Raw genomic sequence first — 57,671 nt, forward strand, 5'->3', positions numbered from 1 at the left:
TTAGTCTTTTTTAATTGCAATCCAAAATTGCTAATTTTCTCGGAACTCTTTTTCCTAAATAAGTTTAAACAACTTCATTATTAAATTTATTTTAATCTCGTCAATTCTACAAGAATTTCACGTGACCTCAACAAATTTACGAAATAAAGACGGTGACCGATCTGACAAAATTTAAGTAAACTCAGTTGATTAATAGCAGGAAAAACAGGATTGCAAACATTTTAATAATGAGATGTGTTTTTCAAAACCCTGTTCAGGCTTCTGACGGTAACGCCAAGATAGGAAGCCATATCTTCTTTTGAAATGGAAATTTCCTGTCTGGATTGCAGCTCCAGAAGCTTTTCCAAGCTATACTCGATGGTATAGACCTGTTGATAAGAAGCTCTGCTTGACGTATTGATAATACGTTCTGTAAAAACATCCAACAGCAGGTTGTTCAGTTGAAGGCTGTTTTTGATAAGCTGTAAAAAATAGTCAGGAGAAATGGCATAAACCGTGACGTCTGTCATTGCTTCAATGTTACACAGGCATGCGATCTGTCTGATGAACTCAATTTCTCCGATGATCTCGCCACTGCCTAAAAATTCGACGATATATTCCTTCTCGTTATTTTCTGTAAAAAAACATTTGGTAATGCCGTCTTTTATGACCATTACCTTGGTTGCGTTTTCATTTTGAGCGAACAACTTCTGTCCTTTGTAGTATTGCTTTACGATAATATTTTCTTTCCGTTCCTGTTGTTCGTAAAGTTCTTGTATATAAGCTAAAAAAGATTGATTGGTTCGTAGCATATATTGGTCGGGACAAATGTCCTTTTTTCAGGTTATTACTTTTTTGAATTTTGCTTTTTCAAAATACAAAAATAAGAAATGAAAAACAAGATAAAAAGCATCGCTTTCGATGCAGATGATACGTTGTGGGTAAATGAACCCTATTTTCAGGAAGCCGAAAAGCAATTCTGTATGTTATTGGAAGATTACCTGCCTCAACATTCGGTGTCGCAGGAACTGTTTAAGACTGAAATGAAAAATCTGCACCTTTATGGTTACGGCGTAAAAGGTTTTGTATTATGCATGATTGAAACAGCAAGCAGGATTTCCAATGCTACCGTTCCTGTGAAATTGATTGACGAAATTATAACGATAGGGCACGACCTGTTGTTTAAACCTATCGAATTATTATCCGGTGTGTCTGATGCTTTGGAACAACTGAAAGATGATTATAGATTGATTGTAGCCACTAAAGGTGATCTGCTGGATCAGCAACGGAAACTGAAAAATTCGGGACTGGAAGATTATTTTCATCATATCGAAATCATGAGTGATAAAAAAGTTAGCGATTATCAAAAGTTATTAAAACATTTGGACTGCAAACCCGAAAATTTCCTGATGCTGGGGAATTCTATTAAATCCGACATATTGCCCGTTTTGGAACTGGGTGGCTACGCAGGTCATATTCCTTACTACGTAACCTGGGCACATGAACAACATGAACCTGATTTGAAGCACGAAAATTTTGTGGAGTTGAAAAGTATTGACAATATTCTTAGTTATTTATAGGAAACGGAATTGATAATACACATTGGAAGTGTCATGACAAAGTTCAGCCGGTTTTCAGAAATCGTTTTCGTAGTTTTGTTTAGTCAGCGGTATCATCGGAAACAGCAAAACAGCATTTAAGCAGGTAAATTAAATGTTTGATAAAAATTCTTATTCCAAAAACCACATTTCAAATAAACTTCCTTTTTCCAGGGGTCTGTAATTTAAATAACCTCTATGTGCTTCTATAATGCTTTTGCTGAGTGTTAAACCGATTCCGGAACCGGTGATTCTGGTTGTAAAAAAAGGAAGAAAGATTTTATCTCTGATTTCGGTTGAAACTCCGATTCCGTTGTCTTCTACACTTAGAACGGTTCTTTTATTATATATTTTGATTTCAGTTTTGATGATTTTTTCAGAATTGTCTGCAACAGCGTAAAGGGCATTTAGGTAAAGGTTTATTAAGCATCTTTCAATCATTTTTTGGTCAGCAAGAATTGTTTGATCTTCTAATGAATTGATCATTGTAATTTGATTTTTTTCAAATTCTTGTTTCAGGAAATTAAGTGCAGATTCTACAATGTTTTTTAATGAAATTGTTTTAAAAACCGGTTTTGGAAGTTCGGCAACTTGCCGGTAATCATCTACAAAATTCAGTAATTGTTTCGATTTTGAATTAATGATCATCAGACTTTCTTTCATATCCTGTTGGTCTTCTTTTTCTATAATATCCTGATTGGCAATGTATTCCATGTTTTGAATCAAACTGTTTACAGGCGTTAAGGTATTCAGAAGTTCGTGGGAAATTACTTTCATCAGATTGTTCCACGCCAGTTTTTCTTTTTGTTCGATGATTTTCTGAACGGATTCTAAACTGATAATGCAAAACTGATTTTTCACATTCTGAACTTTTTTTGTTCTTAGTGAAAACGATTGTTTCGTATTTTCATTAATCGAAATATCAAAAAATTCCTGAGAGTTTTCGTAATTGGTTTGCTCAATGATTTTATAAAATTCTGAGATTTTATGTTCATAAAGATTCCACGAATTGTATTTAGGGATTTCCAGAATTTCAAGAAAAACCGGATTCACGTAAAAAATTTCCCAGCCATTACTTTTCTTTGACAAAATAATCAGTCCGATTTCGAGTTGATTTAAAATTTCTTCATACAAAAGTTTATAAGATGACAATGACAAATGTTCTTCTTTGGTTTGATAATACAATTTCACAGCATTATCAATCAAATTATTGTCCTCAGCTTTCGGAAATAATGAAAAATCTTTTTTCTGAATCGCTAAAAGCAGTTTTTCCGTTTTTTGAATATAAGACAACGCAGAATTCTGCGCCAGAATAATGCAGGTCAAACTCACCAAAAAGAATAAAAGACAGTTAATCAACTTGTGTTGCAAATAAAAATCAAACGCAAAAATACCGCTGACAATCGCCGACAGGATAAATATCAACCAAACAAAACGACTCGAATTCATAGATTAAATATATAAAAATCCATCAACCAAAAACTATCAACAAACGACCAATTTATAATTCAAACTTCTCCATCCTTCGGTACAGCGCTGCTCTCGACAATCCCAGGTCTTCTGCTGCCAGAGAAATATTCCCGCGATGTTTTTTCAATGCCTTTTTAATTAGAATTTCTTCCATTTCTTCAATGTTGAGATTTACGATGGTATTTTCAGATTCTTCATCCTGAGGCATCAGTAATTTAAGGTTTTTCTCATTGGAAAGAATAACGCTTCTTTCGATGCAGTGGTCAAGTTCACGGATGTTTCCCGGCCAGGAATAATGTCTTAATTCTAAAAGTAAATTTTCATTTAAGGCCAAATCAGGTTTGTTATATTTCTGTTTATACTTATCCAAAAAATAATCAGCTAAATCATAAACGTCTTCAATCCGTTCTCTTAAACTCGGAATATTTAATTCAACTGTATTGATTCTGTAATATAAATCTTTACGGAAACGGTTTTCGGCAACGGCTTTTTTAAGATTTTCATTGGTTGCGAAAATAAATCGCACGTCTAACATCCGTTCTTTACTTTCTCCAATTCTCGACAGTTTACGGTTTTGAATCAGGCTCAATAATTTGGTCTGCAAATGAAGCGGAAGATTCCCGATTTCATCAAGAAAAATGGTTCCGTTTTCAGCATTTTCGATTTTTCCGGCGTAATCCTGATGCGCATCCGTAAACGCACCTTTTTTATAGCCGAATAATTCCGATTCAAAAAGATTTTCTGAAAGACTTCCCAAATCAATATGAACGAAAGGCTGGTTTTTCCGTCCCGACAACTCGTGAATGTGTTCTGCCAAAACATATTTTCCGGTTCCGTTTTCTCCTAAGAGCAAAACATTCGCATCAGTGGGTGAAACTCTTGTTATTTGTTCCATTACGTCTTTCATTGCAAAAGACAGCGTTTTCAATTGATATTGATTGGCTTTTATACTGACGTTTTCCCACTGATTCAGTTTCTTGTTTTTTCGGGAAATATCAACGGCAAGATTCACGGAAGCGTATAGTTTTTCATTATTCCAGGGTTTAAGAATAAAATCGGAAGCTCCGTTTTTCAAGGCTTCAACCGCTAATTCCACTTCGCCATAAGCGGTCATCAGAATAATCGGGAGCTGAGGTTCCAAAGTTTTTATTTCCTGCATCCAATACAATCCGTCCTGGCCGTTTTCAAAACCTTTCCTGAAATTCATGTCCAAAAGAACGGCATCAACTTGTTGTTCCGATAAAAATTTCAAAATATTCTTAGGCTGACTGAGACAGCTTACTTCCGTGAAAAACTTCTTGAGCCAGACTCTCGCCGAAAACAAAATATCTTCGTCGTCATCCACTATTAAAATATGAGCTTCTTTTTTTCGCATTAAAATTTAAGTTTTGGCTAAAGCCTTTTTATTTTGTCAACTTTTTTAAATGAGCTAAAGCCTATTTCTATTGATATTAATATCGTTGCCAATTTTTTATTTGTTGATTAAAATAACATCGACTTCTTGTGCCGGTGAAACGACAATTTTTATTTTGATAACATCTCTGCTGAACGACAATTTTGTTAGTAACTGTAACAATATTTTTAATCATTAATTTCGACCGAAAATAAAAATCATTTATCAATTATAATTCATCATTTATAATTTCTGTCCGTTTCCGCACAAAAAGTGTCCGGTAACGAACAGTCTTGAACTTAATAAATTGATCTTTATTCACATTTACAGCGAGTTATGAAGTTATAAATCTCTGGCACTTACATTGTGTAATAGCTTGTAGATAAATAAGTTATCGTCAGTTATGGATACGAAAATAGTAAAAAAGAAATCTAAAATAAAATTAATATCGATTATCGTTATTTCGGCTGTAGCGGTTTCAGTTTTTGGATGGTATTTCCTGAATCAAAAAAAAACGTATAATGTAAAGGCGGAAGATATCACGATTGATGAAGTAACGAAAGGTAAATTTGAAGATATGTTGATGGTGACAGCGCAGACGCAATCTCTTAATTCTTCTTTGGTAAATGTTTTGGAAGGTGGTGCAGTGAAAGAAGTTTTTGCGGAAGACGGGCAAATGCTGATGAAAGGACAACCTATCGCAAGGGTTTACAACCCTAATACGGAATTCAATTATCTGAATCAGGAAACGGGAATAATGCAACAGATCAGTCAGATGAGAAGTTCGCTTTTGGAACTGAAAAATCAGGAATTCAACCAGGATAAAGAATTGTTGCAATCGCAAAATGATTACAATACAGCATTAGAAAGTTTCAATCTTCAGAAAAGATTATACGATGCGGAAATCGGAAAGAAAACCGATTATGATATCAGTCTTCAGAATCTGAACTATCAGAAACAGAGAAAACAGATTGTAGAAAATGGCGCTAAAAATGAAAAAAATTCCAGAAATACTCAGTTTTCTGCCATCAATAATTCCATCGGCCAAATGGAAAAAAGCTTAAATATTCTTCGTTCCAACAAAAATAATTTCCTGATCATGTCGCCTGTTTCGGGAAGGTTGTCATCATTCAATATTTCGCTCGGGCAAAATCTGACAAGCGGAGAAAGTATCGGGAAAATCGATTTGATGGGCGGTTACAAACTCATTGCGAAAGTGGATGAATATTATATCAATAAATTAACGGTCGGAATCAAAGGAAGTCTGGACAATAACGGAAAAGAATATGAAGTCATCATCAGTAAAATCCTTCCGGAAGTGAAAGACGGACAGTTTTCTGTTGAGTTGAATTTTATTGATGCGAAAATTGAAAACCTGAAAATCGGGATGACGTTTGGTGTTAAACTAAAACTATCTGCCGACACGCAAAGTATGATGATTCCGAAAGGAAATTTCTACAAAGACACAAATGGAAAATGGATTTTCGTAGTGAAAGGCAACAAAGCCGAAAAACGCAACATCAGTCTGGGAAGAGAAAATCCTTTGTATTATGAAGTGGTTTCCGGACTGAAACAAGGCGAATCGGTCATTACTTCGGATTATTCGGAGTTGAAGAAATACGAAATGCTTGATATTCAAAAATAACAGTCAGAGACTGATTATTAAATAAAACTAAAAAAATATAACAATGCAAAAACTATTATTACTAATAATTACAATAATTGTCGGACTTTTTGTGACTTCGACAACATTGAAAGGAAATGATTTTTCAAATGGGATTCAGAAATCAGAGACTAAAACTTTTAATTTGAGTCCATTCGATGCTGTAAAAACTTCCCAGGCTATTGAAGTGGAAATTGTAAAATCAAACGAAGAAAAAGCCGTTGCGACAAGCACGCATTTGGCAGAACTTAAAATCGAAGTAAAAAATAAAATACTTTACATCCAATACAAACCCAATGTTTCGCTTCAGAACGCCGATACAAAAGTGGTTGTTTACGCCAAAAACCTTGTAAAAGCTGAAGCCGGAAATGCTTCGTCTATAAAAGTGAAAAGTGTTTTTGAAGTCGCTGAACAAACTTTCGAAAGTAATGGAAGCGGGAAAATTGATGCCGATTCAAAAGCTTCAGTTGTTAATATTAATACAAACAGTGCGGGTACCTTTTCAGGCAAAATCAATACAAAAAACCTGAATATTGACGCCAATTCTGCAAGTTCGGTGAAAATCAGCGGTTCTGCTGATAATACGGAAATCAATGTGGATAGTGCAAGTTCTGTGGATGCCAAAAATATGAATATCCAAACAGCAAAGGCAACGGCAAGCGCAACATCAACAATCACTTTAAGCGTTTCAAAAGAGTTGACCGCGTCTGCAAGTTCATTGGCTAAGATCAGATACAAAACATTGTCAGGAATCAAGTTTTCTGCGAGCAGAAGTTCTGGTGGAACCATCGATATGCTTTGATTTTAATAAACTATAAACTTAGAAAACTCAGATTAAATGAAGACCTTAAAGATGATTAATAAAAGCATTTTGACTTTGATGATGTTTTTATTGGCGGTGAATCTGAAATCTCAATCAAAAGTGGATGTGGAATTCAATCCTAATATTGCGACTTATTCCATTGCCGAATATTTGGTGGCAAAACATCAGGGAAGACTGTTTTATATCGACGGAAAAACGGATATCAGTTATCTCCCGCTCGCTGATTTGGCTAATAAGGAAATGGGGAAATATGATAATTCTAAAATCATAAAGGCGATGCAGGATTATTTGCAAATTGTCGGTCAACAGCAGGATTTGGCTTATCAAACTTTGATAAAGCACAATATTTTTCCTGCAAAAGGATACGCTTATGAGATTGAAGAAAATGAAAGAAACAAGAAAGAAACTGTAGAGCAATTTGCGGAACAATTGAGAGAATTTTACATCGAAAGAAAGCTGGGGATATTCTTCAAATCTCAAAGTCATTTCATTGAAGGTGCTAAAAACGAAGTCAGAAAAAATATTCCTGCGGGCTATATGATTAAAATGGAAAAGTATTATGGACAAAGATTTCTGGCTTACAGATTTTACGTCAATCCGTTTGATGTCCTGCCTTACAGCGAGGTTTTCTGGCACGGCAACGGACCGATGTTCAGGTCAGAAAAAGGACAAATTGCCAATATGATCAGCAGTGCTTACGTGCCTTTGAAAAAGAAAAATGACATCAAAGATTACACAGAATTTGGTTTTAATCATCAGGAAACGACCAACTTTTTAATCACGCACGAGTTCGGGCATTCATTTGTCAATCAATATTTAGGGCAATATGAAGCAAAAATTAATCAAAGTAATCATCTGATGTCTGAGGCTTTCATAAGCAAAATGGATGCACAAGGCTATTCTTACTGGCCGTCTTGTGTCGGCGAACATATCGTGAGAACGGGAGAAATCCGAATTGCGTTGGCAAACGCGAATCCTGAATTGGCAAAGAAATTAAGACAACAACACATCAAAGAAAATTCTTTTGTTTTGATTCCAGACTTTGAAAAGAAAATGGAAGAGTATGAAAATAACATAACAAAATATAAATCGTTTAAAGATTTTGTTCCTGAATTGCTAACTGTTCTGGATGAAACGAGTGTCGAGAAAATAAGAGCCAAATTGGGTTTGCCTAATGAAAAATATGAAGCGACCATAACGGTAAATGTTCCCGAAAACAGTGGCGATGTTTACATCACAGGCAATCAATCAAGTATTGGAAGTTGGAATCCTCAAAAAATTAAACTCGATAAAACCAACGAAACAACCAGGAAGATTACTTTTACAACATATCCGGATTTGAGATTCAAATTGACCAAAGGAAGTTGGGACACCGAAGCCAAAATCGATGGCATCGAAGAAGGTAAAGATGTTTCTCTGTTGCTTGATAAAAATACAACTCTGAATTACACAGTAAAAAACTGGAAACAATAATCAATCAATCCATAAACTTAAAAAATATACTACAATGATAAACATTCAAAACCTTTCAAAAGTCTATAAAACAGAAGATGTTCAAACCAATGCGCTTAATAATGTGAGCCTGCAAATCAAAGAAGGCGAATTCGTCGCAATAATGGGACCTTCCGGTTGCGGAAAATCAACTTTCCTTAATATTCTAGGACTTTTGGACAGCGCGTCTTCGGGTTCTTACCAATTTGAATCGGTTGAAACGATTGCGACTTCCGAAAAGAAAAAATCGGACATCAGAAAGAAAAATATCGGTTTTATTTTCCAGAATTTTAATCTGATTGATGAACTGACGGTTTTTGAAAACATCGAATTACCATTAATTTACAACGGCGTTTCTTCTTCAGAAAGAAAAAGAAGAGTGGAAGAGATTATGGAGAAAATCAACATCACTCACAGAGCAAAGCATTATCCACAGCAACTTTCCGGAGGTCAGCAACAGAGAGCGGCGGTTGCCAGAGCTTTGGTAACGAGACCAAAATTAATTCTTGCCGATGAACCTACGGGAAATCTTGACAGCTCCAACGGAAATGAAGTAATGAATCTCCTCGCAGAACTTCACAGAGAAGGTTCTACAATTGCAATGGTAACACACTCTTCCTACGATGCCGGTTACGCTTCCAGAATCGTGAATATGAAAGACGGCGAGATTTTCAGTGAAGAACATTCTTCTCAAAGAAAAGATGTTTTCGAAAAAGCAGACGCAAAAAATTTCGAATAATTGTTAAATAAGGAAGCCGGATGACGGAAGCTGGGTGTTTTACATTACAGGATCCTTCCGTTTTCCCGCAACCGACTTACAACATTATCATTCATTATCTTATCAACTATCGACTATGATTAACAACTGGCTCAAAATTGCCTTCATCAATTATAAAAAAAACTGGCTTTCCACCCTCATCAATTTGTTTGGACTGACCATTGGATTGACAGGATTTATGCTCATCCTTATGCATTGGAACGACGAAGAATCCTATGAAAGGTGGAACCCGAAGAAAGACCAGATTTATGCTTTCCAAACTTATAATAAAAAAGAAAACTCATATGGGAATAATATTTCTATTCCGATAGCAAAACGTGCAAAAGAGGTTATTCCTGATATTAAGGATTACGTCTTGTTCAAAAGTTCAGGACTGGGTTTCAAAATAACCACGAAGTCCAAAACAGTCTTCCAAGAGGGTGGAATGAATGTGTCGGATAATTTTTTCGAATTTTTTCCTTTCAAACTGGTTGACGGGAGTTCTAAAAATACTTTGAAAGATGGTGGCGTCATTGCACTCTCTACAACTGCTGCTAAAAATCTTTTTGGTAAAACCAATGTTGCTGGTGAAAGCCTGAAATTCAATAACAAAAATTTTGTTGTAACGGCAGTTTACGAATTACCGAAAGAAAACAGCCAGATAAAACCAGAGTTTCTTCTAAAGCCAGTAGAACCAATGAAAAACGATGAAAACCAATGGGGAAATTTCGGCTATGGTTGTTTTTTTATGCTTGGGAAAGATGCAGATCCTGTTATTGTTCAACAAAAAATTGTAAAGGATGTTTTTGAATATAGAGCCAAAATAAATGCTGGAGGTTCGGGCATCACACCACAAAAATACTTAGAGTTATATGGACCTAATGATTGTTTGCTTACGCCTCTTGATAAAATAAAACTCCATGCAAAAGCTTCCTGGTTTGGAAATCCAGACTTCAAAACATTAATGATTCTGTTTACACTTTCTGTTTTGATTGTTATTTTATCTGCGATTAATTTTATTAATCTTAAAACAGCTCAGGCTTCTCAGCGTGCCAAAGAAATTGGCGTTAGAAAAGCCATTGGAAGTACGAAACTGAGCCTTGTTTTACAGTTTTTGCTGGAAACTTTTCTGATTTGTCTTGCGTCATACTTTCTGGCTTTAGCTTCAACGGAGATTCTTTTGCCAAGTTTCAACAAGTTTTATGATAAAGAAATGGTGATGAATGACTGGCATATTTACTTCTACTCATTTGCAATGGTTTTAGTGGTAACGTTGATTTCGGGATTAATTCCGGCCACTTACCTTTCCAACTTCAAAGCGATAGAAACCCTGAAAGGTAATTTCGCCAGAAGCAAACACGGTGTTTGGCTCAGAAACGGAATTCTGACATTGCAATTGATCATCTCTTCATTCTTCATTATTGGCGGATGGATTGTCAGTCAGCAGGTCAAATATATGATGAATAAAGATTTGGGCTTCAGTGGGAAACAAATTATGATGATCAACTTTAGCGAAGAAAATCCTAAACCCTGGCTTAAATACGAACGGCTTAAGAATGAAATGAGGAAGATTCAAGGCGTAACCGATATATCCTACGGAGAAGCTGTGCCTGGAAATGGCAGATCAAGCGATTCCAATATGGATTATATGGATAAAAGCATACAAGCCCAGCACGGATCAATGGATTATGATTACCTGCAATTCATCAACGTAAAACTAAAAAAAGGTCGTTGGCTCGAGCAAAACCTTGCATCAGATACTATAAGCAATGTTTTAGTCAATGAGGCTTTTGTACGAAAATTTGGATGGAATGATGAGGAAGCTTTGAAGCGTGTATTCCATCCCGGGTTTGACTATCAGAAAGATTATCACATCGTAGGAATTGTAAAAGATTTTAATATTAAAAATCTACAAACTACGATAGAGCCAATTGTGTTTTTTCATTATAAAGAAACCGATTGGAAACGATTCGATGTTTATAATATCCAATTGAAAATAAATCCAGACGACATCGACGGCACCGTAAAAAGGCTGAAAACCTATTGGCAAAACAATGTAGAGCCAGGTTATCCTTTCGATTATTATTTTCTGGATCAGAAATTCGCAGAGAGTTTTGTTAAATACCAAAAGCAACAAACACTTTTCACCATCCTGAATGCCATGGTTTTGGTGGTAGCACTATTAGGATTATTTGCGTTGTCCTCATTAATGATCGGGCAGAAGCTGAAAGATGTAGCGATTAGAAAAACTTTGGGCGCATCAGACAGAACATTGATTTTAGGATTGACGAAACAATTTCTGTGGATTACTTTGATTGCTGTTTTAATCAGTATACCAATCAGTTATTACCTGATGAATGAGTGGCTGAAGGATTTTGCCTATCGAATTGACATGCCGGTTTTCCCGTTCGTTCTGAGTTTGATTTTGTTATTGATACTGACCTTCGCGGTTGTCAGCGTCAAAGCTTACCAGGCCACGAAAGTGAATCTTGTGAAATATCTGAAATACGAATAAACTCGAAGTTGGAAGCTCGATGATGGAAGTTTTTCCATAAAATAATTAACATCCATTATCCACTAAAATCATTTATCACTTATCACTTATGATTAAAAACTGGCTCAAAATAGCATTCATCAACTATAGAAAAAACTGGCTTTCCACGATAATCAATATCCTGGGATTGAGTGTTGGTTTGTGTGTTTTCCTGTTGATTTATATCCATTGGCAGGATGAGAAGTCCTATGAACAGTGGGTTCCGGACAAAGAGAATATCTATTTTGTGGAGAATGGAAGTCCTGCTTTTGGGATAATGTCCAGCTCCAGTTATCCGGAGATATTTGTCTCGAAAGAGAAATTCTCAGAGATAGAAGATGGATTGGTTTATAATGAATGGGGCAAGCAGAAACTCACTGTCGGCGATAATTCCGCTTATGTTTCGGGCTCCGCTTCTATTGATTCTTTTTTTAAGTTTTTTCCGTTTGAAAAAGTGGCGGGAAATTATCAGAATGCTTTGTCAGATGACGGAAAAATAGCTTTGTCTGAGAAAACGGCTAAGTTATTATTCGGTGATGATTATCTGAATGCTGTCGGCAAATCGGTGAAAAGTGATGCTGATGATAAAATATATGTAGTCAGTACTATTTATAAACTTCCCGAAGGCAATACGGTTTTCAAACCGGATTTCATACACAGAAATCCTTATATGGAAGAATCCAAAGATAAATGGACCAACTATAACTATAATGGATTTTTCAGGTTGAAACCTGGGACGGACATCAAAGCTCTGGAACAAAAACTCTCCAGACAGATGCAGGAACAGGACGTGATTGCTTCCAAAAAATGGGGCTATAAAATTGATAAGAAAAACCTTGCAACGGTTTATCTGACGCCATTGAGCAAGATGAAACTCGATGCCAGAAGCAATGGTATCAACAAAGGCGATAAAAAATCGATTATGATTTTGCTGGGATTATCTGTTTTGATTTTAGCATTGTCGGGCATCAATCTGATTAACCTCAAAACGGCTCAGGCATCACAGAGAGCGAAAGAAGTTGGCGTGAGAAAAGTGGTAGGAAGTACAAAATCCGGTTTGGTTTTACAGTTTTTGCTGGAAACTTTTCTGATTTGTCTGGTGGCCTACGTGATTGCCTTCGCAATGGTCGAATTATTTTTGCCTTCTTACAATCAATTTCTGGGCAAAGAAATTAAGTTATCCGACCCGAAATTATTCATCTATACAGGATTATTACTGATTCTATTTTCATTGATTTCGGGAATGATTCCGGCACTTTATCTGTCCGATTTCAAACCCATCAATACGTTGAAAGGCAATTTTGCAAGAAGCAGAAATGGTGTCTGGCTGAGAAATTTTATTCTGACTCTACAATTGGTCATCTCCTCGTTTTTCATTATCTGTTCCTTGATTATCCATACGCAGGTCAGCTATATGATGAATAAGGACTTGGGTTTCCAGGGTGACCAGGCGATACAGATTTATTTCAAAAAAACGAATTGGGAAAACGGTTTTAATTTCAAAAAATACCAAAGACTGAAAGCTGAAATGGCAAGAATACCAGGTGTGACGGATGTTACGGGCTCTGTCAATTCTTTGGGAAGCGGTACGGCCAATGCTTCAATTGTTAAATTGGCAACCGACACCACCAAAACGGTCCAAACGATGTTGGGAGGAATTGATGAGAATTTTTTAAGATTCTATAAGATAAAGTTCCTTTCCGGACGTGACCTGAACTGGAAAAAGGCGTCTGACACTATCAGCGGCGCCGTGGTCAATGAAACTTTTGTCGGCAAATTCGGCTATAATCCTAAAACTGCTTTGGGAAAAGAATTTTTCACAGGCTGGGATGGCAAGAAAAAATATCAAATTCTTGGCGTGGTAAAAGATATAAATTACAGTGGTGTGAATCAGCCTGTAGAACCGATTGTTTACTTTAACTATGACAGAAACTGGGTGAAAAATAATATGAGCAACCTGCAAATCAAAATCTCTGGCAATGATATCAATGGGACTTTGGAGAACATCAAGGAATTCTGGATCACCAAAGCTGAACCAGGTTATCCTTATGAGTATGAATTTGTAGATAAACAATTTGCCAAAACGTTTGAAAAATTTCAGAAACAGCAGACCTTATTTACAACTTTGAATATCGTGGTCTTAGTGATTGCCTTATTGGGATTATTTGCCCTGTCATCCTTATTAATCGAACAAAAACTGAAAGATGTTGCCATCAAAAAAACATTGGGCGCAAGCGAAAAAACCATTGTCTGGGATTTGACTAAAAGATTTTTATTGATTTGTTTCATTGCCGTTTTAATGAGCATTCCATTTAGTTATTATGCAATGAATGAATGGCTGAAAGATTTTTCTTACCGAATCGATATGCCCGTTTGGCCTTACGTCCTGAGTATGATTTTGTTGTTGATTTTGACATTCGCAGTCGTGAGTTTCAAAGCCTACCGCGCTACAAAAATCAATCTTGTTAAATATTTAAAATACGAATAAAATGAAAAAACTAATCATCATTCATTGTTTACTAATTATCAATCTGGCTTTTGCTCAGACCAATCGATTCATTTACGAAATGGAAATGAGACTGGCTGGAAAGCCAATGAAAATGAATATGGTTTTGGACATCGATAAAGAGTATACCAAGTTCTATGATTATGATTTCCTGAAAAATGATTCTATCAGCAGGAAAACCGGAGAAAACTGGCAGTACAATACACAATCTGACCAGTTAATTCTGAGAAAAACCAATTCCAATGAGAACAGGTCATTTCATGATAATATGTTCGATTATTTTGTGATTGATTCTAAGGATGAGGTGAATTGGAAAATCGAAAAGGATATAAAGAAAAAGGGCGAATACACACTGCAAAAAGCAAGCACGGATTTCGGCAGAAGACAATGGACGGCTTGGTTTTGTTCCGCGATTCCTTTTCACGAGGTACCTTATAAGTTCAGAGGCTTGCCAGGTTTGATTTTCGAATTGCAGGATGATAAAGGCGATTACAGTTACATGCTGTCTAAAAGCATCAATCTTCCGGAGACTTTTGTGACTACCCATTTTTTAGAAACGCACTACGGCCATCAGCCTGTCAAAGTGACTTTGAAGCAATTCCAAAAAGTGAAACTCGATTATTACAATGACCCTGTTGCAGAAATAAGAAATAATCTGAAAAATGGCGGAACGGTTATTATTGGCGGCGAAAAAATCACCCGTCAGGAACAGCTCGATCAGAAGAGGAAATATATGCAGGAGAGCATCAAGAATTACTACAATCCCATAGAACCGGACAAAGCCATCGCTTACCCCAAAAATTAAATTGTCAACAAAGACCAACAATGAAAAAGCTATTCTTCATATTATTAATTAACTTTCTTCCAGCCCAGCAAAGTTGGACACTTCAGCAATGTCTGGATTACGCTTCTGCCAATCATCCGTTGGTAAAGCAATCTGTGGTCAATATTCAAAAAAATGACCGTCAGATTTCGGCCTCGAGAGGAATGTTGTTGCCGTCTGTGGATGCAGGAATCAATCACAATTACAATTTCGGAAATGGGATTAATCAGGCTAATAACCAAAGAGAAACCATCAATACCCTGAATGACCAAGTCTATGCTCAAGCGAACTGGCAGTTGATGAACTGGCGGAATTTCCTCAATATCTCCCTCTCAAAAATCAACAAACAAACTTCTACTTTCCGTATGAAAAAAACGCAGAATGAGATTAAAATGAATGTCATCCAGATGTTTTTCACCTATCAAAACAGTAAAAGCTGGCTCGATGTTTTGCAGACACAATTGGCCGGAATCGAAGACCAAATCAAACGCACCGAAAAGGAAGTGGAAATAGGAAACCGTCCGAAGAGCGACATCTACGACATCAAAGCTAACCTTGGAACAATGCAGGAACAGTGGGTTTCTGCCAAAAATTCCCGAGACCTTTCCAAAATCAATTTGCTCAGTGCATTGGCGATTACAAAAGATACTCTGGATTTCACGATCACTGAGGGAAATCTGGCAGTCAATAATTTTAACGATGCCAGTTTCATCCAGAATCTTCTCGAAATAAATCCGGCTTATCAAACCGTTATAACAGAAATCAAGGCACAGGAAAAAAATGTCAATATCGCAAAATCGGCCTATTTACCAACGTTGAACGGCTCTTACATATGGTCCAGTTTTTACAACAAAACTTTGGGCGAATCTGCGGACAGTTTTTCCGAACAGTTTAAAAGAAACAAAAATCAGCAGTTAGGTTTCGGTTTGAACATTCCGGTTTTCAACAAACTGCAGGTCAAGAATAATGTTGAGATTGCCAAACTGAACGTCATCAATTCCAATTATGAAAAAGATATTGTCATCAATGATTTGACGAAAAGTATCAATTCTATCAAAGCCCAATTCCTGAATGCGCAGGAAAAATACAACCTTCTCGAACTCAATTTTGAAAACCAAAGACTCTCATTCCGGAAGTCAGAAGAAAAATACAGAGAAGGATTGATGGATGCGTATACGTTTTTTGTTGTTAGAAATAACTGGCTGCAGGCAAATTATAATCTGATCAACAGTAAAAATGAAGTTATGCAGCAGACAGAATTGCTAAAAATATTTCAGTTTGATTATTGATATGTCAAAATTTATTTTCTAAAAAAGGCTGACGATTTCGAAACGGAATGATCTACCTTAAAGCACGCCAATGAAAAAACGGGTGCACTTTTTGCAAATAGTAAATAATATTAAAAACGGCGTCACTTTAAGACAAGTAACGCCATAGCTTTTGTGACCTCGACAGGATTCAAACCTGTAACCTTCTGAGCCGTAATCAGATGCGCTATTCAGTTGCGCCACGAGGCCGTTTGTAAAGGTTTGCAAATATAATACTTTTTTACGTTCTTTGAAAGATGAAATCAAGAATTTTACTATTAATCGCATTTTTATCGCTAACATCTTGTAAAAGAGAATCAAAAATTTCGCTTTCAAAACCTGTTGTTATCTCAAATTCGGTAGAATATAAAGAGGAAAATGGAAGTCTTCATATAAAATCAGGAAATTTCACATATGATTTTAAGCAAAATCAGATCCCTTTCAAAAAAATTATTCTTTTAAATTCAAGTATGGCAGGATATATTTCAGCACTTGGAGCGGAAGGCCTTATAACAGGCGTTTCAAGTCCGGAATATATTTATGATGAAAAGATTCACACTTTATTAAAAAGCGGAAAAATTCAGGAGGTAGGAAATGATCAGAAATACAATGTGGAGAAAATCATCTCGCTGAAACCGGATGCTGTTTTTACCAACCACATCGCAAGTTTTGACAATACCTATCAGTTGCTTAAAAATAACGGGATCCAGGTGATTTTTCTTGACGAATATATGGAGCAGGAGCCTCTTGAAAAAACCGGTTATATCAAACTGTTCGGAAAGCTCTTGGGAAAAGATAAAGAAGCTGAAAAAGCATATCAGGAAATTGCCGGAAATTACGATAGTCTGAAGCGCCTGGCTTTACAGTCTAAAGCAAAACCTGTTGTCCTGGCTAATGAAATGTACGGTGATGTCTGGTACCTTCCAGGCGGAAAAACATCAACTGCCCGCTTTATTTCTGATGCTAATGCCCAATATATCCTTAAGGCTAACACTGATGAAAAAGCAGTAACCATGAGTTTTGAAGAAGTGTACGCAAAATCAGGCTCTGTTCAGTATTGGGTCAACGCAGGGAATCACATATCAAAAAAAGAAATGTTGGGCATGAATCCTTTCTATAGTAAGTTAGATGTTTTCAACAAAGGGAAAGTATATGTCATCACAGGGAAAGAGAAGGGGCAGGCTAATGATTTTTTTGAAAGTGGCGTTGTAAGATCGGATCTTGTGCTGAAAGATTATATCAAAATATTCCATCCTGAACTTTTGCCGGGATATCAGTTATCCTATATGAAAGAATTGAAATAAATCAGACTATTTCCTTACTTTTGGCATTCTTTTAAACAAGATTATGTGGAATAAAATTAAAAAAATCATATTCATCATTCTCGTTCTGAATGTATTGTTTATTGTATGGGGAAGATTTTTTAATCCGCCTATTACGATTACACAGATCGGAGGCCTTTTAGAATACGGAAGGCTTCAGAGGGATTACATTTCTTACGATGAAATGGGAAACAATGTAAAAAAAGCGGTTATTGCATCAGAAGATCAAAACTTCTTTATCCATGACGGTTTCGATTATAAAGCCATCGAAAAAGCCATGAAGAGCAATAAGAAAGGAAAAAAACTTCGGGGCGGAAGTACGATCTCCCAGCAAACGGCTAAAAATATATTCCTTTGGCAGGGAAGAAGCTGGCTGAGGAAAGGGCTCGAAGCGATGTACACCTTCATTATTGAAAAAGTATGGACCAAGGATATTATCCTTGAGAGATACCTGAATTCTATTGAAATGGGACAGGGTGTTTTTGGAATAGAAGCCGCTTCGCAATATTATTTCGGAAAATCTTCAAAAAATCTTACGGTCTCTGAAGCTGCCTGGATTGCAGCCGTTTTACCCAATCCCAAAAAGTATGACCCTAAAAACCCTTCTGCATATCTGAGCAAAAAACACAGCTGGATTATGAGACAGATGAGGAATGTGAGTTTGAAATAGTATCTTTGCAGGAATGAAACTCTTTAACTCCAGCATAAATTTTGAGTCTGTTCTTAAAAAATACTTTTCTTTTAAGAACGAGACACTCTCTCTGGAGCCGCTTGCGGAATTCCTGGAGGGAATAAAAAGTGCGGATTTCACGGAGGTCCTTAATTTTTTCAAGAGCCATCCTCAGATTACTGATAGTTTTAAACAGTATCTGCATCATATTTTCAGGGATAAAACTTTTAATCTGTCACTGACTGAAGCCAATATCCTGTCTGAAAACGCCTTTGTGCCTGAACTCAAAAAAAGGATTCTTAACAAAGTGCTGCCTCCGGTTGTCAACGAAAAGACCATCTGGTACATGATTGACAACGTAAGTTTCAAGCCGAAAAATGATCTGGAATTCCTTCATAATATTCCTGAACACGAAATTAATGAGTTTTTCCGTTTGCTCGGGATCTCAGATTTTATCATTATGCCGGATGTAAAAAAGGAAATTCTTTTCTCTATGAACATCCTTTCGTGGCGGGTAACGGGATCTGCTATGGAAACCGAGGTGGTAAGGATGGCACCTGAATACCGTAATTTCGACAATCCGTTCCTGGCTTTGCAAAACGAGCTTGAAGAACTTGCCTCCGAATTTGAGAAGAATCCACGGCTGCAGCTGCATTCAAAAGACAGCAGGTATAAACAGATTAAGATTTATATCGAGCAGTGCCTGGAGTTCGTTACGATTGCATTTAAAAATTCTTCCAGGTATGGAATTTCAGGAAAGATTAATCAGTCTTTGTTAAAAATCCGCCAGCAGGTTCAGCGGATTTTTGAGATTGTCCAGTTACTGGTCATCGATAATGAAAAAGATATTTTAATCAATTCAAAACAACTTGTTTTTAATATTTTAAGATATAAATCTCACCGGAATAATATTTCTGAGCTGATCAATGACAGCACAAGGCTTATTTCGCATTTAATTACCAACCATACGGCAGAAGCGGGCGCCCACTATATTACGTCAACCCGGAAAGAATATATGAATATGTTCTATAAAGCCAGTGGGGGAGGGATTATTGTCGGTGCTTTATGCGTATTGAAAATGCTGTACGGCTACATTCCCGGAAGTGATTTTTCACATGCATTTTTATATTCCATGAATTACGCCATGGGTTTTGTGATGATTTACCTGATGAGGTTTACTTTAGCGACGAAACAGCCGGCCATGACTGCGGCTACGATGACAAAAGTATTGTCAGAAGAGGGAAATATTAAAAGTGACAGTACGGAATTTGCCCATCTGGTTTCAAAATTATTCAGAAGCCAGTTCATTGCTTTTGTTGGGAATGTACTTTTGTCCTTTCCCATTGCTCTGATTATTATTTACGGACTCGATGTTTTTTTTTCGCAGAATGTAGCTGTGGAAAGATCAGATAAACTGTTGAAAGACCTTGATCCTTTTCAGTCCAAAGCGATTCTTCACGCATGTATTGCGGGGTTTTATCTTTTTATTTCAGGAATTATCTCAGGAAATATCGGAAACAATTCTGTTTTTTACCAGATACCGGAAAGAATTTCCAAGAATATTCCGATCAGAAGGTTTTTCGGAAAAAATTTCGCAAAAGGCATGTCTGCATATTATGCTAAAAACTGGCCCGGAATCGTATCCAATTTTTGGTTTGGGGTATTTTTGGGTGCCACTGCACCGGTTGGATTATTTTTAGGCTTGGATCTTGATATCCGCCATATTACATTTGCCGCGGGGAATTTTGCCATCGGATTATATGGAAAAGATTTTTCGGTGGATGCTTATACGTTCTGGATTTCTTTTATTACGGTTTTCCTGATCGGGTTCTTTAACTTCCTGATAAGTTTCAGCTTATCGATGTTCCTGGCATTCAGATCCAGAAAACTGAATTTCGGGCAGGTAAGTGAGATTTATAAAGAAATTTTCAGATATTTTATGAAAAATCCGTTACGGTTTTTCCTTCCGTTAAGCTCCGGGCTGGATAAAAAAACGGATGATCTGATGAACAGTACCATCGCTACAAAATCCGGAGATCATTAAACTGATCCGCTCCGAATTTATCCTGGAATTTTTTCAGATAAAAACTTTTACGCATCTGGAAATCATGTTTTAATAAAGGTGAATTGACGGTTATGACAATGCATTTATCCTCTATATTCACACTTCTGATTTCCCGGAACAGGCCTTCATCAAGATATTCTTCCAGAAAATCTTTAATTTCAAAAGCGATAAGCTTATTTTCAAAACCGTAAATCCGGGCAAAAGATTTTACGAGATCCGAAGATTGGTATTCACGTCTTTTTTTCCTCATGATCACACTTCAAAAATTATACTTTCTTCATTAATTTTCTTCACAACATTTTCGGTACGTTCCCTATGTGTATCCGTGATGAAGATCTGCCCGAAATTTTCCTGGTTTACCAATTCAATCAGCTGGGAAACGCGGTTGTCATCCAGCTTGTCAAAAATATCATCCAGCAAAAGGATCGGGGTTTTTCCGGTCAGTTCCTTCACTAAGCTCATCTGTGCAAGTTTTAAAGAAATAAGAAATGATTTCTGCTGGCCCTGGGAACCAATTTTCTTAATGAGAACAGAATCCATTTCAAAAAGGAGATCGTCCTTGTGGATTCCCTTTGAAGTATAGGTCAGCATTCTATCTTTTTCCAGGCTTTCCGTTAAGAGGCTGTAAAACTTTTTTTCCGGCCGGGAAGTATCAAAATCTTCCAGCAGGTGGGATTCATACAGAACGGAAACACTTTCTTTTCCTGCCGAAATAATCCTGTAAAAGCTCCGGATAATCGGGTTGAGCCTTTCAACAAAATCTCTTCTCTTGATAAATATCTTTGTACCGAACTTTGCTATCGGATCATCGTAGATTTCTAAAGAATCTTTGTCCCAATACCTGTTTTTAGCAAAGTATTTTAGTAGCGCATTTCTCTGCTGAATAGTTTTCTGGTATTGAATCAGATCGAAAAGATATTCAGAATCGGTTTGCGAAATCATCGAATCCAGGAATTTCCTCCGGCTTTCCCCGGAATCCGAAATGAGATTGGAATCATACGGAGAAATCATGACGCTCGGCAAATATCCAATGTGGTCGGCCAGCCGGTCATAGCTTTTATCATTCTTCTTGATTATTTTTTTTGATTCTTTAGGCTGCAGTATCTTGATGATATCTTCGCTTTCATCATTTTGGATTTCGGCATCAATAGTAAAAAAATCTTCTTCATTTCTGATGTTATTAAGATCCGTATTTCCCAGGAAGCTTTTTCCGACTGAAAGGTAATGGAGTGCATCCAGGATATTGGTTTTCCCCACACCATTATTGCCCACAAAACAGTTGATCTGCGGTGAGAACTCAAATTTCTTGTCAGAATGGTTTTTGAAATTGTACAGGGAAAGTTTCTTAATAATCATTCGTCAAAAATACTTCATTATAAGCGAAAATAAAAAGGGAAGCGCAGAACATGTTTCAACCCCGAATGAAAAATAAGCATCACTCCGTTCATTTTCAGAGAAATAGATGAGAAGAAAAGTGATGATAGCCGATAAATAAAAAGCGATGGAACCTGTAGGGCTTAGATAAAACCCTGTAAGAACGGTGCTGATAAAAACCAGCATATAAGCAATATACTTCGTATTCTGTACACCGATCATGGTGGGAAATGTTTTTACCGTATCCACTTTCATATCGCGGATGTCAAACGGCAAAACCAGTGCGGTAATGAAAAAGAAACTGATTAAAAATATCGGAATACTGAATTCTGGCAACGTCAGCCAACAGTTCATCAGAGCCCACACTAAGCCTACGTAAAAGACTTTCAGCAGAGGGATTTTCCGGATGTAAACGTCGAGGAAAAAACTATTGTACAATAACCCTAGTATCACAATAACAGACCATTTTATTAACCGTATTTCATTATGATTATGAATGATTAAAAGAGCACAGACAATCCCGGCAATCACATTCAGGATCAGAATTTTAGAAAAATGTCTTGTCTTCTGGTATTTTGTATAAAGATATCCGCTGAAATAAGTAATGAAAATAAAGCAGACTGTGGGGTAGCGGAATGTATTTTGCTCGATCATGAAAAATACTGCAAAAAGAGTTCCTGTTAAGGATACGTAAAGCTGGCTGTCGATAACCGTTTTTTTCAGTATTTTTAAAGAATTCATTTATCAAAAATAACACATATGAAAAGATTTTCAAAGATTTTTGTGCTTTTGCTTCTCCTGCTTGATTTTTCACAGCTTTTTGCCCAGAAATATTACGATGAACAGTGGAAGAAAGTGGAAGAGAATACCAAAAAAGGAATATATAAATCTAATCTTCCGCTCATCTTAAATATTCAGAACCAGGCTATGAAAGAAAACAATGCACTGCAGCTGATCCGTTCTTTGAAAAGCGAGTTCAGTATTTTGAACAGGACGGCAGAAAATGATCAGAATAATGCTGCTTCAAAATTTTTTACCAAAATCTTGAATACAGAGAAACAGATGAAGGGTGATGAAAAAATTATTTTAGAAATATTGTCGAATAATTTTTTATTAGATTATTACCATCAGAATAGCTGGAAGATAAACAGCCGCACAAATTTGAATTCCCAGGATCTTTCTCAGATCGAAACATGGAGCAAGCTTGATTTTAAAGAATATCTGACGAAAAGTTTCGGACAGCTGGATCAGAAAAAGGCTGAAATGAAAAAAATCTCTCTGGTAAAATATAAAGATCTCTTTTTAAATATAAAAGACATTGCCTATTTCCCGACTCTGGCTGATTGGTATACCTTGAAAAAAATTGATTTCCTTTCTGATAACGGATTGTTTACAAAAAATGAACTTACAGAAAACAAAAAACAGATTGATGCTGCTTATGATGAGTTGATTTCACAGAACACAGGAAATTCCAAATTATATTTCCTGCATCAGAAACTGGAAAGAAATTGCAGCTTTAATTCATGTAAAGATAAACTCGAACAGCTTCAGAAGCTTGTAAAATCAAATGTAGAAGGTGACTATAAAGTGGTCATCATGGAACAGGTGATGGATGAATTAATGGCTAAAAAGCAGGAGAAAGAAGCTCTCACTGTAGCCCGAGAGGCTAAATCTCAGTATCCTAAATCTCCTTTTATTGAAAATATTAAGAATAAAGAACAGGAGATCACGGTGCCGTCTCTCAATTTACATTATGAACAGCAGACCCAATCCAATCTGCCGATCCATTTGGTCGCTGAACATAAAAACGTATCAGGTTTTAATCTGAACATATATGAAGTAAAAGAAGATTTTACATTTTTCTTTCAATATGCCGCAAATTCTTACTCAGATTTATATGGGAAGATCAAAAAGAATTTGGTAAGAAAAGAAACATACCAGTTGCCGGACTCCAAAGATTATCGTGCACACTCTACATCATTGGAGATACAACCTCTTCCTCCAGGAATCTATATCGCAGAATATACAGTTTTGGGAGGTGAAAATAATGATCGTCAGAACTTCTATTTCTTAGTTTCCAACAATAAAATCATCTATCAGAAAAAGGCTGGAAAAGATATTAATGCAAATGAACTGAAACTGGTAAACAGTGAGAGCGGAAAAGCTGTAGTGAATGAAAACCTTATTTTTTATGAATTTGTAAATGGGAAAACATTAACCAAAACTTCCGGTAAAACAGATGGGAAAGGGGTTTTTAAATATCCCGCAGGCAAAGAATATTACAGGCGGTATCTGATTCAGCAGCCTAAAACAAATAATTATCAGATTTTTAATGCCTATGGTGAGTCTGATTATTCTGAAGAAAACCTTAATAATCAAATCCGGACAAAAGCCCAGATCTTTACGGACAGGGCCATATACAGACCTGGCCAGACATTGTATTTTAAAGTGATCAATACAAAGATTGATAAGGAAATTGAATCGGTAGCATCAGGAATAAAGCAAAAAATTATTTTAACGGATGCAAATGGTCAGGAAGTTTCCACCCAGGATTTTACCACGAACGAATTCGGTTCTTACCACGGCAGCTTTATTCTTCCGAAAGGAAAACTGAATGGAACTTTTTATTTAAGAACGGATAATGAAACACAGGGATATAAAAATATTCAGGTTGAAGAATATAAAAGGCCGAAGTTTGAAGTGACTTTTGAGCCTGTAAAAGACGAATATAAATACGGACAGACCATAGAGTTAAAAGGAAAGACCATAATGTTTTCAGGTGTGGCTCTGAGCAATACGACGGTGCAGTATGAAATTAAAAAGCAAAATATCCGTTGGAGGTATTTCAGTTGGTACCCTCAGGATAATGATAATGAAAATTCGATTTTAGGAGAAGCTAAAACAGATGATAAAGGAGAGTTTATCATAAGGCTGGATCTTCAAAAAGACGAAAAAATAGAAGGGATTCAGATTGATAATTACAAAATCAATGCTTCCGTAACCGATATCAGCGGAGAAACCCAGTCGGCAGAAACCAATCTGAAAGTGGCTTCCGTTTCACATTACATAGATGCCGGCAGTATTAAAGATGCATTTACAGACGAAAATGTACAACTCAATGTAGGGACGAAAAATTATAACGGACAAAATCTTAAAAAGCCGTATCAGGTTAAGCTTTCAAAGCTTGAATCTCCTGACAGGGTTTTCAGGGATAATTTCAAACCGGAGGTTCAGGATTTGCCGAAATTCTCAAGACAGGAGTTCATCAGTAAGTTTCCCCACGATCTGTATGACAGGAATGATGAAATGGGACACTGGAAAGTTTCATCCGTCATTCTGAATGGCTTGAAGCGAAGTGAAGAATCCTTGAATTTAGGGAAACTGGAAGCAGGTGATTATAAATTGGAATTGTATAATATTGAAGGTAAAGACACCATAAAAAGCGTACAGAACTTTAGCGTCTGGGATAAAAAATTATTAAAAGCCGGACAGAAAACGTTTTTAACGGTTATAGAACCTGTAAACGAGTTTTCAAGAGGTGAAAAAGCGATAGTATATGCTTATTCTGCAGTTCCTGACGCTTTGGTACATATTTTTATTCAGGATGGATCAGGAAAGACAATTTCTGATGTAAGAGAGTTTAAAAACGGAGTTTTGGAATATATGGTTGATATTCCCATGGATAAATCCGTTTCAGTTTTAAACCTTCAGTTCCAGATGGTAGCATTTAATGATGTCCAGACTGAAAGTGTCGATTTAAAAATAAAAAATACAGAACAGCCTTTAAAAATAGAAACCGTTACATTCAGGGATAAACTGGAACCCAATTCAAAAGAAAAATGGTCTGTAAAAGTTTCAGGCGATAAAAAAGAGAAAGTCAATGCTGAGGTTTTGGCCAATATGTATGACATGTCTCTGGACCAGTTTGCCGTGAATAATTTTACCTGGCAGAATTTATATTCTCCTTATTCCGTAGTTTCCTCGTATGATGTGAAAAATAATCTTTTGACAGAATATTATGAAAAAAGAATGAAATATTTCACCGGAAATTATGTAGAGGTTCCAGTGTTTAATTGGTTTGATAATGCTGTTTTACAAAGTCTCACGGGAAAAGTTGCAGGAGTCAGAATACGTGGTGCTGCACTTCCTGCTCCAATGGCAGAATCAAAAAGAGAAGTGGCGACTATTGAGGATAGAATAGAAGTCATTCAGAATGTTGTACCTGAGCCGGTCAAAGCTCCTAAAGTAGATACACCATCAATTGAGAAAGATTTAAATAAAATTCCGGTCCGTCAGAATCTCAACGAAACCGCTTTCTTTTATCCGGATTTAAAGACTGACTCGGAAGGAAATGTCAGCTTTGAATTTACTTCTCCGGAAGCTTTAACAAAATGGAAACTGATGTTTTTGGCCCATACCAAAGATGCGAGAGCTGCCACCCTGGAAAAAGAAGTAGTTACCCAAAAAGAATTTTCAGTAACACCGAACTATCCGAGATTTTTAAGAGAAGGTGATGAATTGAATCTCCAGTCGAAATTATCAAACCTGACAGATAAAAAGTTAAACGGTTCGGCTGCTTTACAGATTCTTGATGCGTTTACCAATGAAGATGTTTCAGAGAAATTTAGACTGAGTATGCTTACTGCGGTTTCAGGATTTAACAAAGAGCAGGCTTTTTCGCTGGATGCTAATGGAAACACGGCATTGACATGGAAACTGAAAGTGCCTGATAATGTCTCTTCAATTATTATAAAAGTCGTGGCAAAAGCAGGGAATTATTCCGACGGGGAACAGAAAGCCATAGCGGTGTTGCCTAACAGAATGCTGGTGACCGATGCAGTTCCTGTTTTTGTAAAAGAAGGCGAGACTAAAACGTTTGTTTTGGATCAGCTGAAGAATATCAATTCTACAACAGTTACCAACGTATCAAATACGCTGGAACTGACAACGAATCCGATCTGGGAAATTATGTTTGCCCTTCCGAGCCTTAAAAATGACCAGAACAATTCTGCCGATGTGATTTTCAATAAATGGTTTGCCGATGTATTGGCTTCGGAAATTTTTAAAGCCAACCCTAAAATGAAAACTGTTTTTGAGGAATATCAGAATAAAGGATTGCTGAATTCAAATCTGGAGAAAAATCAGGAACTGAAACAGCTGCTGCTGGAAGAAACTCCTTGGATTTTGGAAAGCAAAAATGAAAACGAACAGATGCAGAAATTAGCTTTGCTTTTTGATACGAATACCATGAGAAACTCAATAAGCCAGGATTGGGATGACCTCAGGAAATTACAAAATCCTGATGGCGGATTTTCCTGGTATCCGGGCTATCCGAGTTCGTATACGACGTCTCTTTATATTCTGAAGAATTTAGGAAAGATCAATTCATGGTTAAAAGACAGTGGAAAAGATGAACAGAAGGCCGGACAAAACGAAGTCGTTGCAAAATTAATTCAGTATGTTGATAATGAGATCACGAAATATTATGATGTAAAGAAGGAAAACGTCTGGAATAATTCAGTAATTGATTATCTTGATACCAGGAATTACTGGGAAAAACAATATCCTCTAAAAGGAAAAGGATTAAACTTAAAATCATTGGTAAAGCAGAAGGCAAAAACTGCTAAAATCACTGATTTTACATTCTTCGGGCTGTACCGGATGGCATTATTAATCAATGATTACGGACTGAAAGAAGTGTCAGATAAATTAATGACCTACCTGAAAGAAACTTCTACAGACACTAAAACCCAAGGCATATATTGGAAACAAAACCTCGATGACTGGGGCTGGTTCAGTTCAAAAGTAGTTAATCAGGCCGGAGCTTTAGAAGCATTCAGCAAACTTAAGCCTAATGATCAGGAATTTATTGAAGATCTCAAAATATGGCTGATCACACAGAAAGAAGTAACTTCATGGGGAAGTTCAAGAGGAACAGCAGAAGTAATTTTCACGATTTTAAATTCAGGAAAATCATGGACGGGCTCTGAAAGTGACAAAGCCAACATTGTATGGGGCGGAAAAGAAGTGCAGGCCCAGGCAACCGGTTATGTAAAATCTTCTGTAAAAACAGATCTTGTAAATAAAAATCTTGCCACCGTTACCATAACAAAACCGGGTCCCGGGATTGTGCAGGGTGGATTATTCTGGCAGTATTATGAAGATCTGGATAAAATACAGTCTTCCGAAAATTATCTTTCAGTAAACAAAGAACTGTACCGGAAAATAAAAACCGTGAACGGTGAAGAATTGCAGAAGATCTCTCCTGAAACGCCTTTGAAAGTCGGAGATAAAGTAACGGTAAGAATGATCCTGAATACGGATCGCCCGATGGAATTTATCCATATCAAAGACATGAGAGCAGCAGGATTTGAGCCGGTAGATGTAATTTCCGGATACCAATGGAAAAACAGCTTAGGGTATTATCAGTCTGCAAAAGATGCTTCTACGAATTTCTATATTCAGTATATGCCGAAAGGAAAATATGTATTTGAATATGATATGGTAGCCAATGCTTCCGGAAAGTTCTCCAATGGAATTACGACGATACAGAATTATTATGCACCTCAGATGAATGCTCATACGAAAGGAGAGAACGTAACCATTTCGGAATAATAAAAAACAACCATCATCAGAAAACGGCTTCTTTTTAAGAGCCGTTTTTTTATCTTTGGGAAAAAATTCAGATGTATAACCTGTCGGACCTGCAAAACCAGTTTTCAAAACAGAAAATCAATAAGGTGAAAAAATTCAGCATACGTGAATTTGAAGAAACTGAAAAGAACCGTTTTGTCTGTTTTGTAGATGAAGAAACAGCATCTTATGATGTAGGTCTGGTATTAAATTCAGAATCTGAAATTACGGAGTATTCATGTGAATGCGGCAGTAAGGATTTCTGCCTTCATGTTCTGGCTATGGGGATTTTTATGTCGCAAAATAAAGCTGGCAAAATATCTTCACCGAAAAGAGCCAAAAAGAAAACCACTGAAGCGGAACTCGCGATGGAAGATCTCAATTCAGATGAGCTTAAAGGCTGGTTGCTGGAATTTTTCAAAAAAAACAAAGATGCGGAAATGCAGTTTATGCTCAATTTCGGGCAGAAGAAAAAAGAATTTTCAGAAATCGAAATCTCAGAGCTTATTAAAAATACAGTTGCCTCGGTAGCAGGAAAGAGGAAAAGCTTAACCGCACCGGAAGTTAAAAAGCTGGTTGATCTTCTGGCCAAGGCATTGGAACCGGTAGAGCAGTATCTCATGCAGAATCCGGATAAAAAAGAAAGCATCAAAAAGTTTCTATGGTTGAGTGACCATATTTCCATGTTAAAGATGAAGATTTTCTTTTCAGGAACAAGGATAGATACTTTTCAGAAAAAATTAAGAGAACGCTTTGTTGCCCATATTAATCAGATAAAAGATGTTGACCTTTGGAAAGGGCTGGCTGCCGAAAACTGGTATCTGTTTCTGAGAAGTGAAGATTCTATAACGTTCGATTTTTACGATTTCATCAAAGAAGTATACCATGCCAGTAACCCCGATCAGAAATTATATATTGCCGAAATGGTAAGGGAGGAAATTAAAGTCTGGGAAAAAACAGGTTTTAAATTGAGGACTTCCCTTAAAGAGGATATGCTGGAAATCATTGCCGAAAACGAATTTTTCACGGAACTTCAAAACTACTTTAATATTGAAAAATATGAAAATTCCTATAACCTGAAAGTCATCGGTGAACTTCTGAAAATAAATCCTAAGAAAGCGGAAAAAGTCTGTAAAATGATCATCGAAACCAATGTAAATGAAAGATTTGATCCACCATATTATGCCATTCTGGAAACAATATATAAAGAAGACGGCAGCCCGGAAGATCTGGCTTACATCAAAAGAAAAAGATTCTGGGAGACACTTTCCCTGAAAGACTATATTTTCATTGCAGAAAACGACGCCGATACGGAGGAATTCAAAAAGTTCAGGATCAGGATCCTGGGTTTCCTGAAAAACTCTTTTAACAATTATCCGGAAAGTACAGGACTGTATTTTGGCATTCTGGATTATGAAAAGAATTATAAAAAGATGCTCGACGTTATCGACAGCAACACCCCGACTTCCGTCATTAACTTATATGCAGAACAATTATATTTAACCAATAAAAACAAGTTTCTGATGGTAGTGAGATCGCGGAATGAATGGAACAGTAAGGAAGAAGATGAAGAAGTACTGGCCGCTTTCCTGGCTTCAAAATACGATGCAGGCCAGCTGGATGATTCTTTTGCCAAAAAATACTACGGTTTCGGATCAGACCGTTTTTCGAAAAAAGTTTTAGCTAAAGCAGGACTCTTTAAGTAGAGTTTTTCTTTAAAGCTAACAAAAAAGATTTGGTATTTTATCATCGTCACTTCGGGTTAGGTTTTGAAAAAATCATATTGAGAATTTATTGATTAAAAACTGCGTTTGATTTTTTATAAAATCCTGATGCTTTTAAACCGGCCAGTTGTGTCATTAACAGGAGAAAACTACCGGTTCCCGTCCTCACTCTTCCAGTTCTTTATTCCGGATACCAATTCAAAAAACAAAATTAATTTGATATAGTTTCTGTATCGAAAAACTGATATATTTGTCTTTTAAGAATCAGACTAACTATGGAAAATGTTTTTGATGCAAAAATAGCCCGGCAATACATCGACAGGATTAATAAGTTGACTCCGGAAACAGAGGGATTATGGGGAAAAATGACCGTTGACCAGATGCTGGCACACTGTAACGTATCTTATGAAATGGTATATGAGACTGAAAAACATAAAAAGCCGGGAGCGATTGCAAAGTTTATTTTAAAAACATTTGTAAAACCTAAGGTGGTCGGTGAGAAAGCTTATTCCAAAAACAGTCCTACTGCGCCTCAGTTCATTATGACTGAAAGAAAGGATTTTGCAGAAGAAAAAAAGCGGTTGATCGGGTTTATCCAGAAGACCCAGCAGTTGGGTGCTTCTGCCTTTGACGGAAAAGATTCTTTTAATTTCGGGAAACTGAAAGCCGAAGAATGGAGCAATATGTTTGCAAAGCACCTGAATCATCACCTCGCACAATTTGGAGTATAAGTTCAGATAAAAAGCATCTGTTTGCTTTCTTATTTAAAGTTATATATAAATAAACCTATACAATCGCATGAAGAAAATTTTACTGTTTTTTGTTCTTATTTCCCATTTTATTTCTGCACAGATGCCGGATATTTCAGACGTTTGGCTGAACAATAGCAAGGCCTATGCCGGGACCATAGGGAGTGAAAATCAGGAGATTAAACTTAAAATTAATATTTCCGAACAGAATAAGAAAAATGATCAGGAGTACTTTGTTTCAGGATATACACTGGTCGATAAAAATTATACGCGCTTTGAAGGAAAGCTGACCATTACCCAGTATAAAGATGCCAGGAAAAAAGGCACGGTATACGCTAAATATGAGCTGACGGAAGAAAGCAAGGGAAAACATTCGGGAATATTTACAGGAAGGTTTGTATATACCTTCAGATGGAACAAAGAAATGCAGAAAACAGAATCTCCGTATATAGAGCTGATCGGTGACTGGAAAAGCTACGATGGAACATTGGATTTTAAAACAACGATTAAAAATTAGTAATTATATATGAAATTAGGAGCATTTTCAATCAGTTTAAGTGTGAAAGACCTTCAGAAATCTAAAGATTTCTATGAAAAGTTAGGCTTCAGCAAAATGGGTGGAAGTATGGATCAGAATTACCTCATTATGAAAAACGAAGACCATATCATTGGTCTTTTTCAGGCAATGTTTGACGGGAATATGCTGACATTTAATCCTGGATGGGATCAGAATGCTCAAAATATAGAGGTCTTTGATGACGTCCGAGCTATCCAGAAACAGCTAAAGGAAAAAGGAGTGGAAATACAGAAAGAAGCTGACGAAACCACTTCCGGACCGGAACATATTTATCTTAAAGATCCTGATGGAAATATGATTCTCATAGACCAGCACAGATAATATTAAATAAGATAAATTAAAGTATCAGTCTTAGTGCATTAAAAAGATGGTTGGATTGAGAAACTTTAAATCTGACATCTCTATTTTAAATATATTCAACAAAACGATAGTATGGCTACAGTAAACGTATATCTTACATTCAATGGAAACTGCCGCGAAGCATTTGAATTTTACCGGTCAGTTTTCGGAACAGAATTTCCTTACATCGGAACGTTTGGGGAAATGCCTCCGATGGAAGGCCACGAACTTTCTGAAGAAGACAAAAACAAAGTTATGCATGTAACGCTTCCGATTTCTAAAGAAACCATGTTATTGGGAAGTGATACAACCGGAGAATCACTTTCCGGTCATCAACAGGGAAATAACTTTTCTATTTCCATCAATGCAGAATCTAAAGAAGAAGCTGATATATTGTTTAATGGGCTTTCTGCAGGAGGGAAAGTTACCATGCCTATGGAAGATACTTTCTGGGGTGCATATTTCGGAATGTTTACCGATAAATTCGGCATCAATTGGATGGTCAATTATGATGATCCTGCAAAAGTACAACATCAGTAAAAATAAGTCAGAACAATACCGTCCAGCCGTCAAAATATATTGCCGGTTTCTTTATTGATGAGCATATTTAAATGTAGCTGGATTTTTGAACACGCTGTAAGTTGGTATTGAAAACCAAATATGACAAAGGAATTACAAATTCTATTCTCCTAATCAGTTTGGTTTGTATTGCTTAAATCTGCACATCATTAGGTCATTAAAATAATTTTTGCTATTATTGATAATTGGTATTGAATTTAGTCATTCGATAGATATTAATAATAAATTGGCGTAGCAGATGAAAAAGATAAGATTGTTGGCATTAAGTGTTTTTACTCTCGGGACAACATTTGCACAGGCCCAGGAAAATGATCTTGGAGCTTGGTACATGTATTTTGGAAATAATAAAATCAGCAAAAAGCTGAACTTCCATAACGAAATCCAGTACCGGAATTTTAATGCAGCAGGAGATCTTGAGCAGTTGCTGGTCCGCACAGGGATTGGTTATGACCTTACGGAAAACAACAATAATATTTTATTGGGGTATGGCTTTATCTTAAGCCAGCCTTATATCAACGGTGAAAAAACTGAAAATACTGAGCACCGGATTTTCCAGCAATATATTACAAAGCAAAAGTTCGGACGTTTTAACATCCAGCATCGTTACCGCTTGGAAGAACGGTTTCTTGAGGACGATTTCCGGATGAGGTTCAGATATTACGTAGGCTTTAATATACCAATTACTAATAAGGAAATGCTTCCCAAAACCATCTATGCTTCAGCTTATAATGAAATTTTCCTTCACCTTAATAGTCCGGTTTTCGACAGGAACAGGGTGTACGTAGCACTGGGATACGTGATTAATAAAAATATGAGAATTGAAGCCGGCTATATGAATCAGATTCAGGAAAATAAAAACCGTGGGCAGATCCAGATCGGATTTTACAACAATATTCCTTTTACAAAAAATTAAAAAATCGCGGCTAAACAGGTTAACGAGCATTCATTAGGCGCTCTGAAGTTAAATAATATCCCCGCATAAGGATTACAATTTTGTCAACATCTTCCTGAAATGGACAGAGTGGAATAAAATTTTACTAATTTTGGAGAAATTATTTTAAAAAAATTAATGAAAAAAAATATGATAGCGGGATTGGCCGCAATTCTGTTGCTGGCATCTTGTAAAAATGATAAAAAGATTCTTGATTCCTTGGCGGATTATAATAACTCCATGGAACAGAAAGGATATCATTTCGGTGATAAGCTGAACCTGCCAAAAGAGGTAACCGATGATGCAGAAAGTATCTCCATCAGTTTTGGGGACAAGGAAACCTCAAGCCTTACTGTTGATCCGAAATTTTTCACTTTAGGAGATAATGCGGTGACTTTCAATATTAAAACAACAGGAGGTGAAACGCTTACCCAGGATGCTACCATTAATGTTTTTGCAAAGAATCCTGAAAAAAATATAGCTTACGAAATTGTTGCTGAATATCCTCATGATCCCAAAAATTTTGTTCAGGGATTCCAGGTTGAAGGCAATACCATCTATGAAAGTGACGGACAGAACGGATCTTCACAGATTCTGAAATATACGTTGGGAACAACAACACCTCTGGCTTCAACCAAGCAGGGCCAGCAGGATTTTTCTGAAGGAAGTACGATTGTAGGAGATAAAGTATATCAATTAACCTGGCAGAGTAAAAAAGGATACATTTATGATAAAAACTCACTGAAGTTATTGTCTGAATTTCCGTATCCGAATGTTTTGGGAGAAGGCTGGGGACTGACGTATGACGGGAAAAACCTGATTGCATCAGACGGAAGCAAGCTTCTGTATTTCCTGGATCCTGCTGATCCTTCTAAGTTGATAAAGTATATTGCCGTAGCAGGAAGCTCGAAGATTTATGATCAGCTTAATGAACTTGAGTATCACAACGGATTTATCTATGCAAATGTATGGCAGAAACCGGTTGTTCTTAAAATCAATCCTTCAAATGGAGAAGTGGTCGGAACCTTTGATTTTACAGAAATTGCCAGGCAGAATACCAAAGGAAGCGATGATGTGCTGAACGGAATTGCTTTTAAAGGTGAGAATATGCTGGTAACCGGTAAAAACTGGTCGAAAATTTATGAAGTGGCCATCAAATAGTTTTCAGATAAATTAAACTGACGTGAAGAAAATGCTGATTACGGGTTTGGCCAGCTCTCTATTGCTGGTTTCCTGTAAAAATGATGAAAAGATTCTTGATGCTCTCGCAGACTATAACCATGTAATGGAAGAGAAGGGGTATCATTTCGGCGATAGATTAACACTTCCGAAAGAAGTGACGGATAATGCAGAAAGTATCTTCATTAGCTTTGGGGATAAAGAAACTTCTGATTTAAAGATTGATCGAAAATTTTTTGAGTTTGGAGATAATAAAGTGACTTTTCAGATTAAAACCAAAGGTGGCGAAACTCTGAACCAGGATGCGACTATCAATGTTTTTACGAAAACGCGGGAGCAGAACATCCCTTATGAGATCATTGCAGAATATCCCCACGATCCGAAAAATTTTGTAGAAGGCTTCTTTCTTGACGGAAATACGGTGTATGAAAGTGACGGTATGAAGGGTGAGTCTCAATTAATAAAATATACATTGGGAAATACAGTTCCTGCTCTGACTGAAAAACAGTCGCAGGAAATTTTTTCAGAAGGCTGCGCTGTGGTTGGCGATAAAATCTATCAGCTGACTTATCAGAACAAAATAGGTTTTATTTACGATAAAAATACATATAAGAAAGTTTCAGAATTTGATTTGCCTGATGAATTCGCAGAAGGCTGGGGACTGACGTATGACGGAAAAAATCTGATTGCCGATACCGGTTCAAACGATCTATATTTTTTAGACGTCAATAATCCTTCTAAAGTGGTGAAAAAAGTTCCTGTTGGCGGAAATAAAGAAGTGTATAACCAGATTAATGAATTGGAATACCACAACGGATTTATTTATGCCAATGTCTGGCATACTCCATATGTTTTAAAAATAGATCCGGCGTCGGGAGAAGTTACGGGAAAGTTTGACTTTACAGAAATTACCGCAAAAAATACCGGGGATAACAGCGAACACGTTCTAAACGGAATTGCTTTTAAAGGTGATAACATGCTGGTAACCGGGAAGAACTGGCCGGCCATATATGAAGTGGCTCTTAAATAATTAAAATTGAATATACTTCTGTTGCGTAACATAAAAATCAGTAAATTGGCTGCATATCTGAAAAGATACTTCTTTAGTACAACAAGTTGAGAGGATTACATTTAATATTCATATTGCTTTTCTGTTCATTGTCTGCACAGAAGGCACTTCCGTTAGATACTTTGAAACTGAAAGAGGCTAAGGATATGCTGGCCGATGATTACGGAAACCTGTATATTTACAAAAATAAAGATTTCAGTTTAACGAAATATGATTCTTTAGGAAAGCAGCTTGGGCAGATGATGCTTACCGTTCCTTACAAAGTACAGTCCGTTCAAAATCCGCTGACCGTTCCCTTGTTTTCTGAAAATGCCCAGGAAATGAAGTTTATTGACCAGAACATGAATGAAATCCAGCGCGTGGATTTCAAACATAAGTTCGGTTTCATAAGAATGGCATATGCCGAAGATCTGCAGCAGCTATGGCTGTTGGATGACAGTACAAAACGTTTGATCCAGTATAATTTCAGGAATGAAACGATCATCAATTCTTATCCGTTTGACGCAAGTTTTGATGAGCTTTCGGACCTTTTGGTATATGAAAACAGGATCTATATTCTGACAAAAAAACAATTCAGGGTCTATACTTTTAAATTCGAGAAAATCTTTGAGGCTGATATTGAGAACGGGAAACGCTTCAGAAGAGAAAATGAATCCATCCTGGTGGTTACTGATAATTCGATTGTAAAATATATTACTGAAAAGGAAATGCTGAAGATTTTTAGCGATCCCGAAGCACGGATTGTGGATAAAAACACACTTTCTTATTTTGAAATCAAAGCCAACAAACTTTATCTTTACAGCCTTGAAAAACCTCAGCAGACCGAATCTCGGACAGAACCTGATCCGAAGCAGAAAGATACCGAGCAGGAGGTAGAACGATCAGCAGAGAAACCTGAAGAGCAAGACAGCCCGGAAGAAAAGTTGGAGAAAAAAACAGAAGAGATCGAAAGCAAAAACCCTGCAGAGAGTTCATTGCAGAAGCTCATTGAAGATTCATCAGAACTGCAGTCTGCCGGTGTTTAATTATTTATCAACATTATAATAGTAAGGGAAATATGCATATTGCAGTTACAGGGAACATTGGTGCAGGCAAAACAACATTAACGACTATGCTATCGAAGCATTACGGCTGGGATGCCCAGTTTGAAGATGTGGATCACAATCCTTATCTGGAAGATTTTTACGCAGACATGAGCAAATGGAGCTTTGCCCTGCAGATCTATTTTCTCGGAAGCCGTTTCCGTCAGGTCAAGGAAATCAGGGAAAGCGGTAAAAACATCATTCAGGACCGCACGATCTATGAAGATGCCCATATTTTCGCAGAAAACCTGAATGATATGAACCTTCTGTCCGACCGCGATTTTAATAATTATTTGGCTGTTTTCAGTCTGATGAAATCATTCGTTTCCGCGCCCGACCTTCTGATTTACCTTAAATCCGATGTCCCTAATCTGGTAAAAAAGATTTATAAAAGAGGAAGAGAATATGAAGCCTCCATCAGTATCGAATATCTTTCCAAGCTGAATCAGAAATATGAAAAATGGATTTCCAGTTATACGGAAGGTAAATTGCTGATCATTGAAGTGGATGACCTGGACTTTGTTGAAAAGCCTGAAGACTTCGGGTTTATTCTGGAAAAAATAGAAGGCGAGCTGAACGGACTGTTTTAAACAAACAGGTGGAATAGCTTTTATCGTAAGCCGATTCTTTCTATCTTTACTGTACCTAAATTTAATATTAAAAACAATTGAAGATGTTAGTAAAAGTTTTACATAATGGCAATTGTTCAAAATCCAATGCGGTTTTGGAGTATCTTGATGAAAACGGAGTTCCGTTTGAGATGATTAATATGATAGAAGAACCGTTAAGTGTTTTGGAGATTAAAACGGTTTTAAAGAAAATGAATGAGAATGTTTTTCATATTATCAGAAAATCTGAAAAACTGTATATGGAAAAGTTTGCCGGTAAAGATTTGTCTGAAGAAGAATGGATCCAGATTTTATCGGAAAATCCATCCTTAATCCAAAGGCCTATTCTCATCAAGGGATCTGTAGCCATGTTGGGAAGGCCTATTGAAAATGTGAAATTTTTTATTGAAAAATAAATCATAACCCAGTATAGAAAACAAAAAGTCAGCACTCATGCTGACTTTTTATGTTCTAAAACAGATTTATTTTCTATAACAGAATAACATTTTCTATTTTTGCTACTTCTTTATAAATTTTAACGACCTGATCGGCATCCAAAACAAATGCATTGATATTGCACGCCGTATATTTCCCGTTTTTGCTCTCACGGTTCCCCAATGTAAATTTGATACCGTCGAAAACTTTATAAATCTCTGTCAGTTTTGCCTCGTCCGTAGGAATAATAAATTTAAATAAATAATCTTCCGGAAAGTCATGATGACCCTCCAGTTTTTCCTTTAAAGATTTGTAAAAATCTTCAGGATTCGCATGCTGGTTCCCTTGTAATATGTCCATCTACCAATTTTAAAATTACATTAAATATACTGAAGATTTTTCTATTTTCCAAGTGGCCCTAAAAGCGACTGTGAGTTTTCGATCTCGTAATTTTCAATGATATTGAACATTCCGTTAACCAATTGCTCGGAAGCGAGCTGTGTTAAGCCTCCGGAATTTACGGTAGTCTTATTTCCTCCTAATAAACTTCCCAGTAAATTGCTTCCTGCTAATGCTGTATTAATGCTTTTGACAATACCGTATTGATTGAGCTGCTCATCTACTTTCGGTGCAATAGCTGCAATCAGTTGTTGTGACGTTTTTTCTTTGAGAATCTGAGTGGCCGTTCCTTTCTCTCCCTGGATAATCCTCGTTACATCCTGTGCATTCAGACTATTTACCGCACCAACCAGAATAGGCTTCGAGATGTTAACGGTGTAAACGGCAGCGTCAGCAATATAAGCTCTTTCTTTTGCTACCAGCGAAGGTGCAATCTTCTCAAGCATAGAATTGATTTCCCTTAATTGTTTGGGAAGCGCTTTGTCTACCATATTATTTTGTAGAAATGCCTCCCTGTTGCTGTAAATACCTACGCCTTTATCAATTCCGTTTAAAAGAAATCGTTTAATAATTGACAGGCCTAAATCTGTAGTCGCTAATGTTGTGCATGATTGTATCGTGGTATTGATAACAGCTCCCGTTCCTAAAATCAAAACAGCAGCAATAATATATTTTTTCATTGATATTGATTAAAATGTAAATACTTTCAAATAATGAACCAAATGTAAGAATAACAATTATTTTAACAAATTTTAAAGAAATGTTAATACGATAATATTAAATTGATATGCTTGAACATTCATTAAGCGTGAGTGGTTTTTTATGATAAGCAAAATATAAAATAATTCATTTTAACTGTATTCACTACTATAATTCAGTATTGTAAGTCCTTGTTATAAATAGAGTTATTTTTGATAATTCCCTAAAATAGAGTTAATAAAACCATTATTTATCAGACTTGTTTTAATTAACATAACCGTAAAATAATTAAGTGAAATTAACATTATTGAAGATATTTTTATAATTTTGAACAATGTCTTTTTATGAGAATAAGTAACATTCGGTAAAAAGTCTTTTAAGATTAGTTTCTTTTGAAGAAAATTTGATTGTACGAATAAAATTAAACTATATGAAACAAAGTGATTTAAAGTATTCATGTCTCATTGCTGTTCTCTACTTCGGGATGAACGTCAATGCGCAGACTACACCCCGTGACACTGTTGCCAAAGAGCAGAAGATTGAGGAGGTGGTGATGATTGGATATGGTAGCAGGAAAAAGGTGGATAATACCACTTCAATCAGCTCTATTAGTGCAGAGGAAGTAACAAGAACGAAAGTATTAAATGCATCGCAAGCCATTCAGGGTAAAGCTGCGGGAGTACAAGTAATAGCATCCGATGCCCCTGGTTCTAGACCAACAGTGATGATTAGAGGTTTAGGTACTGTACTGGGTGGTAGAACACCATTATATGTAGTAGATGGAATGTTTACCGATAATATTAATAATATCAATTCTAATGATATTTTAACTTATGATGTATTAAAAGATGCTGCAGCATTAGCTATTTATGGTAACAGAGCAGCAAATGGAGTTATTATCATTACGACTAAAAGTGGTAAAGGAAAGTTAAACGTTTCTTATGATGGTTTAGTTGGAATTAGAACTCCTTTGAGAACCATTAAAATGGCAAACGCTTCTGAATTTGCTAATTATAATAATGCTGGAAAATCAAGTAAATATTTGAATCCTGATCAACCTTATAATACAGATTGGTTTAAAGAAATTACAAGAACAGGTATTTACAACCAACATAATGTTTCTATTTCTGGCTCTTCAGAAGCGGCAAAATATTTCTTGAGTTTAGGAAATTATGATGAAGAATCAATTCTTAAAGGAACTAAGTATAATAGAACTACAGTAAGAACTAATAACGAATTCAGACTTAGTAAAAAAATAAGACTTAGTCAGACTCTAAGTGCTACTTTTACAAATGACACCCCAAAATCATTTGGTATTTTCACAAGTGCATATAAACAATCTCCATTGGTTCCTGTATATTACCCGAATGGAAAGTATGGTCAGCCAATTTACAATCCTGCCACAGGTAATATTGGTTATGTAGGAAGCAGATTTAATGATGTAGGTAATCCTGTAATGCAGCTTGCTTATGATAATCAGAAAGGGAAAAACTTTTTATTGCAAGGTGGTTTAAAGCTAGACATTGATATTGTTAAAGATTTAAAATTCACATCTCAGTTTAGTGGAGAGTATAACAATTATAAATACTATAATTTTGTTAATTCTAAAGCTTTTTGGTTAGACAGTGATCCGATGAGAGTAGATAGTCAATACTCTGCAACATCGCCATTAACAAGACTGACGAATAGAACTGAAAACTATTACAATTGGTTACTTAATAATTATTTGACCTATAGTAAGAAATTCGGAAATCATGACATCGAAATTGTAGCGGGTACAGAGGCTTCTGTAATGAATGGTCTTGAAAAATTAGTCATCAATAGGCAAAATGTTCCTGTTTCAGAAGACTATTGGAATCTTGATGGAGTTGATTATTATGGAAATTTATTTAGTGATAATACCACCAAAGCTATTGAATCAGTAAAAGGCAATAGAAACACGACAACTTCTTATTTTGGAAGGTTTCAGTACAAATTTATGAACCGTTATTTATTAAGTGGGACTGTAAGAAGAGACGGATCTTCTCAGTTTGCAGAAGGTCATAGATGGGGAACTTTCCCTTCTTTTGGTGCAGGTTGGATTGTATCGGAAGAAGATTTTATGAAAGGAGGATTTTTTAATATGTTAAAACTTAGAGGGGGATGGGGTAGATTAGGTAATCAAAAAGTTCCTTTAAATTACTTACCTCTCTCATCAGGAGCTACGTATAATTATGGATATGGCTCTTCAGCAGTAAGCAATGGTATTACAGTGAATCAAGGATATGATCCGAATTTAGGTTGGGAAGTTACCGAAGAAACATCTTTAGGGCTGGATTTTGGAATCTTAAATAATAGATTAACGGGTACTTTTGATGTTTATAACAGAAAAACAGAAAATCTTATTTTAGCAGTAGTTCCATATTTAGGAACAGGTATTGCTGATGTGAATTACTCACACATGGGAAGTGTAGTAAACAAAGGTGCAGAAGTTAGTTTAAACTGGTCCGATAAAGTAGGTGAAGACTTCTCGTACTCTATTGGAGCAAACTATTCTTATAACAAAAATAAACTTGCCAGCATTGATTTATCAAAGCCAGTTTCTCAAATTATAGGTGGAAATTTGGGTAATGGAATAGATACAAAACTTTTCAATGCCTCTTCAGTAGGGTATGCTTTAGGAAGTTTCTATTTATACGAAGTTGACGGATATGACGCTCAAGGTAATTTGAAATTTAAAGATCTTAATGGTAACGGAGTAACTGATGGTGGTGATAGACGTTTCTTTGATTCTTATATTCCGAAATCAACATTAGGTGTAAATATTTCTATGGCTTATAAGAACTGGGATTTTGCTTTAAATGGTTATGGGGCTTTTGGATTTAAGGTATACAATGGTAAAAAAGCTCAAAGAAATGGAGGAGAAAACGTAGAAGCTTCTGTAGCGAATGATTTCTGGACACCCACAAATACCAATGCAGCAAACCCTGTAAATCCGTCAAATATTCCTGTTGCATCTAATTTTTATTTAGAGAGTGGAGATTATTTTAGAATTAATAACATCTCAGTTGGTTATACATTTAAGAATGTAACGGATTATATGAAATCTATCAAGCTTTATGTAAGTGCTATTAATCCTATAGTTTTCCAAAAATATTCAGGATATTCTTCAGAATTATCAGGATATAACCCTGCAGATTCTTCAGCAGAAGGAGATCCAAACAAACGTGCGGGGATAGAATTAGACGCTTATCCTACATTAAGATCTTTTGTATTTGGTGTTAACCTAAATTTTTAAAAAATGAATAAGAAATATATCGTAGCAGCAGCATTTTTAATTTTAGGAGCTGTTAATCAAAGTTGTAGTAATGACTTTATTGATGTTTCACCTACAGAAAAAATTCCAGAATCTGCATTAGGTGAAATCTATAATAATAACGAAGGAGCAAATACTTTAGTAACTTCTATTTATGCTAAGTTCTTAGATTGGAATATGAGTACCTTTGCTTGGATTGGTGTTACCTCAATAGTTTCAGATGATGCAGATAAAGGTTCAAGCAGTAGTGATTCTGGTTCGGATAAAGATATTTTAGATGCACTGAATTTTACTCCTGCCACTCCTTCATTTAAAGAATTGTTTGCTTCTAATTATCAAGGAATTAACAGGTGTAACCAAGCGCTAAAATATCTTCCTCAATTAGATAAGGCTGATTCTCAATTACGTGAAAGATTAACTGGTGAAGCTAAGTTCTTAAGAGCTTTTATGTATTTTACTCTAGTAAGATCTTTCGGTGGAGTACCATTGGTAGATCATGTTCCTGTAACTGGAGTTGAAGCTGATAAGCTAATGACCCTTACAAGAAAGAGTAAAGAAGATATATATGCTTTTATAGAAAATGATCTTAAAGAAGCTGCTTTAGTTTTGCCGACAGCAACAGGAGGTCAAAGGGCCACAAAAGGAGCAGCTCATGCATTATTGGCAAAAGTTTATTTGTATCAAAAAAAATGGCAGTTAGCTTTAGACGAATGTAATTTAGTAACAGGTTATTCATTGACGCCTAATTTCCAGGATATTTATAAAGTTTCAGGCGAAAATAATGCTGAATCCATTTTTGAAATTAATGGAAGCGGAGGAACTGCTGGAAGAGCTATCCAACAATATAGCCAAGTACAAGGTGCAAGAGGTACTACTGGTTGGGGATGGGGATTTGCAACACCTACTCAAAGTTTGTATGATGCTTACTCTGCAACGGATACAAGAAGAGATGCAACGATTATCCATAGAAGTATGACTTTGTATGATGGATATTTTGTTGGTCCAAATACAGAAAATAAATTTTATAATTATAAAGCTTATTCTTCAAATTATAGAGACCAAGCTTCAACAGATGTAAATATTCGTTATTTAAGATATGCTGAAGTCTTGCTGATCAAAGCTGAAGCAATGAACGAATTAGGTCAAACTTCTGCGGCAATTCCTTTCTTGAATCAGGTTAGACAAAGAGCAAATATTGGAAATACACCTGCGGTTTCTCAAACGGATGTAAGAGCAGATATTTGGAAACAAAGAAGATTAGAACTGGCTTTTGAACACGACAGATGGTTTGATTTAGTTAGGACTGGCCAAGCACAGGCTGCAATGGCTGCTGACGGTGGCAAAATATTCAAAGTAGGAACACATGAGGTTTTCCCACTTCCACAGGATTTTATCATGGAGGCTGGTGGATTATCGGCTCAAAATCCCGGCTACTAAAAATAAATATAACTTAGAGGAGAATGAAAGTTCTCCTCTTCTTTTAGTATTTCGTTTAAAAATGTTACAATGAAAAGGATAATACTATCAATAACAACAATATCATTACTCACAGTTTCCTGCAAAAATTCCCAGGTGGTTAAATCAGATGCTTCCAAAATATCATCTATACAAAACAACCTCACGGACAATCAGCTTATGGATAAAGTCCAGAAAGAAGCGTTGAAATATTTTTGGGATTATGCAGAACCTCATTCCATGTTGGGAAGGGAGCGCTACCATGAAGACAATATCTATCCGGATAATGATAAACATGTAGTCACTACAGGAGGATCAGGATTTGGATTGGCAACAATTCTTGTGGGCGTTGAAAGAGGATTTGTTCCACGGAAAGAAGCGGTGAAACGATTGACCACGATGATGGATTTCCTGGCAAAGGCTGACCGCCACAAAGGAGCCTGGTCACACTGGATTAATGGAGAAACCGGGAAAACGGTGCCTTTCGGAAAAAAAGACAATGGTGGTGATCTTGTGGAAACGGCATTCCTGACCTCAGGAATCTTAATGGTCCGTGAATATTTCAAAAACGGAAATACCGAAGAAAAAGCGCTGGCAAAAAAATGCGATGCGCTCTGGAAAGGGATTCAGTGGAACTGGTACACCAAAGGCGGAGAAAAAGTCCTGTATTGGCACTGGTCACCGGATTATCAGTGGGACATGAATTTTCCTTTACAGGGATATAATGAATGTCTGATTACCTATATTTTAGCGGCTTCATCACCTACTTATTCAATTGATGCCGAAACCTATTATAAAGGCTGGACCAGAAATGGAACCTATCTTTCTGATAAAGAAAAATATGGGCTTCCGATGTACGTAAAACATAATGGTGCAGAAGAATATGGCGGCCCTTTATTCTGGGCGCATTATTCATATATTGGTCTAGATCCTACTAATTTATCAGATAAATTGATCAAAAATTATTTTGATTTAAATAAAAATCAGGTGTTGATCGATTATAGGTATTGCGTTGAAAATCCAAAACAATGGAAAGGTTATGGACCTGATTATTGGGGGTTAACTGCAGGGTACTCAAGAAATGAAGATGGAAGTGTAGGGTACGACGCTCATTTTCCACAGAATGATCATGGGGTAATTACTCCTACGGCCGCACTGAGCAGCTTTCCCTACACACCAAAAGAATCCATGGATTTTTTAAGGTTCATCTATACTCAGAAACCTGAATTTATCGGTTCTGCTGGCCCATATGATGCAACATCCATCCATTATAATAATTGGACCACGCCAAGGTATCTGGCAATTGACCAGGGAACCATCGCTCCGATGATTGAAAATTACCGCACCGGATTCTTATGGAAACTGTTTATGAATGCCCCGGAAATTCAGAATGGATTGAAAAAATTAAGCTTTACATCTCCGAAATATAATATTAAATAATATTTTTAGGAGCTGTTTCCCGCTTTCCGCACTCGCTATTTATCTTTTTTAAAAAAGAAAAATGAGCTCAGACAGATGCTGCAATCGGGGCTAATTATAGAAAAACAGACAGTTGAATAAAATCTTATATTCTGTATAAAATTGAAAAGTACTCAAACTTAAAAAGTCTCCTATGAAATTTAATCTAAAATTGATTCCTTTTTTACTTTTGCCGTTTTCTCTGGCTCTTAATGCTCAGGAAATAAAAGCAGAACTCAATAAAGAAGTCAAAAGACAGGAAAAAATTTCCTATATCCTCGATTATCCTCAAAAAGCAAAAGGAAATGTCCCTTTGATCGTATTTCTTCACGGATCCGGGGAAAGAGGAAATAATCTGGAAATGGTAAAGGCGCACAGTCCATTCACCTATAAAAATTTAATAAAAGAACCGGTAGCAATTTTAGCACCTCAATGTCCTGAAAATATGTGGTGGGATACGGTGACGATTTATAATTTAATCAAGGAAATTCAGTCAAAATATAAAATTGATCCTTCCAGGATTTACCTTACCGGACTTTCCATGGGAGGCTGGGGAACTTTGAAACTGGTCATGGAGCATCCTGAAATGTTTGCAGCCGTTGTTTCGGTTTGTGCACCAACAGACCGTGTGATGTATGCCAATATCAATCAGTACAAAAATTTGCCGATGAAAATCTTCCACGGAGGAATGGATGACGTGGTGCTTCCGGAAAATGCATTTAATTTTTACCAGAAGCTGCATCCGGTAAATCCATCTGCAGAATTAACCATTTTTCCAAATGATAATCATAACTCTTGGGACTCAACGTATTCTAATCCTGCGTTGTATGAATGGATGCTGAGTAAAAGGAAAGAAAAGTAATCAATAACAATCACAAGCAAAAAAGTAAGTGAAAGCTCTGTGTCTTAAAAAAGTAAGTTTGATCAGAAAAACTTGCTGTTTTACGTTAAGAATTAAAACAAAGCTCTTATGCAGGTTCAATACAAACACAAAATCTGCGAGAATAACTTAAATAGGCTTTAAGAAATTTAAGTGGAAATACATAAAGCACTTAAATCAATAGAGTAAAAATTAATTGAAGATGATAGATTAATACAATCTAAATTCACAAATACCTAAAAATGAAGAAGTAATGAAAAAGTTAATTGTAATCGCCACTTTAGCACTGGCTCCGATGTTTTCCGCACAGGAAATGATAACAAAGCCTGTCCAGTCTTACCAGACGGCTCAATATCATGATAAGAAGAAAGCCTTTATTGATAATCTTTTGGCTAAAATGACCCTGGATGAGAAAATCGGTCAGCTGAATTTACCAAGTTCAGGTGATTTCACCACAGGTTTAGCTAAAAGTTCAGACATTGGAAAGAAAGTAGAGCAGGGATTAGTCGGAGGATTGTTCAATATAAAAGGAGCAGAAAAGATCAAAGCTGTTCAGAAAGTGGCTGTAGAAAACAGCCGTCTGAAAATTCCTTTGATTTTTGGAATGGATGTCATCCATGGGTATGAAACTACTTTTCCGATCCCGTTAGGATTAGCAGCTTCATGGGATATGAATTTAGTGCAGCAGTCTGCAAGAGTTGCTGCAAGGGAAGCTGCTGCAGACGGAATCAACTGGACGTTCTCGCCAATGGTGGATATTTCCCGTGAACCGAGATGGGGAAGAGTTTCCGAAGGTTCCGGTGAAGACCCGTATTTAGGAAGTGAAATTGCTAAAAATATGGTGTATGGTTACCAGGGGAAAGACCTGGCAAACGGAACCAATATTTTGGCTTGTGTAAAGCACTTTGCTTTATACGGAGCCGGTGAAGCAGGAAGAGATTACAATACAGTGGATATGAGCCACGTAAGAATGTTCAATGAATATTTCCCTCCTTACAAAGCGGCTGTTGATGCAGGTGTAGCTTCTGTGATGGCTTCTTTTAATGAAGTGGACGGTGTTCCGGCAACAGGAAACAGATGGCTGCAGACGGAAGTACTGAGAAATCAGTGGAAATTCAAAGGATTTGTGGTAACCGATTATACAGGAATCAACGAAATGGTGGACCACGGAATGGGAGATCTCCAGCAGGTTTCTGCCTTGGCTCTGAAAGCCGGAGTAGATATGGATATGGTAGGAGAAGGTTTTTTAACAACCTTAAAAAAATCTCTATCCGAAGGAAAAGTGACCCAGGCGGAAATTGATATGGCAGCAAGAAGAGTTCTGGAATCAAAATATGATTTAGGTTTATTTGATAATCCATATAAACATGGAGATGTTAAATTGGCAGCGAAAGAAGTATACAGCATGGAAAACCGTAACATTGCGAGAAGTGCTGCTGCTCAGTCCATGGTCCTGATGAAAAATGAAAATCAGGTGCTGCCATTGAAAAAATCAGGAACGGTAGCAGTAATCGGTCCGTTGGTCAACAATTCAATGAACATGGCCGGAACATGGAGTGTTGCGACAAAACATGCCATTTCTGTAAATCTGATGCAGGGCCTGCAGGCGAACTACGGAAAAGACGTTAAATTCCTTTCTGCAAAAGGAGCTAACATCGATTACGATGCTAAACTGGAAGATATTTATGCAGCACACGGTAAAAAAACAGACCGTGATAACCGTTCCAAAGAAGTGCTGTTAAAAGAAGCTGTGGACATCGCCAATAAATCAGATGTTATTGTTTTGGCTATCGGGGAATCAGCAGAAATGAGCGGAGAATCTTCATCAAGAACTGAAATCACCATTCCTCAGTCTCAGGTAGACTTGTTAAACGAGCTGAAAAAGACAGGAAAACCGATTGCTATTGTATTGTTCACTGGCCGTCCTTTGGCATTAACCAATGTAAAAGACACGCCGGATGCTATTCTGAATGCGTGGTTCCCGGGTTCAGAAGCAGGAAGCGCGATTGCAGATGTTCTCTTTGGAAAAGTAAATCCTTCCGGAAAATTGCCGATGACGTTCCCGAGAAGCTTAGGACAGGTCCCGATTTATTACAATGCTAAAAATACAGGCCGCCCGCTTGATCAGAAACTGGTGGATAAATGTGAATACCAGAGATTCCGTTCCAATTACATGGATGAATGCAATACGCCGCTGTACCCGTTTGGATATGGTTTAAGCTACTCTTCATTCAGCTATTCTGACATTGCGGTTTCCAATGCCAATCCTAAAGGAAACCAGACTGTTCAGGCATCTGTTACCGTTAAAAATACAGGAAATTATGATGGCGCTGAAGTAGTGCAGTTATATATCAGGGATATGGTAGGAAGTATTACAAGGCCGGTAAAAGAGCTTAAAGGATTCCAGAAGGTAATGCTGAAAAAAGGAGAATCTAAAAAAATAACCTTTGACATTACTCCGGAACAATTGAAATTCTATAACGGGGATTTGAAATATGATTGGGAAGCCGGAGAATTTGATATCATGATCGGAACCAATTCCGAAGACGTGAAGCATTCAAAAATAAACTGGACAAAATAAATTCAGAAGCCATTCGAAAGAGTGGCTTTTTTGATCTCTAAAATGTGCAGAATTCTGGTCGGATGGCGTTAACAGGAAGAAAATTTATCAGATAATCTGCCTGAAAGTATTTCTAACAATAACAGAATATCTCCGGGATAAAAAAGCACTTTCATCTCTCAACCAAAAACCGTATTTTTGCATATCTATAAAAAAGTAAAAGAAAAGAATGAATTCCTACAAAAATCCTTTGGAAGAACGCTATTCAAGCGAAGAAATGTTGTTTAACTTTTCTCATAACAATAAATTCCAAAACTGGAGAAAGCTTTGGATTGCTCTTGCTGAAATTGAAAAAGATCTTGGTCTTGAAATTACAGACGAGCAAATTGCTGAGTTAAAAGCCAATGCTGAAAACATTGATTATGATAAAGCTGCGGAATATGAAAAAAAATTCCGTCATGATGTAATGGCTCATGTTCACGCGTATGGTGATGTAGCGCCTTCTGCGAAAGGAATTATTCACTTAGGAGCAACTTCAGCATTTGTAGGAGATAATACCGATTTGATTCAAATCCGTGACGGGCTTTTAATTTTGAAGAAAAAGCTGGTGAACGTAATAAAAAATCTTTCTGACTTTGCGATTCAATACAAAGATTTACCGACGCTTGGATTTACCCATTTCCAGCCTGCTCAGCTGACTACAGTTGGAAAAAGAGCCACGCTTTGGCTACAAAGTTTGGTGCTGGATATCGAAGAGCTTGATTTCTTCCTGGAAACGTTGAGGTTCAGAGGTGTAAAAGGGACTACAGGAACTGCAGCCAGTTTCCTGGAACTTTTTAACGGAGATTATTCTAAAGTTAAACATCTGGATAAAGAACTGTCAAAAAGATTCGGTTTTGAGAAGGTTTTCGGTGTTTCCGGACAGACCTATGACAGGAAAATTGATGCTAAAGTGGTTGCTTTATTAGGAAATATTGCACAATCTGCCCATAAATTCACGAACGATTTACGTTTGCTGCAAAACCTTAAAGAAATTGAGGAGCCATTTGAAAAAAACCAGATCGGATCTTCGGCTATGGCGTACAAACGTAACCCGATGAGAAGTGAAAGAATCGGAGCACTGGCCAAGTATGTGATGTCATTAACGACAAGTTCTGCAATGGTAGCTTCTACACAATGGTTTGAAAGAACCCTGGATGATTCTGCAAACAAAAGATTAACCATTCCTCAGGCCTTTTTGGCGGTGGATGCCATTCTGTTGATCTGGAACAATATCATGAACGGAATCGTAGTATATCCGAACAGGATCAACAAACATATTATGGAAGAGCTTCCTTTTATGGCGACAGAATATATCATCATGGAAGAAGTGAAAGCAGGTGGTGACCGTCAGGAAATTCACGAAGTGATCAGGGTTCATTCCATGGAAGCTTCCAAAAAAGTAAAAGAAGAAGGAGAAGAAAACGATCTGATTGAAAGAATCTTAAATGATAATTCTTTGAAATTGGATAAGTCTAAGTTAAAAGAAGTTTTAGATCCTAAAAACTTTATTGGTTTCGCACCAATCCAGACGGAGGAATTCATTGCCAATGAAGTTCAGCCGATTCTGGATCTGAATAAAGACCTGATAGGATTAGAGGCTGATCTTAAAGTATAAATTAATATGCAGTCTTCTGGGCTGCATATTTTATTTCTCACCAAAAAATAGAATATGAAAAAAGTGTTTTTAAGTTTAGCATGTATTCCGCTTTTGTGTTTCGCCCAGAAACGGGAAGTTTTACAATATTTTAAAACAAAAGATTCTTTGGTGGGAGTCAAAAATAAAGAAGGGAAAATCATTGTTCCTGCCCAGTTCAATATTTTTTCGTATTTGAAGGATGGAGAGTTGGTGAAAGGGGAAACGATCTATTTCGACGGTCCTAAAAAGAACGAAGTTAAAGAAAAAAATACCTGGGGATATGTGTATGATAAAAAAGGTAATTTTCTGTACCGGCCATTCTTTTTTGATAATGGAGCCGATTACTTTTCAGAAGGTGTCAGAAGATTCGTTAAGAATGGGAAAGTAGGTTTTGTAGATAGAAACGGGAGAGTTGCTATTGAAGCAAAACATGATTTTGCGGCGCCTTTTAATTACGGGTACGCTGCATTCTGTAACAGCTGCGACTGGGAGAAAACTGAAGATGAGCATAAAGCCATTGTAGGTGGAACCTGGGGCGTTATGAATTTTAAAGGAGAAGAGGTGCAGCCTGTGGCTCAGTCTGAAAACGCTGTGGAAGTAGAAGGGAAATATTTTCCTGATCCGTTTGAATACAATGAAAAAGAAAAAGATATTCTTCTTTTTTTCGAAAGACAAAATAAAAAACTCTCAGATATTTATTATGTAAATGTTTACAACAAATTATCTGAAAATGAAAAGAAATTATATTTTGAAATTGTGGAAAGACCAAAAGAAAATTTCCCTTTTTATCAGGTCAACACTTATGATTACAGAAAATATGATCTGGGATCAATGTATGATTTCAAATTTTTAATCTCGGAAGACCGCAAAAATATTTTCGCACTGGATTACGATGATGAAAAAATTCCTTTTGAAAAATGGCTGAAACGGAAAACGAAAGAGGCGGTTAGGTATCAGAAAGAACATCCCGATAATCCGAATAAAATTAAGTAAATAAAGTCTAATAATATTTAATATCTGACATCTAATGTCTCAAAACAAAAGAATTTTCGTAGAAAAAAGAGGAGTTTTCGATGTGGAAAGTCCAAAAATTTTTGATGAAGTAAAAGCGGTGGTTCCGTTGATCCAAAGTGTAAAGGTGTATAACGTTTACGATATTTTCGGGTTACATGACGGAGAGTTTGATAAAGTAGTCAACAGTACTTTCGTAGATCCTGTTACAGATCTTTTAATCGAAGAAAACCCTGCACAGGGAATTCATTTCGCATTAGAATTTTTGCCCGGACAATATGACCAGCGTGCAGATTCTGCCCAACAATGTATTGCTTTACTTACTGGAAATGAAAAGTCTAAAGTAAGAAGTGGAAAATTAATCGAGTTTGAAGGAATTTCCGAATCTGATTTGGCAAAAATCAAAGATCTTTTAATTAATAAAGTTGAATCTCAGGAAAAAGATTTATCGGTTCTCAATATTCCTGCGGAAGAAACACCGTCAGAAGTTCCGGTACATGAAGGATTCATCAATTTTGATGATGCTCAGCTTGAAGAATTCTTTAACAATCACGGTTTTGCATTAGGTTTGGATGATTTGAAATTCATTCAGGAATATTTTAAGACTGAACGAAGAAATCCTACAGAAACTGAACTTAAGGTTTTAGATACCTATTGGAGTGATCACTGCCGACATACTACTTTTGAGACAGAATTGTCTGATATTGAGTTTGAAGGACAGTTTAAACATACCCTGGAAACCATTTTCAATGATTATATTGAAAAAAGAAAATTTTTAGGCCGCGAATTAAAGCCGATTTCTTTAATGGATCTTGCCACGGTTTGCGCCCGGTATTTCCATAAGACAGGGAATCTTGAAAACCTGGTGGTTTCAGATGAAATCAATGCGTGCACAATTCAAATTGAAGCAGAATACGATGGCAAAAAAGAACCATGGTATTTGTTATTCAAAAACGAAACGCACAATCACCCGACAGAAATTGAACCTTTCGGCGGCGCTTCCACATGCTTGGGCGGTGCGATCAGGGATCCTTTATCAGGAAGATCGTATGTGTTCCAGGCGATGAGATTAACGGGTGCGGCTGATGTACTAGAACCCGTTGATAAAACATTACCGGGAAAATTACCTCAGAAAACAATCACTAAACAGGCGGCGAACGGATATTCTTCTTACGGTAACCAAATCGGTTTGGCGACTACCATGGTTTCTGAAATCTATGATGAAGGATACAAAGCAAAAAGAATGGAAGTCGGTTTCGTTACCGGAGCGGTTCCTGTAGATTGGGTAAGACGTGAAAAGCCAGAGGCCGGAGACTCTATCATTATTTTAGGAGGAGCTACGGGACGCGATGGTGTAGGCGGGGCAAGCGGAAGCTCAAAAGAACAGGACGAAACCTCTATCCATACCATGAGTTCGGAAGTTCAAAAAGGAAATGCCGTTGAAGAACGTAAAATCCAAAGGTTATTCAGAAATCCGGAAGTGACGAAACTGATTAAAAAATCAAATGATTTCGGAGCCGGCGGAGTTTCCGTTGCCATTGGTGAAATTGCTGACTCACTGGAGGTGAATCTGGATGTACTGCCTTTAAAATATGAAGGACTGAACGGTACTGAACTCGCTATTTCCGAATCTCAGGAAAGAATGGCGGTCGTTGTAGAGCCGAAAGATAAAGAACCGTTCATCAAATTCTGTGAAGCTGAGAATATTGTGGCTGTTGAAGTGGCAAAAGTAACGGATTCCGGAAGAATGCAGATGTTCTGGAAAGGGAATAAAATTGTGGACCTGTCAAGGGAGTTTTTGGATACCAACGGATGTTCAAAAAGCCAGGAAGTTAAAATTACCCACCTTAATGAAATCAAAGAAGAAACTCCTGCATTTAATGAAGAGAATTTCCTTAAAATATTGAGCGATAAAAATGTAGCTTCTCAAAAAGGTCTGCTTGAAATGTTCGATTCATCGATTGGTGCGACTACGGTTGCGATGCCTTTAGGCGGGAAATACCAGCAGACTTTGATGGAAGGAAGTGTTCAGACATTGCCAATCATCGGTGCTAAAGATATCGAAACGGTTTCTTTGGCGAGTTGGGGATTTGATGCCGGAATTTCTAAGCAGAATTCATTGCTGGGTGCTTCCTATGCAGTCGTTGAAAGTGTAGCGAAAATCGTTGCGATGGGCGGCAATTATAAAAATATCAGATTAAGCTTCCAGGAATATTTTGAAAAATTAGGACACAACCCTGAAAAATGGGGCAAACCTCTGGCTTCTCTTTTAGGAGCTTATGATGCACAGATCAATCTTGGCCTGGCGGCCATCGGAGGGAAAGATTCGATGAGTGGAACGTATCAGGATCTGAATGTTCCGCCAACGTTGATTTCTTTCGCCTGTGCAAACGGAGAAAAGAAAAATATTATCTCTCCTGAATTTAAGAATGAAGGAAACAAAGTCTATTTCTTCAATCATATCGCTCAGGAAAATGGACTTCCGGCTTATAACACTTTAAAAGAAATTTTTGAACTGATTTTTGAAAATATCAAAGCGGGAAAAATTGTTTCGGTAAAAACGGTTAAAGAAGGCGGAGTAGCGGTTGCTTTAGCAAAAATGAGCTTTGGAAATAAGCTGGGTGCTGAAGTTAACGTCGACGAAAGCATCTTACTGGCTAAAAATATCGGTAGCTTAATTATTGAATCTAAAGAAGAATTAAGTTCTGTAAACCTTCAGTTAATTGGAGAAGTTAAAAATTCTGACAATATCAAAATAAATGATGCTGAATTTGCCATTGAGGATTTATTAGCTGCAAATACAAATACATTTGAAAACCTTTTTCCAACGGTTGAAAAAGAAAAACTGACGGTTGAAATTGATGAGAAATTAAACTCGATCAACCCAAGAAATATCATCATTAAAAAACACGGGATTGCCCAGCCGAAAGTATTTGCTCCGGTGTTCCCGGGAACGAACTGTGAGTATGATACCCTAAATGCTTTTGCCAAAGAAGGCGCGGTCATCAGCAGTTTACCTTTAATTAACATCAACCACCAATTATTGGATGAAAGTATTGACGCTTGGGTGGAGGAGATCAGAACTTCCCAGATTCTGGCGTTCTCAGGAGGATTCTCAGCAGGTGACGAGCCGGATGGTTCCGCGAAATTCATTGTCAACGTTTTGAAAAACGGGAAGATGAGAAATGCTGTTCACGAATTATTGGATAGGGACGGTATGATCATTGGAATCTGTAACGGGTTCCAGGCATTGGTAAAATCAGGATTATTGCCTTATGGAAGAATCAAAGACTTGGATGAAAATTCTCCTACGTTGGCGCACAATGCCATCAGAAGACATATTTCCCAGATGGTGAATGTAAAGGTTCTGAACGATGAAAGCCCATGGTTAAAAGGAATGAAAGATCAGGTATTTACCATTCCTATTTCTCACGGGGAAGGCCGTTTTATGGCTTCCCAAGATGAAATTAAGAGATTGTATGAAAACGGACAGATTGCAACACAATATTTAGATTTAGATGGGAATGTTGCTCACGGAATGCCTTTCAACCCAAATAATTCGTTATTCGGAATTGAAGGAATCACAAGTCCGAATGGAAAGATTTATGGAAGAATGGGCCACCCGGAACGTTTTGCAGAAGGACTGATGAAAAATATTCCGACCGCAAATTATCACAACATCTTTAAAAATGGAGTGGAATACTTCAAATAATAATAAGAAAATGACTGTCATCAATGGCAGTCATTTTTCTAATCTGGCAGGCTTCTATGAAGAAGTTTCCAATATATTGATGAATGCTGAAGACGACTGGAAAGTCGGGACACTGGATGGTTTTGATGATATTCTGTATGGCTTTCAAGGAGAAATAATATGGAAAGAATCTCAGAAATCGAAGGAAGATCTTGGCTTTGAAGCCACTAAGGAATTTTACGAAAACAAAATCCGTCAGGGCAAACCGTTTAATATAAAACTGATTCAGCAGAAGTTGGATCAACTGCTAGACGGAAATGGACAGACTCTATTTGAAATCCTGGTTGAAATTATAGAATCCCATAAAAATATTAAACTCATTCTGGATTAATTATGCCTTATTTATTCTCATACGGAACTTTACAGAAACGAAAAGTTCAAATTGAAACTTTCGGAAGGATTTTAGAAGGGGAAGAAGATGTTTTAACAGGTTACAGGCTTGAAATGTTAGAAATTACCGATCCCGAGGTTCTCAGAAAGAGCAATCAAACCTTCCATCCGATTCTTAAATTCTCAGGAAGCCCTGAAGATGAAATATCAGGTGTTCTGTTCACCGTCACAGAAGAGGAACTGCTCCAGGCAGACGAATACGAAGTAAAAGATTACAAAAGAATTGAAACCGTTTTTAAGTCAGGAAAACATGGATTTATTTATGTCGGAAAGTAAGTTTTTTGATGATGAAAAAATGTCTTTATGTGGAATTATGATCTGTAATGCCTTCTAATCTGTATGCCAAAAATGAGCTCAGATAAAAATATATTTACGGTAGACGAAGAAGCCGATGATCACCGAAGCAAAAGCCATTAAAATAACAGCACCGGCAGAAATATCTTTAATAAATCCAATCCTTTTATCAAATTCAGGCTGAATAAAATCACAGATTTTTTCAATGGCCGTATTGAAAATTTCTGCAGCCAGAACTCCGAAAGAAACCATAAGGACAAAAACAGCATCAGTATCTGAAAGTTCCAGATAAAAAATGAGGAACAGGTTAATGAAAAAAGCCAAAAGCTCAATCTGAAAATTCCGTTCATCTTTCATCATCAGGAAAATCCCCCTGGATGCATTCCGGAAACTTTTATGAATGGGCGGCTTTCTCATTTTTAATTTTTACAAATATAACATAAGTATTTTGAAGGTATTTATTTTATCGGTTATCTTTGAATAATAATGATAACAGTGATGAAGAATAAAGTGTGGTTTTTTTTGAGCGTTTTAATATCAGGATTAGGTTTTTCCCAGGATTATCAAACTAAGATTGCCAGAACAACCTGTGAATGCTTCAATAAAGCTAAAGCGGAAAACCCAGATCCCAAAACACTTGAAATAAAACTTGGATTATGTATTATCCAAGGCGCTCAGCCCTATGCAAAAGAGCTGAAAGAAGATTATAATCTCGACATCCTTAAAGATGATTCTTCAGAAACGGGAAAATTAGTTGCCACTTGGCTTTTAAAAGAATGTCCGGAAAAGGTAATGGAGCTTTTTAAAACCGAGAAGAATAATAAAATCTCGAAGGATGATTCAGAACTGCTGATCAGCGGAACCGTTACAAGAATAGAGAAAGATAATTTTGTCGTATTTCATGTTGCAGGAGACAATAAAATCCTGACAAAGCTTTACTGGATATCTCCTATAGAATCCAATCTGGATTTGCCAAAGGAGTACAGCTCGCTGCTGAATAAAAAAATAAATATCGGATATTACACAGATGAAATTTTTGATGTTAAAATTAATGACTACAGAAAGGTAAACATTATTTCGACACTGAAAACCGATTAATGACGATTGTGAAAAACTCATCTGATTATTTCTTCTCAATCTATTTTCTATTTATTATATTTGTAAAAACTTATTTTTAAATCTATGAAATTTATTATTTCAAGTGGTGAACTGCAGAAAGCTTTGCAAACTGTAAGTGGCGTAATATCAAGCTCTCAGTCGAGACCGATTTTAGAAAACTATCTTTTTGAGTTAGACGGAAATAACGTTACCATTACAGCATCTGATGGCGAAACGACTCTGGTAACCTCTCTTGATGTAAAATCTGACGATACCGGGAAATTTGCTGTTCCTGCTAAGATTTTTCAGGATTTCATCAAGACGTATGGGGAACAGCCGCTTACCTTAGCGGTAAGAGACAATGAAGAAGGAACAGGAAGTCAGCTTGAAATTTTAGATGAAAAAGATAATTTTGCTGTAGCTTTGGACAATGCAGATGATTATCCGGAATTGCCGGAATTTGATGCTTCCCAAAGTGTAACCATGTCTGCAGGAGTTCTTTCTGAAGCATTAACCAACACTCTTTTTGCAACCAGCAACGATTCTTTGCGTCCCGTAATGACAGGTGTATTATTCCAGTTTGGAGAAAATGAAACCAATTTTGTCTCTACCGATTCTCACAGGCTGGTAGTATACAAAAGAATGGATCTGATGAATACCGAACCGATGGAATTCATTATGCCTAAAAAACCGCTGAATATTTTCAAAAATATTTTAGCCAGCTCCAATGAAGACGTAACCATCGACTTCAATGAGAATATGGCCAAATTTACTTTTGGGAAACACATCTGGATCTGTAGATTAATCGATGGGAAATACCCGAATTATACGGCGGTAATTCCTAAAGAAAACCCGAATGTATTAACTATTAACAGGAATCTTCTGTTAGGTGCTATTAAAAGGGCTTCGATCATGTCCAACAAATCAACCAACCAGGTACGTTTTAAGCTGTCTGCCAACATTCTTCATCTTCATGCAGAAGATACTGAATATGCAAACAAAGCGGATATGCAGATTCCCTGCG

At 36.7% G+C, this 57,671-nt stretch carries 45 protein-coding genes and 1 tRNA gene (1 of these 46 running past the window's edge); 36 read left to right on the plus strand and 10 right to left on the minus strand.

Annotation, left to right across the window (positions count from 1 at the left end; translation table 11 throughout):
• Positions 1–221: 221 nt before the first annotated feature.
• Positions 222–791, minus strand: coding sequence for a Crp/Fnr family transcriptional regulator (locus MKJ01_RS14760; protein WP_241614918.1), 570 nt, complete (start codon positions 789–791; stop codon positions 222–224).
• 78 nt (positions 792–869) lie between these two features.
• Between MKJ01_RS14760 and MKJ01_RS14765 the strand changes: the two genes are divergently transcribed.
• Positions 870–1,559, plus strand: a complete 690-nt coding sequence (locus MKJ01_RS14765; RefSeq protein WP_241614917.1) for an HAD family hydrolase — start codon at positions 870–872, stop codon at positions 1,557–1,559.
• A gap of 150 nt (positions 1,560–1,709) precedes the next feature.
• On the opposite strand, the gene MKJ01_RS14770 is transcribed toward MKJ01_RS14765, so the two are convergent.
• Both MKJ01_RS14770 and MKJ01_RS14775 read right to left on the minus strand, forming a co-directional pair.
• Positions 1,710–2,909, minus strand: coding sequence for an ATP-binding protein (locus MKJ01_RS14770; protein WP_241614916.1), 1,200 nt, complete (start codon positions 2,907–2,909; stop codon positions 1,710–1,712).
• A gap of 169 nt (positions 2,910–3,078) precedes the next feature.
• Positions 3,079–4,422, minus strand: coding sequence for a sigma-54 dependent transcriptional regulator (locus tag MKJ01_RS14775; protein ID WP_241614915.1), 1,344 nt, complete (start codon positions 4,420–4,422; stop codon positions 3,079–3,081).
• Between the two features lie 421 nt (positions 4,423–4,843).
• Between MKJ01_RS14775 and MKJ01_RS14780 the strand changes: the two genes are divergently transcribed.
• The 8 genes from MKJ01_RS14780 to MKJ01_RS14815 all read left to right on the plus strand — a co-directional run bounded on the left by MKJ01_RS14780 (position 4,844) and on the right by MKJ01_RS14815 (position 16,325).
• The gene (locus MKJ01_RS14780; protein WP_241614914.1) at positions 4,844–6,085 is read left to right on the plus strand and encodes an efflux RND transporter periplasmic adaptor subunit; all 1,242 of its coding nucleotides are present in this window, start codon (positions 4,844–4,846) and stop codon (positions 6,083–6,085) included.
• 43 nt (positions 6,086–6,128) lie between these two features.
• Positions 6,129–6,905, plus strand: coding sequence for a DUF2807 domain-containing protein (locus MKJ01_RS14785; protein WP_241614913.1), 777 nt, complete (start codon positions 6,129–6,131; stop codon positions 6,903–6,905).
• A 36-nt stretch (positions 6,906–6,941) separates the two neighbouring features.
• Positions 6,942–8,399 (plus strand): DUF4932 domain-containing protein, encoded by a 1,458-nt coding sequence (locus MKJ01_RS14790; RefSeq protein WP_241614912.1) that lies wholly within the window; start codon positions 6,942–6,944, stop codon positions 8,397–8,399.
• 34 nt (positions 8,400–8,433) lie between these two features.
• A complete protein-coding gene (locus MKJ01_RS14795) occupies positions 8,434–9,156 on the plus strand; it encodes an ABC transporter ATP-binding protein (RefSeq protein ID WP_241614911.1) in 723 nt (240 codons plus the stop codon).
• Positions 9,157–9,271: 115 nt separating this feature from the next.
• Complete coding sequence (locus MKJ01_RS14800) at positions 9,272–11,689, plus strand: ABC transporter permease (RefSeq protein ID WP_241614910.1); 2,418 nt, start codon at positions 9,272–9,274, stop codon at positions 11,687–11,689.
• Positions 11,690–11,777: 88 nt separating this feature from the next.
• Positions 11,778–14,195: an FtsX-like permease family protein gene (locus tag MKJ01_RS14805; RefSeq protein WP_241614909.1), complete on the plus strand. Its 2,418-nt coding sequence runs from the start codon at positions 11,778–11,780 to the stop codon at positions 14,193–14,195.
• Position 14,196: 1 nt separating this feature from the next.
• Positions 14,197–15,018 carry a GLPGLI family protein gene (locus MKJ01_RS14810; protein WP_241614908.1) on the plus strand — a complete coding sequence of 274 codons (822 nt, stop codon included), beginning with the start codon at positions 14,197–14,199 and terminating at the stop codon, positions 15,016–15,018.
• 20 nt (positions 15,019–15,038) lie between these two features.
• Positions 15,039–16,325, plus strand: coding sequence for a TolC family protein (locus tag MKJ01_RS14815; RefSeq protein WP_241614907.1), 1,287 nt, complete (start codon positions 15,039–15,041; stop codon positions 16,323–16,325).
• Between the two features lie 154 nt (positions 16,326–16,479).
• Here MKJ01_RS14815 and MKJ01_RS14820 read toward each other — a convergent pair.
• Positions 16,480–16,553: transfer RNA gene (locus MKJ01_RS14820), tRNA-Arg, on the minus strand.
• Between the two features lie 47 nt (positions 16,554–16,600).
• Here MKJ01_RS14820 and MKJ01_RS14825 point away from each other — a divergent pair.
• From MKJ01_RS14825 to MKJ01_RS14835, 3 genes are read left to right on the plus strand one after another with little or no spacing between them, the layout of a single operon-like run.
• Positions 16,601–17,647, plus strand: coding sequence for an ABC transporter substrate-binding protein (locus tag MKJ01_RS14825; protein WP_241632684.1), 1,047 nt, complete (start codon positions 16,601–16,603; stop codon positions 17,645–17,647).
• Between the two features lie 43 nt (positions 17,648–17,690).
• The gene (mtgA, locus tag MKJ01_RS14830; protein ID WP_241614905.1) at positions 17,691–18,335 is read left to right on the plus strand and encodes a monofunctional biosynthetic peptidoglycan transglycosylase; all 645 of its coding nucleotides are present in this window, start codon (positions 17,691–17,693) and stop codon (positions 18,333–18,335) included.
• Positions 18,336–18,348: 13 nt separating this feature from the next.
• Complete coding sequence (locus MKJ01_RS14835) at positions 18,349–20,379, plus strand: site-specific recombinase (protein ID WP_241614904.1); 2,031 nt, start codon at positions 18,349–18,351, stop codon at positions 20,377–20,379.
• Here the strand turns inward: MKJ01_RS14835 and MKJ01_RS14840 are convergent.
• The 3 genes from MKJ01_RS14840 to MKJ01_RS14850 are packed head-to-tail and all read right to left on the minus strand — an operon-like array spanning position 20,357 to position 22,515.
• On the minus strand, positions 20,357–20,650 hold the full coding sequence (locus MKJ01_RS14840) for a DciA family protein (RefSeq protein WP_241614903.1): 294 nt from the start codon (positions 20,648–20,650) through the stop codon (positions 20,357–20,359). The genes MKJ01_RS14835 and MKJ01_RS14840 overlap by 23 nt on opposite strands.
• Before the next feature lie 2 nt (positions 20,651–20,652).
• Positions 20,653–21,756, minus strand: a complete 1,104-nt coding sequence (locus MKJ01_RS14845; RefSeq protein WP_241614902.1) for a DNA replication/repair protein RecF — start codon at positions 21,754–21,756, stop codon at positions 20,653–20,655.
• A gap of 3 nt (positions 21,757–21,759) precedes the next feature.
• On the minus strand, positions 21,760–22,515 hold the full coding sequence (locus MKJ01_RS14850; RefSeq protein WP_241614901.1) for a hypothetical protein: 756 nt from the start codon (positions 22,513–22,515) through the stop codon (positions 21,760–21,762).
• 18 nt (positions 22,516–22,533) lie between these two features.
• Here MKJ01_RS14850 and MKJ01_RS14855 point away from each other — a divergent pair, with 18 nt between their 5' ends.
• The 12 genes from MKJ01_RS14855 to MKJ01_RS14910 all read left to right on the plus strand — a co-directional run bounded on the left by MKJ01_RS14855 (position 22,534) and on the right by MKJ01_RS14910 (position 37,660).
• Complete coding sequence (locus MKJ01_RS14855) at positions 22,534–28,389, plus strand: alpha-2-macroglobulin (protein ID WP_241614900.1); 5,856 nt, start codon at positions 22,534–22,536, stop codon at positions 28,387–28,389.
• A gap of 71 nt (positions 28,390–28,460) precedes the next feature.
• Positions 28,461–30,113 (plus strand): hypothetical protein, encoded by a 1,653-nt coding sequence (locus MKJ01_RS14860; protein WP_241614899.1) that lies wholly within the window; start codon positions 28,461–28,463, stop codon positions 30,111–30,113.
• A 293-nt stretch (positions 30,114–30,406) separates the two neighbouring features.
• A complete protein-coding gene (locus tag MKJ01_RS14865; protein WP_241614898.1) occupies positions 30,407–30,862 on the plus strand; it encodes a DUF1569 domain-containing protein in 456 nt (151 codons plus the stop codon).
• Positions 30,863–30,929: 67 nt separating this feature from the next.
• Positions 30,930–31,397, plus strand: coding sequence for a hypothetical protein (locus MKJ01_RS14870; RefSeq protein ID WP_241614897.1), 468 nt, complete (start codon positions 30,930–30,932; stop codon positions 31,395–31,397).
• A 9-nt stretch (positions 31,398–31,406) separates the two neighbouring features.
• Positions 31,407–31,778 (plus strand): VOC family protein, encoded by a 372-nt coding sequence (locus MKJ01_RS14875; RefSeq protein WP_241614896.1) that lies wholly within the window; start codon positions 31,407–31,409, stop codon positions 31,776–31,778.
• A gap of 111 nt (positions 31,779–31,889) precedes the next feature.
• Positions 31,890–32,336: a VOC family protein gene (locus MKJ01_RS14880; RefSeq protein WP_241614895.1), complete on the plus strand. Its 447-nt coding sequence runs from the start codon at positions 31,890–31,892 to the stop codon at positions 32,334–32,336.
• A gap of 277 nt (positions 32,337–32,613) precedes the next feature.
• The gene (locus MKJ01_RS14885) at positions 32,614–33,288 is read left to right on the plus strand and encodes a DUF2490 domain-containing protein (protein WP_241614894.1); all 675 of its coding nucleotides are present in this window, start codon (positions 32,614–32,616) and stop codon (positions 33,286–33,288) included.
• A gap of 156 nt (positions 33,289–33,444) precedes the next feature.
• On the plus strand, positions 33,445–34,467 hold the full coding sequence (locus MKJ01_RS14890; protein WP_241614893.1) for a glutaminyl-peptide cyclotransferase: 1,023 nt from the start codon (positions 33,445–33,447) through the stop codon (positions 34,465–34,467).
• A 22-nt stretch (positions 34,468–34,489) separates the two neighbouring features.
• A complete protein-coding gene (locus MKJ01_RS14895) occupies positions 34,490–35,515 on the plus strand; it encodes a glutaminyl-peptide cyclotransferase (protein WP_241632686.1) in 1,026 nt (341 codons plus the stop codon).
• A 128-nt stretch (positions 35,516–35,643) separates the two neighbouring features.
• A complete protein-coding gene (locus tag MKJ01_RS14900) occupies positions 35,644–36,579 on the plus strand; it encodes a hypothetical protein (RefSeq protein ID WP_241614892.1) in 936 nt (311 codons plus the stop codon).
• Positions 36,580–36,611: 32 nt separating this feature from the next.
• Positions 36,612–37,226 (plus strand): deoxynucleoside kinase, encoded by a 615-nt coding sequence (locus tag MKJ01_RS14905; RefSeq protein WP_241614891.1) that lies wholly within the window; start codon positions 36,612–36,614, stop codon positions 37,224–37,226.
• 83 nt (positions 37,227–37,309) lie between these two features.
• Positions 37,310–37,660, plus strand: a complete 351-nt coding sequence (locus MKJ01_RS14910) for an ArsC/Spx/MgsR family protein (RefSeq protein ID WP_241614890.1) — start codon at positions 37,310–37,312, stop codon at positions 37,658–37,660.
• Between the two features lie 73 nt (positions 37,661–37,733).
• Here MKJ01_RS14910 and MKJ01_RS14915 read toward each other — a convergent pair whose 3' ends face one another.
• Positions 37,734–38,039, minus strand: a complete 306-nt coding sequence (locus MKJ01_RS14915; RefSeq protein WP_241614889.1) for a DUF493 family protein — start codon at positions 38,037–38,039, stop codon at positions 37,734–37,736.
• A gap of 41 nt (positions 38,040–38,080) precedes the next feature.
• Positions 38,081–38,758, minus strand: a complete 678-nt coding sequence (locus tag MKJ01_RS14920) for a DUF4197 family protein (protein ID WP_241614888.1) — start codon at positions 38,756–38,758, stop codon at positions 38,081–38,083.
• Positions 38,759–39,207: 449 nt separating this feature from the next.
• Between MKJ01_RS14920 and MKJ01_RS14925 the strand changes: the two genes are divergently transcribed.
• The 10 genes from MKJ01_RS14925 (at position 39,208) to MKJ01_RS14970 (ending at position 55,531) form a co-directional block, all read left to right on the plus strand.
• Positions 39,208–42,054, plus strand: coding sequence for a SusC/RagA family TonB-linked outer membrane protein (locus tag MKJ01_RS14925; protein ID WP_241614887.1), 2,847 nt, complete (start codon positions 39,208–39,210; stop codon positions 42,052–42,054).
• Between the two features lie 3 nt (positions 42,055–42,057).
• Positions 42,058–43,509, plus strand: coding sequence for a RagB/SusD family nutrient uptake outer membrane protein (locus MKJ01_RS14930; RefSeq protein ID WP_241614886.1), 1,452 nt, complete (start codon positions 42,058–42,060; stop codon positions 43,507–43,509).
• 69 nt (positions 43,510–43,578) lie between these two features.
• On the plus strand, positions 43,579–44,967 hold the full coding sequence (locus MKJ01_RS14935) for a glucoamylase family protein (RefSeq protein ID WP_241614885.1): 1,389 nt from the start codon (positions 43,579–43,581) through the stop codon (positions 44,965–44,967).
• Positions 44,968–45,139: 172 nt separating this feature from the next.
• Positions 45,140–45,847 (plus strand): prolyl oligopeptidase family serine peptidase, encoded by a 708-nt coding sequence (locus MKJ01_RS14940; protein ID WP_241614884.1) that lies wholly within the window; start codon positions 45,140–45,142, stop codon positions 45,845–45,847.
• Positions 45,848–46,118: 271 nt separating this feature from the next.
• Positions 46,119–48,446, plus strand: a complete 2,328-nt coding sequence (gene bglX / locus MKJ01_RS14945) for a beta-glucosidase BglX (RefSeq protein ID WP_241614883.1) — start codon at positions 46,119–46,121, stop codon at positions 48,444–48,446.
• A 208-nt stretch (positions 48,447–48,654) separates the two neighbouring features.
• Positions 48,655–50,082 (plus strand): adenylosuccinate lyase, encoded by a 1,428-nt coding sequence (gene purB / locus MKJ01_RS14950; protein ID WP_241614882.1) that lies wholly within the window; start codon positions 48,655–48,657, stop codon positions 50,080–50,082.
• 54 nt (positions 50,083–50,136) lie between these two features.
• The gene (locus MKJ01_RS14955; RefSeq protein WP_241614881.1) at positions 50,137–51,096 is read left to right on the plus strand and encodes a WG repeat-containing protein; all 960 of its coding nucleotides are present in this window, start codon (positions 50,137–50,139) and stop codon (positions 51,094–51,096) included.
• A gap of 34 nt (positions 51,097–51,130) precedes the next feature.
• Entirely contained in the window at positions 51,131–54,826 is a 3,696-nt protein-coding gene (locus tag MKJ01_RS14960; protein ID WP_241614880.1) for a phosphoribosylformylglycinamidine synthase, read from the plus strand.
• Positions 54,804–55,196 (plus strand): hypothetical protein, encoded by a 393-nt coding sequence (locus MKJ01_RS14965; protein WP_241614879.1) that lies wholly within the window; start codon positions 54,804–54,806, stop codon positions 55,194–55,196. Before MKJ01_RS14960 ends, MKJ01_RS14965 begins: the two co-directional genes overlap by 23 nt.
• A gap of 2 nt (positions 55,197–55,198) precedes the next feature.
• A complete protein-coding gene (locus MKJ01_RS14970; RefSeq protein ID WP_241614878.1) occupies positions 55,199–55,531 on the plus strand; it encodes a gamma-glutamylcyclotransferase family protein in 333 nt (110 codons plus the stop codon).
• A gap of 78 nt (positions 55,532–55,609) precedes the next feature.
• Here the strand turns inward: MKJ01_RS14970 and MKJ01_RS14975 are convergent, their stop codons facing one another.
• Positions 55,610–55,966: a diacylglycerol kinase family protein gene (locus MKJ01_RS14975; protein WP_241614877.1), complete on the minus strand. Its 357-nt coding sequence runs from the start codon at positions 55,964–55,966 to the stop codon at positions 55,610–55,612.
• Positions 55,967–56,071: 105 nt separating this feature from the next.
• Between MKJ01_RS14975 and MKJ01_RS14980 the strand changes: the two genes are divergently transcribed.
• Both MKJ01_RS14980 and dnaN read left to right on the plus strand, forming a co-directional pair.
• Positions 56,072–56,647, plus strand: coding sequence for a hypothetical protein (locus tag MKJ01_RS14980; protein ID WP_241614876.1), 576 nt, complete (start codon positions 56,072–56,074; stop codon positions 56,645–56,647).
• An 84-nt stretch (positions 56,648–56,731) separates the two neighbouring features.
• Positions 56,732–57,671, plus strand: the 5' portion of a protein-coding gene (dnaN, locus tag MKJ01_RS14985) for a DNA polymerase III subunit beta (RefSeq protein WP_241614875.1). The gene runs 191 nt beyond the window's last position; 940 of the gene's 1,131 nt are visible here — the first part of the coding sequence; the start codon lies at positions 56,732–56,734; its stop codon lies off the right edge, out of view.

The sequence above is a fragment of the Chryseobacterium sp. SSA4.19 genome (assembly GCF_022601875.1).
Classification (GTDB): domain Bacteria; phylum Bacteroidota; class Bacteroidia; order Flavobacteriales; family Weeksellaceae; genus Chryseobacterium.

Coding starts and splice junctions, on each gene's coding strand:
- MKJ01_RS14960 (WP_241614880.1), top strand. CDS start 51,131: ATGTCTCAAAACAAAAGAATTTTCGTAGAAAAAAGAGGAGTTTTCGAT.
- MKJ01_RS14870 (WP_241614897.1), top strand. CDS start 30,930: ATGAAGAAAATTTTACTGTTTTTTGTTCTTATTTCCCATTTTATTTCT.
- MKJ01_RS14880 (WP_241614895.1), top strand. CDS start 31,890: ATGGCTACAGTAAACGTATATCTTACATTCAATGGAAACTGCCGCGAA.
- MKJ01_RS14915 (WP_241614889.1), bottom strand. CDS start 38,039: ATGGACATATTACAAGGGAACCAGCATGCGAATCCTGAAGATTTTTAC.
- purB (WP_241614882.1), top strand. CDS start 48,655: ATGAATTCCTACAAAAATCCTTTGGAAGAACGCTATTCAAGCGAAGAA.
- MKJ01_RS14815 (WP_241614907.1), top strand. CDS start 15,039: ATGAAAAAGCTATTCTTCATATTATTAATTAACTTTCTTCCAGCCCAG.
- MKJ01_RS14930 (WP_241614886.1), top strand. CDS start 42,058: ATGAATAAGAAATATATCGTAGCAGCAGCATTTTTAATTTTAGGAGCT.
- MKJ01_RS14940 (WP_241614884.1), top strand. CDS start 45,140: ATGAAATTTAATCTAAAATTGATTCCTTTTTTACTTTTGCCGTTTTCT.
- MKJ01_RS14905 (WP_241614891.1), top strand. CDS start 36,612: ATGCATATTGCAGTTACAGGGAACATTGGTGCAGGCAAAACAACATTA.
- MKJ01_RS14835 (WP_241614904.1), top strand. CDS start 18,349: ATGAAACTCTTTAACTCCAGCATAAATTTTGAGTCTGTTCTTAAAAAA.
- MKJ01_RS14865 (WP_241614898.1), top strand. CDS start 30,407: ATGGAAAATGTTTTTGATGCAAAAATAGCCCGGCAATACATCGACAGG.
- MKJ01_RS14845 (WP_241614902.1), bottom strand. CDS start 21,756: ATGATTATTAAGAAACTTTCCCTGTACAATTTCAAAAACCATTCTGAC.
- MKJ01_RS14775 (WP_241614915.1), bottom strand. CDS start 4,422: ATGCGAAAAAAAGAAGCTCATATTTTAATAGTGGATGACGACGAAGAT.
- MKJ01_RS14790 (WP_241614912.1), top strand. CDS start 6,942: ATGAAGACCTTAAAGATGATTAATAAAAGCATTTTGACTTTGATGATG.
- MKJ01_RS14925 (WP_241614887.1), top strand. CDS start 39,208: ATGAAACAAAGTGATTTAAAGTATTCATGTCTCATTGCTGTTCTCTAC.
- MKJ01_RS14860 (WP_241614899.1), top strand. CDS start 28,461: ATGTATAACCTGTCGGACCTGCAAAACCAGTTTTCAAAACAGAAAATC.
- MKJ01_RS14955 (WP_241614881.1), top strand. CDS start 50,137: ATGAAAAAAGTGTTTTTAAGTTTAGCATGTATTCCGCTTTTGTGTTTC.
- MKJ01_RS14850 (WP_241614901.1), bottom strand. CDS start 22,515: ATGAATTCTTTAAAAATACTGAAAAAAACGGTTATCGACAGCCAGCTT.
- MKJ01_RS14795 (WP_241614911.1), top strand. CDS start 8,434: ATGATAAACATTCAAAACCTTTCAAAAGTCTATAAAACAGAAGATGTT.
- MKJ01_RS14935 (WP_241614885.1), top strand. CDS start 43,579: ATGAAAAGGATAATACTATCAATAACAACAATATCATTACTCACAGTT.
- MKJ01_RS14970 (WP_241614878.1), top strand. CDS start 55,199: ATGCCTTATTTATTCTCATACGGAACTTTACAGAAACGAAAAGTTCAA.
- MKJ01_RS14765 (WP_241614917.1), top strand. CDS start 870: ATGAAAAACAAGATAAAAAGCATCGCTTTCGATGCAGATGATACGTTG.
- MKJ01_RS14810 (WP_241614908.1), top strand. CDS start 14,197: ATGAAAAAACTAATCATCATTCATTGTTTACTAATTATCAATCTGGCT.
- MKJ01_RS14965 (WP_241614879.1), top strand. CDS start 54,804: ATGGAGTGGAATACTTCAAATAATAATAAGAAAATGACTGTCATCAAT.
- MKJ01_RS14780 (WP_241614914.1), top strand. CDS start 4,844: ATGGATACGAAAATAGTAAAAAAGAAATCTAAAATAAAATTAATATCG.
- MKJ01_RS14800 (WP_241614910.1), top strand. CDS start 9,272: ATGATTAACAACTGGCTCAAAATTGCCTTCATCAATTATAAAAAAAAC.
- MKJ01_RS14875 (WP_241614896.1), top strand. CDS start 31,407: ATGAAATTAGGAGCATTTTCAATCAGTTTAAGTGTGAAAGACCTTCAG.
- MKJ01_RS14910 (WP_241614890.1), top strand. CDS start 37,310: ATGTTAGTAAAAGTTTTACATAATGGCAATTGTTCAAAATCCAATGCG.
- MKJ01_RS14805 (WP_241614909.1), top strand. CDS start 11,778: ATGATTAAAAACTGGCTCAAAATAGCATTCATCAACTATAGAAAAAAC.
- bglX (WP_241614883.1), top strand. CDS start 46,119: ATGAAAAAGTTAATTGTAATCGCCACTTTAGCACTGGCTCCGATGTTT.
- MKJ01_RS14975 (WP_241614877.1), bottom strand. CDS start 55,966: ATGAGAAAGCCGCCCATTCATAAAAGTTTCCGGAATGCATCCAGGGGG.
- MKJ01_RS14885 (WP_241614894.1), top strand. CDS start 32,614: ATGAAAAAGATAAGATTGTTGGCATTAAGTGTTTTTACTCTCGGGACA.
- mtgA (WP_241614905.1), top strand. CDS start 17,691: ATGTGGAATAAAATTAAAAAAATCATATTCATCATTCTCGTTCTGAAT.
- MKJ01_RS14840 (WP_241614903.1), bottom strand. CDS start 20,650: ATGAGGAAAAAAAGACGTGAATACCAATCTTCGGATCTCGTAAAATCT.
- MKJ01_RS14785 (WP_241614913.1), top strand. CDS start 6,129: ATGCAAAAACTATTATTACTAATAATTACAATAATTGTCGGACTTTTT.
- MKJ01_RS14890 (WP_241614893.1), top strand. CDS start 33,445: ATGAAAAAAAATATGATAGCGGGATTGGCCGCAATTCTGTTGCTGGCA.
- MKJ01_RS14920 (WP_241614888.1), bottom strand. CDS start 38,758: ATGAAAAAATATATTATTGCTGCTGTTTTGATTTTAGGAACGGGAGCT.
- MKJ01_RS14825 (WP_241632684.1), top strand. CDS start 16,601: ATGAAATCAAGAATTTTACTATTAATCGCATTTTTATCGCTAACATCT.
- MKJ01_RS14760 (WP_241614918.1), bottom strand. CDS start 791: ATGCTACGAACCAATCAATCTTTTTTAGCTTATATACAAGAACTTTAC.
- MKJ01_RS14855 (WP_241614900.1), top strand. CDS start 22,534: ATGAAAAGATTTTCAAAGATTTTTGTGCTTTTGCTTCTCCTGCTTGAT.